This is a genomic window from Bacillus sp. RZ2MS9 (genome assembly GCF_001816185.2).
Taxonomy (GTDB): Bacteria; Bacillota; Bacilli; order Bacillales; family Bacillaceae_G; genus Bacillus_A; species Bacillus_A cereus.
In genome coordinates, this window is sequence record NZ_CP049978.1 from 545001 (window position 1) to 602671 (window position 57671).

The window sequence follows — 57671 nt, forward strand, 5'->3', positions numbered from 1 at the left end:
ACAGCTCTCTGCGAAGCCGTAAGGCGAAGTATAGGGGGTGACACCTGCCCGGTGCTGGAAGGTTAAGGAGAGGGGTTAGCGTAAGCGAAGCTCTGAACTGAAGCCCCAGTAAACGGCGGCCGTAACTATAACGGTCCTAAGGTAGCGAAATTCCTTGTCGGGTAAGTTCCGACCCGCACGAAAGGTGTAACGATTTGGGCACTGTCTCAACCAGAGACTCGGTGAAATTATAGTACCTGTGAAGATGCAGGTTACCCGCGACAGGACGGAAAGACCCCGTGGAGCTTTACTGTAGCCTGATATTGAATTTTGGTACAGTTTGTACAGGATAGGCGGGAGCCATTGAAACCGGAGCGCTAGCTTCGGTGGAGGCGCTGGTGGGATACCGCCCTGACTGTATTGAAATTCTAACCTACGGGTCTTATCGACCCGGGAGACAGTGTCAGGTGGGCAGTTTGACTGGGGCGGTCGCCTCCTAAAGTGTAACGGAGGCGCCCAAAGGTTCCCTCAGAATGGTTGGAAATCATTCGTAGAGTGCAAAGGCATAAGGGAGCTTGACTGCGAGACCTACAAGTCGAGCAGGGACGAAAGTCGGGCTTAGTGATCCGGTGGTTCCGCATGGAAGGGCCATCGCTCAACGGATAAAAGCTACCCCGGGGATAACAGGCTTATCTCCCCCAAGAGTCCACATCGACGGGGAGGTTTGGCACCTCGATGTCGGCTCATCGCATCCTGGGGCTGTAGTCGGTCCCAAGGGTTGGGCTGTTCGCCCATTAAAGCGGTACGCGAGCTGGGTTCAGAACGTCGTGAGACAGTTCGGTCCCTATCCGTCGTGGGCGTAGGAAATTTGAGAGGAGCTGTCCTTAGTACGAGAGGACCGGGATGGACGCACCGCTGGTGTACCAGTTGTTCTGCCAAGGGCATAGCTGGGTAGCTATGTGCGGAAGGGATAAGTGCTGAAAGCATCTAAGCATGAAGCCCCCCTCAAGATGAGATTTCCCATAGCGTAAGCTAGTAAGATCCCTGAAAGATGATCAGGTTGATAGGTTCGAGGTGGAAGCATGGTGACATGTGGAGCTGACGAATACTAATAGATCGAGGACTTAACCATATAATATGTAGCAATGTTATCTAGTTTTGAGAGAACATAAAAAACTTGTTGACTTTTAAAGTAAATAAGTTATAATAATGATTGTCTCAAAAGAATAATGTCTGGTAATGATGGCAGAGAGGTCACACCCGTTCCCATACCGAACACGGAAGTTAAGCTCTTTAGCGCCGATGGTAGTTGGGACCTTGTCCCTGTGAGAGTAGGACGTTGCCAGGCAATATTATTCCGCAGTAGCTCAGCGGTAGAGCTATCGGCTGTTAACCGATCGGTCGTAGGTTCGATTCCTACCTGCGGAGCCATTGGAGAGCTGTCCGAGTTGGCCGAAGGAGCACGATTGGAAATCGTGTATACGTCACAAGCGTATCAAGGGTTCGAATCCCTTGCTCTCCGCCATAGGATTTATAATATTTGGCCCGTTGGTCAAGTGGTTAAGACACCGCCCTTTCACGGCGGTAACACGGGTTCGAATCCCGTACGGGTCACCACTTTGGAGGATTAGCTCAGCTGGGAGAGCACCTGCCTTACAAGCAGGGGGTCGGCGGTTCGATCCCGTCATCCTCCACCATATAAATTTTATATAAATAGTATTATCGCGGGGTGGAGCAGCACGGTAGCTCGTCGGGCTCATAACCCGAAGGTCGCAGGTTCAAATCCTGTCCCCGCAACCAAATGGTCCCGTGGTGTAGTGGTTAACATGCCTGCCTGTCACGCAGGAGATCGCCGGTTCGACCCCGGTCGGGACCGCCATTTTAATAAGGCTCGGTAGCTCAGTCGGTAGAGCAGAGGACTGAAAATCCTCGTGTCGGCGGTTCGATTCCGTCCCGAGCCACCATTTATTTTAATAAAATACGCCGGCTTAGCTCAATTGGTAGAGCAACTGACTTGTAATCAGTAGGTTGGGGGTTCAAGTCCTCTAGCCGGCACCATGTAAGTTTCGGAGGGGTAGCGAAGTGGCTAAACGCGGCGGACTGTAAATCCGCTCCTTCGGGTTCGGCAGTTCGAATCTGCCCCCCTCCACCATTTACATAGGGGCATAGTTTAAAGGTAGAACTGAGGTCTCCAAAACCTCCAGTGTGGGTTCGATTCCTACTGCCCCTGCCAAAATATATTTACACAACATGGCGGTTGTGGCGAAGTGGTTAACGCACCGGATTGTGGCTCCGGCATTCGTGGGTTCGATTCCCATCAGTCGCCCCATTTTTATTTTAAAAATTACAAATAATCTAATGGATACTTACATATAATTAAGTAAGAATTCGATGGGCTATAGCCAAGCGGTAAGGCAACGGACTTTGACTCCGTCATGCGCTGGTTCGAATCCAGCTAGCCCAGCCATTTTTGCGGAAGTAGTTCAGTGGTAGAATACAACCTTGCCAAGGTTGGGGTCGCGGGTTCGAATCCCGTCTTCCGCTCCAATAAATTTTATATGGCGGCATAGCCAAGTGGTAAGGCAGAGGTCTGCAAAACCTTTATCACCGGTTCAAATCCGGTTGCCGCCTTTTCTTTTGTGCCGATGTGGCGGAATTGGCAGACGCGCACGACTCAAAATCGTGTTCCTTCGGGAGTGTCGGTTCGACCCCGACCATCGGTATCATAAACGGCGTAAAAAAAGCTCTATACAATTAGTATAGAGCTTTTTTGTTTTCTTTTCATTACATGACAAAATAAGCAAAAAAAATATTGTATATACAATATTTCTTTCGAGTACTCTAGAGAGAATTTCTCCACCCCGGTGACATGAAGTTAAATCCGATACCACCAGTAGATATTAGTACACTATCAACGGTTAAGTTTGTAATCTCTAAAAACTTCTTTTTGTTAAATTATACTAGGTGCTTCTAAAATTCGTAATAAACGTAGGAATTCATGTATAATATAACTTGTCGAAAGAACAAAATGATAGTGATTTATATTATGTCTATAATATGAATCAAAAATGAACTTTTTATATTTCTTTTAAAAATGTGTTGAACACACATTATATTTCATATTAATATTTTTATGTAGATTTAAAACGGGAAAGAGAGTGGAAAGTATGGGCCGTAAATGGAACAATATTAAAGACAAAAAAGCATCAAAAGATGCAAATACAAGCCGTATATACGCGAAATTTGGGCGTGAAATTTATGTGGCAGCAAAACAAGGCGAGCCAGATCCAGAATCAAACCAAGCGCTAAGAGTTGTATTAGAGCGTGCGAAAACATACAATGTTCCAAGAACAATTATTGATCGTGCAGTTGAAAAAGCAAAAGGCGGTTCAGAAGAAAATTATGACGAGCTTCGTTATGAAGGATTCGGACCAAATGGAGCTATGGTTATTGTAGATACACTTACAAATAACGTAAACCGTACTGCAGCAGATGTACGAGCTGCATTTAGCAAAAACAGTGGTAATATGGGTGTGAACGGTTCTGTAGCTTACATGTTTGATGCGACAGCTGTTATCGGCCTTGAAGGTAAAACATCAGATGAAGTTCTTGAAATTTTAATGGAAGCAGATGTAGATGCACGTGACATTCTAGAAGAAGAAGATTCTGTTATCGTGTATGCTGAACCAGATCAATTCCATGCAGTACAATCTGCACTTAAAGGTGCTGGCGTTGAGGAGTTTACAGTTGCAGAATTAACAATGCTTGCACAAAGTGATGTAACACTTCCTGAAGATGCTCAAGCACAATTTGAGAAAATGGTTGATGCATTAGAAGATTTGGAAGATGTTCAACAAGTTTATCACAACGTAGACTTAGGAGAGTAATACGATAGATGACCCTTTTCGCTTAGCGGATAGGGTCTTTTTTTATGAAGTTAATTAAAGTGATGAAGTATTAAAGGCATTTTGTTGTAGGTAGTGAATATGATTATAGGGATATATATAATATTCATTATCTCTAGGAGGCTTAATATGGAACATAAGACACCAAAGCATATAGTTGCTGTAGCAGGTTATTTAACAAATGAAAAAAATGAAGTGTTATTAACAAAAGTGCACTGGCGAGCTGATACGTGGGAGTTGCCAGGAGGACAGGTAGAAGAAGGCGAAGCGCTCGATCAAGCTGTCTGTAGGGAAATAAAAGAGGAAACAGGGTTAACGGTGAAGCCTATCGGAATTACAGGGGTTTATTATAATACCTCTATGCATATTCTAGCTGTTGTTTTTAAAGTAGCATATATAAGTGGTGAAATAAAAACTCAACCTGAAGAGATACAAGAGGCTAAATTTGTTGATTTAAATGAAGAGAACATAGATGAGTATATAACGCGTCCTCATATGAAATCCAGAACGCTTGATGCAATGAGAGCAACACATTTTATTCCGTATGAAACGTGGGAAGTACAGCCGTATAATTTAATAGGAAGATTGTAAAGAAAAGAGTAGCCGATTTGAGATACATTCGAATCACTACTCTTTTTTGTATACTGTTTAAGAAAAAGGTCAAAATAATAATAGTACTAGTATTGATTTTCAGAACGTTTGTTCTGTATAATAAGTCTATATGTTATATACATTTAGATTACTAGATAGTCAAAAGTATATATATTTGTAGATGATATAATTAAAGTGTAAAGTGAAAATATAATAGTCTTAAGGGTTTCTCTTTTATTGGTTATTCGTGCTTTAACATAACCTATATTCAATATTTCAGATGAATAGTAGATAAAAAAATACTGTGATACAATACTTTTTTATCCCACTATTTGCTGGGCAGTAAGCCTGATTGATGAGGGCTCATTAAAGTTTCACTTTATACCTTACAATGATGTAAGGTACGTGTAAGAGAAATCGATGGGATATTTTTTTACAACAATGTATTCTTAAAGTAAGAGTTATATGCTGTGTGGAAAAGAGGTGTTCAAGATGAAAGAACGAGTATTATCTAGGGTGAACTATCATCAAAAAGTTGCATTAAATCCAATGACTAAACTTTTTTATAAAGCCATTATATTATTATTATTGTTAAGTTGTACGTTATTATTCATTGGAAATGTAATGATTGAGAAAAGTGATATTAGTAAATTACATGTACCGGCTAAGTTAGAGGTGCCAGAATCATTAACACATGCATTTATTGCGACAGAAGATAAAAGATTTTATCATCATAACGGTTTAGATTATATAGCAATTATTAGAGCCTCAGTTGAGAATATAAAGGCTGGTGGTGTCGTGCAAGGAGGAAGCACGATTACACAACAGCTATCTAAAAATGCTTTTTTAACAAATGAACGTACATTTTCTCGTAAGTGGAAAGAGATTTTTTATACGAAAAAAATTGAACGCACATTTACGAAGGATGAAATTTTAAAATTATATGTAAGTAATATTTATTATGGAGAAGGAGCGTGGGGAATTGAAAAAGCAGCAAACCTTTACTTCGGTAAAAAGGTGAACCAATTAACGTTGGCTGAAAGTGCAATGATGGCTGCTGTAGTAAAAGCACCTGCTTATTACTCACCTGCCCAAAACTATGATAAAGCAGTAGAGAGACGAAATGTTGTTTTGAGACTAATGGAGAAAGAAGGCTATATAAGCCATGATGAGTATGTTCAAGCAGTTAGTGAGAAATTAGTAATTCGTCATGATATAAAAATAGAGCAGTCGATGTTAAATAGCGCGCGTAAAAAAGCAGTAAGTTAAGAGAAGTTCCTACAGAGGAGCTTCTTTTTTTTGAATAAATTGTGACAAATTGTGACACAATATCGTCACAATTATTGTGTTTTTGTAATTTATGTGAGCGTGTTCATTGCGTGACGTATATAAGTGTTGATATTATGTGTATTGTGTACAATGCTGTATACAGAATATGAATTTAAAGAGGAATGTATATGAAATCAAATAAACTCATGGCTCTTGGTATAGTTTTTTCTATCGCAGTATTGATTGTAATTGGAACAATTGCGTATAGCATCATAAATGACAAAAAAGATAAAGGGAATGAGATGTTTGCTTATTCTACGCAACAATCTTTAGGGAAAGATGATGCTCCAGTTAAGGTAGTTGAATTTGGAGACTTTAAATGTCCTGCTTGTCGTACTTGGGATGTAACGGTATTACCTCGATTAAAAGAAGAGTATATTGATAAAGGCAAAGTGCAGTTATATTTTATTAACTTCCCATTTATCGGAAAAGACTCGGATTTAGGTGCAGCAGCTGGTGAAGCAATTTATAAACAAGATAAAGATTCATTCTGGATTTTCTATGATGAGATTTATCAAAATCAAAAGAAAGATACGGAAGAATGGATTACAGAAGATTTGCTTCTTAGCATTGTGAAAGAGAAACTTCCAAAAGTTGATGTAGAGCAATTTAAGAAAGATTTACACAGTAAAGACATTAAAGAAAAAGTACGTAAAGATTCAGATCGTGCTCAAAAATTAAAAGTTCAAGGTGCTCCTTCTGTATATGTAAACGGAAATCTTGCAAACCCTGATTTCGATAGTATGAAGAAGGCAATTGATAAAGAATTGAAAAAGTGATGAGGTCTCTCATCACTTTTTCGACTTTTTTCGATAAAATTCTTGCCTCTACTTTTTTTACATGCTATACTACTTTACATAAGTTATTCTAATATCTTATATGTAATTCATATTTGCGGGTGTAGTTTAGTGGTAAAACAAGAGCCTTCCAAGCTCTGGTCGAGAGTTCGATTCTCTTCACCCGCTCCAAATTTTATTAAATGTTTTTCTATAAATTGTGATCAACGCAGTGTTTCGTTTCCGAGATAAACGAGGCATTGCGTTTTTTAATGTTTGAAAAACCTAATTACATGCGAAAATAGAAGTAAATAATAGTATTCCAAAAGTGAATTACTAACCAATAGGGTCGTTACATAAGGGATGGATTCATCTGAGGAGGCGATTAGGAATGGATTTTGAACAATTAAAGCAAGATGTAATTGCGTATAGTAAAACAATTGGCATAGATAAAATAGGCTTTGCGAGTGCTTCTCCTTTTGAGGAATTAAAGCAGCGCTTAATCCAGCAACAACAATTAAATTACCAATCTGGATTTGAAGAGCCTGATATAGAGAAGAGAACGAATCCGCAACTGTTATTACCGGGTGCTAAATCAATTATTGCAATTGCTTTAGCATATCCTTCAAAATTAAAAAATGCACCATTAAGTAAGCGTGGAGAACGCCGTGGGATTTTTTGTCGTGCTTCTTGGGGACAAGATTATCATCTTGTTTTACGAGATCGTTTGCAAAAATTAGAAGCATATTTAATTGAAAAACTTCCGGATATAGAAGTGAAGTCCATGGTTGATACAGGTGAATTAAGTGATCGAGCTGTATCAGAGCGTGCAGGCATTGGATGGAGCGGTAAAAACTGCTCTATTATTACACCTGAATTTGGTTCGTACGTATACTTAGGGGAAATGATTACAAATGTTCCATTCCCGCCAGATAAGCCGATAGAAGATCAATGCGGGGGCTGTACGAAATGTATCGATATTTGTCCTACCGGTGCTTTAATACAGGGGGGACAGTTAGATTCGAAGAAGTGCATTGCGTTTTTAACACAAACGAAAGGATTCCTACCTGAAGAATATCGCGATAAAATAGGAAATCGTATATATGGATGTGATACGTGTCAGACTGTTTGCCCGAAAAACAAAGGAATGGATTTTCATAATCATCCTGAGATGGAGCCGGATCCTGAGCTAGTTAAACCATTATTAACACCACTTTTAACAATTAGTAATCGTGATTTTAAAGAGAAATATGGGATTATGTCAGGGTCATGGAGAGGGAAAAAGCCACTGCAAAGAAATGCGATTTTAGCATTAGCACATTTTAAAGAAACATCGGCAATTCCTGATTTAATTGGTGTTATGAAAGATGACCCAAGACCAGTACTACGCGGAACGGCAGCATGGGCACTTGGGAAAATTGGCGGAAATGGAGTAGGCGAAGCGATTGAGAAAGCGATGGAACGTGAGAAAGATGAAGAAGTGCTTCATGAAATGAATCGCGGGCTTGAATTGTTAGCACAGAAAAAAGAGTAGATAATATTTCCCTTTTTCATATTGTAATATGGGAGGGAGACAGAATGGTTGTAAAAACGAAGATTGAAAACCAAGTACAACAATTTTTAGCATATATAACGGAGAAAAGAACGAATGTGGATGGTATTGCTGAGGATTTACTACAAATGGCAATGAGAAAGAAACAATTGTTTCAAAGACGTAGTGCACATATAGTGAAAGCAACTGCGGATGTTTCTTTCATTAGACAATTAAATAGTAATGACCATCAAGAAATTGATTATCAAATACATTTTAAATATTTAATTAAGCATAAAGAATTATTTTATATTGAAGAGGAACAATTAAAACGAAGAGTTTGTTTAAATAATAGTCGGATTATAGGCGATTATGCTATTGAAGTGTCAGAAGAAATTAGAATGGGTGAGACATTAGAAAGGGAAATTACGAAAGAGAAGTACGGTTCTTATCAGTATAATCGTTTAGAGGCAGTGAAATATGCAGAGCGTTGGTGGGATGACCGAAATCCTATGTATCGTAATTTCCCTGATAATTGTACGAATTTCATTTCTCAATGTCTTCATACTGGAGAAGTACCTATGAGCGGATATCCTAATATTCGTAAAGGATGGTGGCAAAGGGAGAATCAGTGGAGCTGGAGCTGGGCTGTTGCACATTCTTTTTATTGGTATTTGTCAGGTGCTACAACAGGACTTCGAGCAGAGGCGGTAGAGAGGCCAGAAGAACTTATTCTTGGAGATGTCATTGCTTATGATTTCGAGGATGACGGAAGATGGAATCATACGACGATTGTAGTAGCAAAAGATGCAGATGGTATGCCGCTTGTAAATGCACATTCAGCGAATAGCCGTCGACGTTATTGGAACTATGAAGACTCTAGTAAATATACACCACAAATGAAATATAAATTCTTTCATATTATTAATGGGTAGAGATTTTTCGCTCAAGTGGTATAATACGTAGTAGACAAAAAACAGAGGTGAATATCGCGTGGGAGTACATGTTGTTTTATATCAGCCAGAAATTCCAGCAAATACAGGGAATATTGCTCGTACTTGTGCAGCAACTGGAACAGAATTACATTTGATTAGACCGCTTGGATTTTCAACGGATGATAAAATGTTAAAGCGTGCAGGATTAGATTATTGGCAGCACGTAAAAATTACGTACTATGATTCAATTGAAGAATTTTATGAAAAAAATAAAGACGGTGAATTCTTCTATTTAACAAAGTATGGCGAGAAAGCTCATACAGCGTTTGACTATAGCAAGCGCGAGAAGGATTACTATTTTGTATTTGGAAGAGAAACAAACGGCTTACCAGCTAATGTAATCGAAGAAAACTTTGATCATTGTTTACGTATTCCAATGACAGATAAAGTACGTTCATTAAATTTATCTAATACAGCAGCAATTTTAATTTATGAAGCGTTCCGTCAACAAAATTACCCTGGATTAGATTTAGAAATCGTTTATTAAAAGTCGCCATATGGCGACTTTTTTTTATAAAATAAAAATAATATATAATCATACATTTAAAAGAGAGGACATAATCATATAGAATGGGATATATGATTAAAAATAGATAAGACGGGTTGAGATAAATATGAAGGAAGAATATAGTAATCAAAATACCTTTTTAAGTATGATAGATATGGATTTAATTAGACAAGGATTATTACATGCTATTCAAGATTTAGTATTCATATTGAAAGTTATTGATAATGAAACGTTTCAATATATGTATGTGAATAAAATAGGAATGGATTATGCTAGGTTAAGCGAAGAGTGCTATGGAAAAACTTTTGCAGAAGTATTACCAAAAGATATAGCGGGGATATTGCAAAGGCAATATGCAAAAGTAGTGAGAGAAGCGAAAGCACACACCTTTTGTGATGTAGTCAATTTACCAAAAGGTGAGATACACTATGAATCTTCACTTAATCCTGTCTGCGACGAAGAAGGAATATGTCAATTTGTTATTTGTATTACAAGAGATATTACAGCTCAAATTGAGGAGAAGACAGAGATAGAGGAAAAACAAATGTTATTTAAGTCGTTACTGGAATATAATAATGACTCAATTATATCTATAGATTCTATAGGGAAAGTTACATATGCAAATCCGGCAACGTATGAAATATTTGGATACCGGTATGAGGAATTAAATAATAAAATTATTTTTGAATTCATTAATAAAGAATATGAAAAAGATTTTCAAATTATATTTAAGGGATCGATGCAAGGAAAAGCAAAACAAATTGTTTCAAAGAAATATGTTCATAAAGAAGGGTACGAGCTATATATTTCTTTGAGAACTATCCCGATTATTGTGAACGGTGAAATTGTTGGGATTTATATTGTTACGAGAGATGTTACAAGGCAAGTATTAAACGAAATGCGAACAGAATATTTAGCTTACTATGACCAGTTAACGGGATTAATGAATAGAATTTCATGTACAAATAAGTTAAATACTTTTTTAAATGAGAGTGTAAATTTTGCACTTGTATTTATAGATTTAGATGAGTTTCATCGTATTAATGATACATTTGGTCATAAAGAGGGAGATAAAGTATTACAAAAAGTTACAGAATGTTTAAGCAATCTAAAAATAGAAGATATGCACTTATTTAGAGAACACGATGATCAATTTGTTATGTTGATAGAAAATATAACGAAAGAATATGTAGAGGAAGTTGCAAAAAGCATACTGAAAAATATTAGTGAATATTTTGTAATCGAAGAAGAAGATGTATATTTAAGTGCGTCAATTGGAATTGTAATGGCTCCAGCAGATGGAGAAGATGAAAAAATACTATTTCAGAGAGTCGATGCTGCTTTAGAAAAAGCAAAAGAAAAAGGAAAAGGACATTATCATTTTTATTGTAGTGGATTAGACTGTGAGCGTGAACAAAGGTTTATAATAGAAAATCAATTACATCGTGCTATAGAAAAAAATGAATTTTTCTTATATTATCAGCCACAAATTAATATTGAAACGAAAAAAATAGCTAGTATGGAAGCTTTAATAAGGTGGGAGAATAAGGAATTAGGATTTGTTTCTCCAAACCAATTTATTCCGTTGGCAGAAAGAACAGGATTTATTATTAAGCTGGATGAATGGGTAGTAAATCAAGTGTGTCAGCAATTGCGCGAATGGTTAAATAAAGGGTATGATGTGGTCCCAATTGCAGTTAATATTTCAGCTAGACACTTTCGTTCTATTACATTAATAGAGATGATTACACGGGCTTTAAATAAGTACAATGTACCAACTCATTTATTAGCGATAGAGGTTACAGAAGGAGCTCTTATACATAAAGATATATCGAAGAGAGTGTTACTACAATTAAAAGAGCAAAATTTAAAGATTCATTTAGATGATTTTGGAACAGGCTATTCATCTTTAAGTTATTTAAAAACATATCCAATTGATACTTTAAAAATTGATCGTTCTTTTATGGAAGGTATACATATAGATGAACGTGATACGAATATTACAGCTGCAATTATTCATTTAGCTCATACTTTAGAATTAAATGTAATTGCAGAAGGAGTAGAAAAAAAGGAGCAAATACAGTTTTTGAAAGAAAAGAATGTGAAGCTTGTACAAGGTTATTATTATAGCCGACCACTATCCAAATATGATATGGAAAATATGTATTATAAATAAAAAAAATGATGTGCTAAAAGCACATCATTTTTTATGTGTACCTGGTTTGTCATTGTAACCGGATGTAAAAATAGCTGTAAGAAATGTGAGTGATACACCTAAAATTAATAATAATTTCATACTAATATCCTCCTTACTTTTTTCGGTTCATGAGTTTTATTTATTACCCAAAATGTATGTAAGGTTCTTAGAAGAAAAGAATTTATTTATAATGAATAGCAGTGTAAAAACGTTAATACCTATATTATACAGAATTTTCTTTGAATTTTGGAGAGAATTTTAGTGTGCTATTATATATTTCGTTTTGATTTAAAGAATGTTTAAGGACATCCTAGCATACCTTTTATAATAATCCGATTGAACAAGGAGATGGGGGAGGAGCTATAATGGATATTCTAAAAAAGATTGAACAGCATCGAGCAGCAGAAGAGCGTTTACAATGGGAAGGTACGTTTGCGGAGTATTTGGAGCTTGTGAAAGAAAGACCATGGGTGGCTCAAACAGCACACTCTCGCATTTACAATATGATAAAAGATGCTGGAATTGAAGAAGTTGATGGTAGAAGAAAGTATAACTTCTTTAGTAATCAGCTCTTTGGATTAGAGGATGCTCTAGAACGTCTTGTAGAGGAATATTTTCATCCATCTGCAAAACGATTAGATGTTAGAAAAAGAATTTTATTATTAATGGGTCCTGTTAGTGGAGGGAAATCAACGTTAGTTACAATGTTGAAACGAGGATTAGAAACATATTCAAGAACAGATCGCGGAGCAATTTTTGCGATTAAAGGATGCCCAATGCACGAGGATCCACTGCATTTAATTCCACATCATTTACGAGATGATTTCTTTGATGAGTATGGGGTTAGAATTGAAGGGAATTTATCACCACTAAATGTCATGCGTTTAGAGCAAGAATACGGATCAAGAATTGAGGATGTAGTTGTAGAGCGTATTTTCTTCTCTGAAGATCGTCGTACAGGGATTGGTACATTTAGCCCGTCTGATCCAAAATCACAAGATATTGCAGATTTAACAGGTAGTCTGGACTTTTCTACGATTGCAGAATATGGTTCAGAATCAGATCCGCGTGCGTATCGATTTGATGGAGAATTAAATAAGGCAAACCGAGGAATGATGGAGTTCCAAGAGATGTTAAAATGCGATGAGAAGTTTTTATGGCACTTATTATCGCTTACGCAAGAAGGGAATTTCAAAGCGGGGAGATTTGCGCTTATTTCAGCAGATGAATTAATTGTAGCGCATACGAATGAAACAGAGTATCGCTCATTTATAGCAAATAAGAAAAATGAAGCATTGCACTCAAGAATTATTGTAATGCCAGTTCCTTATAATTTACGAGTAAGTGAAGAAGAACATATTTATGAAAAAATGATTCGTGAAAGTGATGTATCGAATGTTCACATTGCACCACACACACTTCGCGTTGCAGCAATGTTCACCATTTTAACTCGTTTAAAAGATCCGAAGCGTCCGGATATTGATTTAATTAAAAAGATGCGTTTGTATGATGGAGAAACGGTAGAAGGTTATAATGCGATTGATGTAGAAGAATTACAACGCGAATATCAAGATGAAGGTATGAAGGGTATTGATCCTCGTTATGTCATTAACCGAATTTCGTCTACAATCATTCGAAAAGAGGTACCATCTATTAACGCGTTAGATGTACTTAGATCTTTAAAAGATGGGCTAGATCAGCATCCATCCATTAGTAATGAAGACCGTGAACGTTACATGAACTTCATCTCATTAGCGAGAAAAGAATACGATGAAATCGCGAAGAAAGAAGTACAAAAAGCGTTTGTTTATTCATATGAAGAATCAGCTAAGACGCTTATGGATAATTACTTGGATAACGTCGAGGCGTACTGCAATAAATCGAAATTACGTGATCCGTTAACAGGAGAAGAAATGAGTCCAGATGAAAAATTAATGCGCTCAATTGAAGAGCAAATTGGAATTTCAGAAAATGCTAAGAAAGCGTTCCGTGAAGAGATTTTAATTCGCATTTCTGCTTATGCCCGTAAAGGAAAACGCTTTGATTATAATTCACATGAACGTCTTCGTGAAGCGATTCAGAAAAAACTATTTGCCGATTTAAAAGATATAGTGAAAATTACAACGTCAACGAAAACGCCGGACGAAAATCAGCTTAAGAAAATCAATGATGTTGTTGCGCGTTTAATTGATGAGCATGGCTATAATTCTTCTTCAGCAAATGAATTACTACGCTATGTAGGTAGCTTGTTAAACAGATAGTTTGATAACAAAACGCTGTCTCTTGTATTTTGCGGGACAGCGTTTTATTATCCGTTCATATGTGTATAAAGTGTCATACCTTGTCCAAATGTAATAAATTAAGATGCAATTTTATGAATTTATTGTCAATTATTTTTACAATATGCATATGATAGAGTAACCAACCATTCATACGAAAAAAGCCAACACAATACAATATGTTGCAAAGTAAAAATATGTGCAACAATGCATTGTGTTTCTTTCTTATCAGTGGCTGAATATTTCTTTCTATTATGTGAGTGGCAAAATTTTGTTTAGGATGCTCGGGGTATTGTATGAAAAACGTTATAAATGTTTATGGGATGATTTTCTGTGGGCAGTTACCTTTCAAACATTCTAGCTTGCACATTACAGAACAAAATTTATAGATTGCTGTTCATACAGGAAGACAATTACAGTAAGGAGGGAAAGGAATGGGCGAAGAAAATCAACCAAATTATACGATTTCACAGGAAAACTGGTCCCTCCATCGCAAAGGATATGACGACCAACAGCGCCATCAAGAAAAAGTACAAGAGGCAATTAAGAATAATTTACCCGATCTTGTAACAGAAGAAAGTATAGTTATGTCTAATGGCAAGGATGTTGTAAAAATACCAATTCGTTCTCTAGATGAATATAAGATTAGATACAATTATGATAAAAATAAACATGTTGGGCAAGGAAACGGTGACAGCAAAGTTGGTGATGTCGTTGCGAGAGATGGATCAGGTGGTCAAAAACAAAAAGGGCCAGGAAAAGGGCAAGGAGCAGGAGATGCAGCTGGGGAAGATTACTATGAAGCTGAAGTCTCTATTTTAGAATTAGAGCAAGCGTTTTTTAGAGAGTTAGAACTGCCTAATTTAAAGAGAAAAGAAATGGATGAAAACCGGATTGAACATGTTGAATTTAATGACATTAGAAAAACAGGATTATGGGGAAATATCGATAAGAAAAGAACAATGATATCCGCATATAAACGAAATGCAATGAGTGGTAAAGCATCTTTTCATCCAATTCACCAAGAAGACTTAAAGTTCCGCACTTGGAATGAAGTATTAAAGCCAGATTCAAAAGCTGTTGTATTAGCGATGATGGATACGAGTGGATCGATGGGAATATGGGAGAAATATATGGCACGTAGCTTCTTTTTCTGGATGACAAGATTTTTACGCACAAAGTATGAAACAGTAGATATTGAATTTATTGCCCATCATACGGAGGCAAAAGTAGTTCCAGAGGAAGAGTTTTTCTCAAAAGGAGAAAGTGGCGGAACGATTTGTTCTTCTGTATACAAAAAAGCACTCGAACTTATCGATAATAAATATTCACCAGACCGCTATAATATTTATCCATTCCATTTTTCAGATGGTGATAATTTAACATCAGATAATGCTAGATGTGTAAAACTTGTTGAAGAGCTAATGAAGAAGTGTAATATGTTTGGGTATGGGGAAGTGAATCAGTACAACCGCCATAGTACACTCATGTCAGCCTATAAAAATATTAAAGATGAAAACTTTAGATACTATATTTTAAAGCAAAAAGCAGACGTATTTCATGCGATGAAAAGCTTTTTTAGAGAAGAATCAGGTGAGAAAATGGCATAACCTCTTTTAAAGAGGTTCTTTTTTTGTAAACTTTTTATTTTCCTAGTTGACAATGATAATGAAAATCATTATCATTTATTCGAGAAATGATTACATTTCGAATTATATATTTCGGAGGAGATGTAAAGTTGAAACAAAATAAAAGAAAACGTATAAATGCAATGATTATAGCGGCAGCGTTATCACTTCCGTTTGCTGTTTATTCAACACCTGCTTTAGCGGCAGTAGCAATTGAGGCGAATAAAACTGGACAAGGTTTAGAAGATGGTACATATGACGCTGTTATTAAAGCGTATAAAGATAAAACGAATGAAGAGTCTATGGCAGCTGTTTATATAAAGGATCCGAAATTAACAATTGAGAATGGAAAGAAAATTGTAACAGCAACATTAAGTGATAGTGATTTCTTTCAATACTTGAAAACAGAGGATATTCATACTCCAGGTGTGTTTCATGATGTGAAAGTAATATCAGAAGATAAAAAGAAAAATGGAACGAAAGTGATTCAGTTTGAAGTAGGGGAATTAGGAAAAAGGTATAATATGCGAATGCATATTTATATTCCAACAATGGCCTATGATAATAAGTACCAAGTACAGTTTGAAGTAAATACATTGAATTTAGAGAACAATGTTCCAGAAAAACAAAAGGAAAATAAAGAGGATAAAGTGGATCAACAAGATGGAATTGGAAATGTAATAGTAGATAAGCAACTACAAAGGCATATTAATAAATATAATTTGAATAGAGAAAATCTAGATACTCCAATAACTAAGGAAGATTTATTAAAAGTTAAATCTTTAATAGTCGTTGAAGCTAAAAATAAAGGAATACAAGACGTAAGCGGTCTAGAATATATGACGAACTTAGAAAACTTAAAGTTGGAAGAAGTTAAGTTAAAAAATATAAAATTTATCTCGGGATTGAGACAATTAAAATCATTAAGTATAACCTATGGTGAACTTGAAGATATTGGACCTTTGGCTGAGTTAGAGCATATTGAGTTTTTAACTTTGAGAAACAATAAAATCTCAGATTTAAGCCCATTAAGCCAAATGAAGAAGATTAAAATGCTAGATTTAAATAGTAATTATATAAAAGATATTAAACCATTATTTACAGTGAAATCTTTAAAGACTTTGACTGTGGCAAATAATCAAATTAGTAATGATAACCTTGCTGGAATTGAGCAATTGAAAAATGTAAAAAACTTATCTTTAAGTAACAATGGACTTACAAATATTGAACATATTACATCAATGAAAAAATTAGTAGAGTTAGATCTTGCTAAAAATGAATTAGAAAACATCGAACCTTTATCAAGATTATCTACTGTACAATCACTTAATTTAGAAGAAAACTATATTTCAGATATAACGCCACTTAGTCACTTAACAGACTTATATGATTTAAAGCTAGGTTCAAATGAAATTCGTGATGTTAGACCTGTTCAAGAGCTAGGAAAAAGAATATATATCGATATTCAAAGACAAAAAATCTTTTTAAATAATGTAGAAAAAGATAAGGAAGTTAAAATACCTATCTATAATTTACAAGGAGAGCCACTTGATACTATTCAATTGAAGAGTGAAGATGGGATAGTTAATAATGGTTCTGTTAAATGGGGGACTACTGGTGAAAAAACATATGAATTTATGTTGGATATAAAGCCAGAAGAGAATCGTATTAAGTTTAATGGAACAGTAATTCAAAATGTTGTTGAAAGATTAGACGAAATCAAGGAAACAATAAAAGAGGATAATGAACAAAAGGAAAATGTAATTCTCGATAAAACTTTACAACAACATATTAATAAAGAGAATTTAGGTAGAGAGAATTTAAACGCTCCTATTACAAAAGAAGATTTATTACAGATTAAAAAATTAGAGATACTTAAAGAAAATGGAAATGAGATAAAAAATATAACAGGTTTAGAGTACATGACGAACTTAGAAAAACTCACTTTAGAAGGAGTAGGCCTGAAAAATATTGAGTTCATCTCAAACTTGAAACAATTGAATAATGTGAATGTATCTCATAATCAAATTGAAGATATAACACCACTATCTTCATTGGAAAATTTACAGTGGTTAAATCTTACAGATAATCGTATTAAAGATGTAACGGTTCTTGGATCAATGCTAGACTTACTTAGTTTAAAATTAGCTGAAAATGAGATTCGTGATGTAAGGCCATTAATACAATTAGGTCAGTGGATAACAATTGATGTTAGAAGGCAAAAGGTCATTTTGGATGATGCAGAAATAAATAAAGAAGTGAAAATTTCTGTATATGATTTAGAGGGAGAGCCAATTGAAAAAATTACACTAAAGAGTGAAGGTGGAACGCTTACTGATGAGGGAATCATTTGGCGTACTTTAGGAGAAAAAATATATGAATTTGATTTAGATGCAGATCATTATGAGACTGGCATATTATATAGTGGCATTGTAATGCAGAATATAGTAGAAAAATTAATACCAAAAGAAGAAGTGAAAGAACCGGTAAAAGAAGTTGAAGAAACAAAAGAAGAAGTGAAAGAACCAGTAAAAGAAGTTGAAGAATCGAAAGAAGAAGAAAAAGAGCCGGTAAAAGAAGTTGAAGAAACAAAAGAAGAAGTGAAAGAGCCGGTAAAAGAAGTTGAAGGAACAAAAGAAGAAGTGAAAGAGCCGGTAAAAGAAGTTGAAGGAACAAAAGAAGAAGTGAAAGAACCAGTAAAAGAAGTTGAAGAATCGAAAGAAGAAGAAAAAGAGCCGGTAAAAGAAGTTGAAGAAACAAAAGAAGAAGTGAAAGAGCCGGTAAAAGAAGTTGAAGAAACAAAAGAAGAAGTGAAAGAGCCGGTAAAAGAAGTTGAAGGAACAAAAGAAGAAGTGAAAGAGCCGGTAAAAGAAGTTGAAGGAACAAAAGAAGAAGTGAAAGAGCCGGTAAAAGAAGTTGAAGGAACAAAAGAAGAAGTGAAAGAGCCGGTAAAAGAAGTTGAAGGAACAAAAGAAGAAGAAAAAGAGCCAACAAAAGAAGTTGAAGAAGCGAAAGAACCAAAGAAAGAAGTAAAAGAATCAGCAACAGGATTGGATCAAGAGCCAAAAGGGAATAATCAAGTTGTTGAAAACGAGGGAAGAAAAGCAGACACTTTAAATAAACAACATACTAATAAGCCAGAGGAAGGTAAGAAATTTTTACCATCAACAGGCGGTGAAGCTAGCACATCGACTTTACTTTCTGGCATAACACTTGTTCTTTCCGCACTAAGTATGTTCGTATTTAGAAAGAGATTATTTAAGAAATAAATAACGTTTAATCTTATTATTATATATAATTAATTTTTGCTTTTTTGAGAAGACATTATCATGGCGGTTTTATTAGAAACATGCATATGATGATGTCTTTTTTTACTAGAGAAGGATATTACTAGTGATTGTCTAAGTGTATTAGAAAAGGAGGGGAAGTTATGCATATTAATTCTATTTCAAAGATCGAAGAAGCTGCAGAATTTATTTCGATGATGAATAAAGATATTACGCAGCATGTTGGTTATTGCGGGGAAAATCATGAAGAAATATTGGACGCTATTCTTCATGGTTTTTCTGATATAGGGTGGGAGAAGTCTTTTGTCGTTTCTTATAATGATAATAATGAAATTGTAGGTGTATTAGGATTTGATATAGATGAGATAAGCGAAAGTGCGGAGATTTGGGGGCCTTTTATTATAGCTTCGAATTGGGGAGAGATTGCTTTAAGATGTGGAAGAAACTTATCGAGAAAATTCCACTTCATATTCAAAAGTTTCATGGATTTTATCACGTGAAAAATAGTAATGGTATCGACTTTATGAAATATTTACAAGCTAAAAAACAAGAGAAACATAGCGTTTTAATTTTAAAGAAAACTAATGTGGAGCAATGTACAATAAATCAAGTAGAGGAAGCATCTCAACAAGTATTTGAGCAGTTTATTGTTTTACATAATAATATTTTTCCTAATACATATTATGAAGGAAATGAAATCATTGAACGTTTAAGTGATACGAATAAATTATTTGTAAGTATGAAGAATGGTAAGTTAGAAGGTTATGTATATGTTGAAGTAAATCCGGAGTTTCATGAAGCTAATATTGAATTTATTGCAACCGCTGAAAATAGTAGAAGAAAAGGTGTCGGAGAGCGGATATTGCAAGGGGCAATTCAGTATATTTTCTCTTTCCAAGGGATGAGAGAGATAGTACTATGTTTGAATACGAATAATGATCATGCGATGAAATTGTACAAGAAAGTAGGTTTTGAGGAAAAAGCATGTTTACAACACTATATAATAGAGTGAAAAACCCATTCATATGAAAATGATATTTCATATGAATGGGTTTTATTACGGATTTAGAAGTGATTTGAGGCGCCAATCGTTACATAACCTTTTTTATTTTTTTCGGCACTTCTTTCGTTTGCAAATTAACATCTTCTTTTCGTAGCTCTTTAAAGAGTGAAGTAACCATAAGAACGACTACAATAGAAAATGGTAGCGCAGCAATTATAGCTGCGATTTGTAGTGCATTTAATCCTCCAGCTTGTAATAAAATAGCGGCAATTATCGCGATTGTTAATCCCCATATAAGTTTTAAACTATTTTTCGGTGATAAACTTCCGTTACTCGTTTGCATGGAAACAACAAATGTTGCTGAATCGGCAGAAGTAACGAAAAATGTGGCTACTAAAATTAACCCGATAATCGTTAAAAATGTAGAGAATGGTAGATGTGAAATAACAGCAAATAATCCAATTTCTGTACCATTTTTTGCAATTTCATCAGCTATTCCAAGCGATTGGAACATTTCCATATGGATTGCGGTACCACCAAATACTGCAAACCAAAATGTACAGATAAGAGTCGGGACTAATACAACTCCAAAAATAAATTCTCTTATTGTGCGCCCTTTAGAAATACGAGCGATGAATGTACCGACGAATGGAGACCAAGAAATCCACCATCCCCAATAGAAAATAGTCCAGTTTTCAATCCAAGAAGAAGATTTTTCATTAAATGCTCCTAAATTTAATCCCATACTAGGCAAAGCTCCAATATAAGAACCGAGTGTAGATGTGAAATATTTCATAATAAATACGGTTGGCCCTAAAAATAAAAAGGAGACGAGTAAAATACCTGCAAGAGAGAAATTTAAGTTACTCAAATATTTAATCCCACGATCTAAGCCAGTTTGTGCACTCGTTAAATATAAAACGGCGAAGATGGCGATAAGTACGAGCTGTGTAAGTAAAGTGTTATGAATAGAAGGGAATAAATAGCTTAATCCTCCAGCAATTTGTTGAGCACCAATCCCAACAGATGGCACAATGCCAAATACTGTGGCTAAAACAGCTAGAATATCAACTGTTTTTCCGATACGAGAATTTTTCGATCGATTAAATAATGGAGTAACTGTAGCTCCGATAGTGCTACCTTTTTGTTTGCGGAATGTGAAATATGCAATTGTTAAAGCAACCATTGCGTATAGTGACCACGGAAAGAGTCCCCAGTGGAAAAATGAATATTGCATAGCGAGTTTGGCACTTTCCTCTGTCCCCGCTTTTCCTGTTAATGGATCTGTAAAATGTGAAATCGGTTCAGCGATTCCATAAAAGAGGAGTCCAATTCCCATTCCTGCCCCAAACAACATGGATAGCCAAGATGGATAATTATATTTTGGCTTTTCTCCATCTTTACCAAGACGAATAGAACCGTACTTAGAAAATGCTAAATAAACAGCCAAAATAATCATTGTAGTCATAAGTAGAGAGTAAAACCACCCAAATTTATTGAGGATAAATGAGTTTAAAGAAGATGTAACACTTTGTAAATCGTAGCCTTGTATCCAACTTGCTGGGGTAATTCCCCATATAATGAATAATGTTGTTAGCAAGAAGGAGATATAAAATACACTGTTTTCTTTTTTTATCATAGAATCCCACCCTTATTTAATAAAGTTAACAATTATAATAATCATAACAATTAAGTTTTTAATTGTCAAAAAATTACCTTTTTATAATGTGAAAGGATGCAATTTGTTTTAGGGAGGTAAAGAGCAATGTGTTCACGATATGTACAAATTATAGGAAGAAATAATATGAAATATTGCATTTTATATTGTTACATCCAGATTTTATGTTAAATTCTTGAATGGAATATTAAAATAGGGGGCAAGGATATGAACAAGAAATCAAAAATCAATAAAGTGATGCTTAGCATTAGTACAATGGCTTTATCGTTAGGCGCACTTCAAACTCATGCAGCAGCGGAAGAAAAAGTACCGTATAACGTGTTGAAAACGAAACCGGTTGGAATTGAAAAGTCGGTAGATGAAGTTGGACATATTTCAAAAGTTGATGAAACTTTATCATTTCAAGAACGTTTAAAAGTAGGAGATTTTTCACAGCGACCAGCATCTATTACGAAGAAAACTGCAGTAAAGCAAGTTAAAGAAAGCTATTCAATGGCTGATTTAAACAAAATGAATGATCGAGAATTAGTTGAAACGTTAGGCAGTATTAAGTGGCACCAAATTACAGACTTATTCCAGTTTAATGAAGATGCAAAGGCTTTTTATAAAGATAAAGGAAAAATGCAAGTCATTATAGATGAATTAGCTCATAGAGGTAGTACATTTACAAAAGATGATTCAAAAGGAATTCAAACGTTTACTGAAGTGCTGCGTTCAGCTTTTTATCTTGCATTTTATAATAGTGAATTAAGCGACTTAAATGAAAGAAGCTTCCAGGATAAATGTTTACCTGCTTTAAAAGCAATCGCAAACAATCCAAACTTTAAGCTTGGTACAGTTGAACAAGATACAGTCGTATCTGCATACGGTAAATTAATTAGTAATGCTTCAAGCGATGTTGAAACGGTTCAATACGCATCGAATATTTTAAAGCAATACAATGATAATTATACTACTTATGTAAATGATCGAATGAAGGGACAAGCAATATACGATATTATGCAAGGTATTGACTATGATATACAGTCGTACTTAACTGAAGCTCGTAAAGAAGCGAATGAAACGATGTGGTATGGAAAAGTAGATGGGTTTATTAATGAAATAAATCGTATTGCTCTTTTAAATGAAGTAACGCCAGAAAATAAATGGCTCGTTAATAATGGCATTTATTTTGCTAGCCGTTTAGGGAAGTTTCATAGTAATCCAAATAAAGGATTAGAGGTTGTTACACAAGCAATGCATATGTACCCGCGCTTAAGTGAACCGTATTTTGTTGCGGTAGAACAAATTACAACAAATTATAATGGTAAAGATTATAGCGGGAATACAGTAGATTTAGAGAAAATACGTAAAGAAGGAAAAGAGCAATATTTACCAAAAACGTATACATTCGACGATGGATCAATTGTGTTCAAAACAGGAGATAAAGTATCAGAAGAAAAAATTAAGAGACTATATTGGGCTGCGAAGGAAGTAAAGGCACAGTATCACCGTGTAATTGGAAATGACAAAGCGTTAGAGCCAGGAAATGCGGATGATGTATTAACGATCGTAATTTATAATAGTCCAGATGAATATCAGTTAAATAGACAATTGTATGGATATGAAACAAACAACGGTGGAATTTATATTGAAGAGACAGGTACATTCTTTACATATGAGCGTACACCAGAGCAAAGTATTTATAGTTTAGAAGAGTTATTCCGTCATGAATTTACTCATTATCTGCAAGGGAGATATGAAGTTCCTGGTTTATTTGGAAGAGGAGATATGTATCAAAATGAAAGGCTAACTTGGTTCCAAGAAGGAAATGCAGAGTTTTTCGCAGGATCTACTCGTACGAATAACGTTGTACCAAGAAAGAGTATAATTAGCGGATTATCATCTGATCCTGCAAGCCGTTATACAGCAGAGCGTACACTATTTGCTAAATACGGTTCTTGGGATTTCTATAATTACTCGTTCGCATTGCAGTCTTACTTATATACGCATCAGTTTGAAACATTTGATAAAATTCAAGATTTGATTCGTGCGAATGACGTGAAAAATTATGATGCATATCGTGAAAATCTAAGTAAAGATCCTAAGTTAAATAAAGAGTATCAAGAGTATATGCAGCAGTTAATTGATAATCAAGATAAATATAATGTACCGGAAGTAGCAGATGATTATTTAGCTGAACATGCACCGAAATCGTTAACTGAAGTGAAAAAAGAAATTAGTGATACGTTGCCTATGAAAGATACAAAAATGACAAAACATAATTCTCAATTCTTTAATACATTTACATTAGAAGGTACGTATACAGGTAGTGTCACAAAAGGTGAATCAGAAGATTGGAAAGCAATGAGTAAAAGAGTAAATGAATCTTTAGAACAATTGGCGCAAAAAGAATGGAGTGGCTACAAAACTGTTACAGCATACTTCGTCAATTATCGTGTGAATAGTTCAAATGAATTTGAATATGATGTAGTCTTCCATGGAATCGCAAAAGATGATGGAGAAAATAAAGCTCCAACGGTTAATATAAATGGCCCTTATAGCGGTCTTGTAAAAGAGGGAATTCAATTTAAAAGTGATGGCTCAAACGATGAAGATGGAAAAATTGTTTCTTATTTATGGGAATTTGGAGATGGAAGCACAAGTGCAGAAGTGAATCCAGTACATGTATATGAAAGAGAAGGTTCTTATAAAGTATCGTTAAGAGTAAAAGATGATAAAGGCAAAGAGAGCAGAAGTGAAACAACTGTTACGATTAAAGATGGAAGTTTAACAGAATCAGAACCAAATAATCGTCTAGAAGAAGCAAATCGTATCGGGCTAAATAGTACGATAAAAGGCAGTCTTATTGGCGGGGACCACACTGATGTTTATACATTTAATGTAGCATCAGCGAAAGATATCGACATTTCTGTTTTAAATGAGTATGGAATTGGGATGACATGGGTACTTCACCATGAATCAGATATGCAAAATTATGCAGCTTACGGTCAAGCCAATGGGAATCATATAGAAGCGAAATTTAATGCAAAACCAGGCAAGTATTACTTGTATGTATATAAATATGATAATGGCGATGGAACGTACTCATTATCAGTAAAGTGAACTTTAATCAGTGGGAGTCTTACTGCCCGTTAACGCGGGGGAAAATAAGTGCTTTTCCAATGTATGTTTAACTTTACTTTTTGTGGAAAATAGTATATTATATAGATATATAATATATCGGTTATTTTCTAGGAGGAGCCTGTCACAATAGGTTTCTCCTGTTCTTTTTTAGAGGCCTGTCTTACAGGTTTTTCTTTAAAAGATAAATAACTGAAAATTAAGAACTATAATCTTTGAAAGAGGTGGGGCATACATATAACAAAAAAGGGATTGTTTAAGAAAGGGGGATAAGAAATGGTCTTGTTTGGTTATCCACTTGAAACAATTTATTTATATGGATTTATTATTGCTACTATACTCACTGTTATTTATATCTTCTTTGGAGATATATTTGAATCGATATTTAGTTTTGGGGGCGGAGCTGTATCCGTTGTTACTTTATTACTTAGTTTCTTCGCCATGTTATGTGGGCTTAGTTATATAGGAGAATATTTGTTTTCCTTTAATAGTATTACTATTTTTGGGGCTGCATTTGCTATATCTTTTATCGGTGTTTTCATCATGAAAATACTAATTTTAAAACCGATTGCAGAAGCAGAGCAAAATACCGTACAACGTATGGATGAATTTATCGGTTGCAAAGGAGAAGTCATTACGACAATTCCTACAGAAGGATTTGGTGAAGTATTAATTTCATCCCAATTTGGAAGTAATGCAATCCCAGCTAAAACAGTTGGAAAAAAAGATATTTCGCAAGGAACTGAAGTTATTATCGAGGGAGTCCAAGATGGTGTTTTACTTGTACAAAACATCGCTTATTCTTTAAAGAAACCAAAATTATAAGGGGGAATTTACATGACGATTCCATTAATTATCGGTGGAGTTTTACTCGCAATTTTAATTCTACTCATTTTAGTATTCATTACGAAGTATCGTACGGTTGGTCCAGATGAAGCGTTAATTGTTACAGGGAACTGGCTTGGTGGAGGAAAGAATGTTGTTACCACTGATGATGGAAAGAAGATTAAGATTATCCGCGGGGGCGGTACTTTCGTAGTTCCAATTATGCAACGAGCAGAGCCTTTAAGCCTATTAAACTATAAGTTAGAAGTGGGTACACGTGATACGTATACGAAGCAAGGTGTTCCAGTTACAGTAAATGGTGTTTCTATTATTAAAGTAGGTTCTACGATTGAAGAAGTATCTACAGCAGCTGAGCAATATTTAGGAAAAGAAACAGAAGAGTTAAAAGTAGAAGCAAAAGAAGTTTTAGAAGGTCATTTACGTGCGATTTTATCTTCTATGACAGTAGAAGATGCGTATAGTAATAGAGAGCAATTTGCTCAAAAAGTACATGAAGTAGCTTCTACTGATTTAAAGAAAATGGGTCTTCGCATCGTTTCCTTTACAATTAAAGAAATTATGGATAAGAATGGTTACTTAGATGCACTTGGTCAGCCGCAAATTGCGACAGTGAAGCGTGATGCAACAATTGCGAATGCAGAGCGTGAAAAAGAAGCTCGTATTGAAAAAGCTCGTGCTGAGAAAGAAGCAAAAGAAGCTGAATATCAACGTGATGCTCAAATCGCTGAAGCTGAAAAACATAAAGAATTAAAAGTACAATCTTATAAGAGAGAGCAAGAACAAGCTCGAGCAGACGCGGATCTTTCTTACGAATTACAACAAGCGAAAGCACAACAAGGTGTTACAGAAGAGCAAATGCGCGTTAAAATCATTGAGCGTGAGAAACAAATTGAATTAGAAGAAAAAGAGATTGCGCGTCGTGAGAAGCAATACGATGCAGAAGTTAAGAAAAAAGCAGATGCAGATCGCTATGCTGTTGAGCAATCAGCGGAAGCAGAAAAAGTGAAACAAATTAAAAAGGCAGATGCGGATCAATATAAGATTGAAGCTGAAGCGAGAGCTCGGGCAGAAGAAGTACGTGTAGAAGGTTTAGCGAAGGCGGAAATCGAAAAAGCGCAAGGTCAAGCGAAAGCGGAAGTACAAAAAGCACAAGGTACGGCGGAAGCAGATGTTATTAGATTAAAAGGTTTAGCAGAAGCAGAAGCGAAACAAAAAATCGCAGAAGCATTTGAATTATATGGTCAAGCGGCAATTATGGATATGGTTCTTAAAATGCTTCCAAGTTATGCGAAGGAACTTGCAAGTCCGCTTAGTAATATTGATAAAATCACAGTTGTCGATACAGGCGGCGGTGGTAAAAATAGCGGGGCCGGAAAAGTTGCGGGTTATGCGACTGATTTAATGGCAACGATGCAAGAAACGTTAAAAGCTTCTTCTGGCATTGACTTAAAAGAGCTATTAGAAGGATTTGCAGGAAAAGGAGCGGTACAACAATTATCAAGCGATAAACCTGTTGTATCTGTAGTAGAAGATGAGAAAAAAGAAGTAGATAAAGAATAGTAAGGTGAAAAGAACCTCTAGTAAGTGAAATACTAGAGGTTCTCCTATGAATTATAATATTTCGAATAATATACATTTTTATACATTGTTTTAATTATTTAATTTATATAGAATGAAAAAGATATGTATCAATTCTTTAGATGTATAAAAAGATAGAGAGTCTCATTGATACATTTAAATCGTATTATTTTTATAGAAAGATTAAATGTTAATTAATTACATTTAAAACGGTATGGAGGGGTAGAAATATGTTTCAAGGGAAATTAAGGAGTAGTAGTTTAAAAACAAAGTTACTTGTGTCATTTGTTATCATTTTAATTCTTCCAAGTATTGTAATTGGTTGGACGTCTTATCAACAGGCGAAGACGAATTTTAATGAAACGATTTTAAACTCGGCGAAAGATAATATAAAAATTTTGGATAATGTAATTAATAAAGAATTGGATAGTAAAAAAGTAGATGCAACTTATTTTACGAAATTATTCACACAATCAAGTTACCAAGCAGATCAAATTCAAAACATACAAAATAAACTAGAAGAATACAATAAACTGCATCCAGAAATGGAAGCAATCTATACAGGATCTAGTAATGGACAGTTCATTCAATCACCAGCTATTCAGATGCCAGATGGATATAATCCTACAGAAAGAGATTGGTATAAAGAGGCCGTGAAGAAAAGTGGAGAGGTAATTGTAACTGCTCCATATAAGTCAAAAACGACAGGGAATATTGTTATTACACTAGCAAAACAAAACGAGGATAAAAGTGGAGTTCTTGGGATTGACTTAATCATTAATAATATTGTTACTACTTCCAAGATGGTTAATATCGGTAAGGAAGGATATGTAGCGATATTTGATCAAGATAAAAATGTAGTAGCGCACCCGAAAATGAAGCCAGGAGAGAAATTAGAAGAGAAACTTAGTAAAGAATTGTATAAACAGGAAGCTGGAGATTTTTATTATTCATTAGATGGTGAAGATCGCAATATCACTTTTAAAACGAATAAGAAAACTGGATGGAAAATAGCAGGAATTATGCCTTCAAAAGAAATTATCGAAGCAGCTAACCCTATTTTCTATAAAACAATAACTGTTATTGGTATTTCATTAGTAATTGGTGGGATTTTAATTTACTTCATAATTGCTTCTATTATTAGTCCGTTAAAACAACTTGTTATATCATCGAAAAAGATTAGTGAAGGCGATTTAACAGAGTCAATTACAGTTCATTCTAAAGATGAAATTGGGCAGCTAGGAGAAAGTTTTAACGAGATGGCTGCATCGTTACAAAGTGTCATTTCCAATATAAACACTTCAGCAAGTCATGTAGCGGCATCTTCAGAAGAATTAACAGCTAGTATGAAGCAGACAAGCGAAGCAACGGAACAAATTACACAGGCGATAGAGCAAGTATCAAGTGGTGCAGAAATACAAACGAAAGAAGTTGAAGAAGGAGCAACATTGTTAGAAGAAGTTACAGAAGGAATTCAGCGTGTTGCAGATAGTTCTTCATTAGTATCTACAGCCTCTATGTATACGAAGAAAAAAGCTGAAAATGGTGGGAAGTTAGTTGAACAAACTGTGAATCAAATGCAATTAATTCATGAGTCTGTTTCGCAGTCAGACAAAATCATTGGTTTGTTAGACGATAAGTCGAAACAAATTGGAGCAATCCTTGAAGTGATTCAACATATTGCTGAACAGACAAATTTATTAGCGTTAAATGCGGCAATTGAGGCTGCGAGAGCTGGAGAGCAAGGAAGAGGATTTGCAATTGTAGCAGATGAAGTGCGAAAGCTAGCAGAACAATCAGGACAGTCTTCTACGGAAATTGGGAAACTAGTGAAAGAGATTCAATTTGATATAAAAGAAACAGTAAGCTCTATGAATCAAGTTGGAGTAGAAGTACAATCAGGACTTGTAGTTGCAAATGAAACGAAGCAAAGCTTTGCTGAAATATTGAAATCTACGGATGATACAGTTGTACAAATTGATAACATGGTAGATGTAGCAAAACAAATGACGGTAGATGCAAAACAAGTAAGTGCATCTATTAATGAAATTGCAGCTACAATTGAAGAAAATGCAGCAAGCGTTCAAAATATTGCTGGTTCCTCTGAGGAACAATTAGCTTCAGTAGATGAAATAAATGCAGCAGCAGTCCATTTATCACAAATGGCAGAAGAATTACAAGAGATGATTAGTAAGTTTAAAGTGTAATAACGAATGTTAAGAAACGAGGTAGTAATTTTACTTCGTTTCTTTTTTTATGAAGAGAAAAAGAAAGAAATATAGAGTAACCGTGTTATGATTAAGTATAATCAAAGAGACTGTATATTCTTTAAATTCTATCTTTAATCATGTTAGGGGAATGGTTTTGAAATTAAAAAAATTAAAACTCCAACCGAGAATTACATTAACTATTAGTACACTTATTTTAGTTGTACTTATGCTAACGAGTTATTTATTTTATTACATATTATCTGAAACGGTAGAAGAGCAAATTGGCAAAAGGGCTTTGCATGTTGCGAAAACAGTTGCTGCTATACCTGAAATAAAGGAAGCTTTTCAAAAAGAAAACCCAGCTTCTATTATTCAGCCGATTGCAGAAAGAATTCGAATGGATACAGAGGCTGACTTCATTGTAGTTGGAAATAAAGAGGGGATTCGATATGCACATCCTGAGCGAGATAAAATAGGAGAAGCGATGATTGGTGGAGATAACAAAGGCGTTTTATTACAAGGAAAATCATATGTTTCGAAAGCAACTGGATCATTAGGCCCTTCATTACGCGGAAAAGTTCCAATCCGTAATCAGGAAAATGAAATCATTGGTGTGGTGTCTGTTGGATTTTCAATGGATGATATTCATGGAGCGGTAGAGGTGTATGGAAAGCGTGTATTTTGGATTACAATAATAGGCCTATTAATTGGAGTAATCGGCTCTATATATTTAGCGGCAAGTATAAAAAGAATGATGTTCGGTATGGAACCAGAAGAAATTTCATCTTTATATGAAGAGCATAGTACAGTGATTCAATCTGTACGTGAAGGGATTATTGTAATCGATAAAAATGGCATGATTAGTTTAGTCAATCAAGCAGCTTATGATATTCTTTCGCTAGATAAACAACAAAATATTATTGGGGAATTTATTTTAAATGTAATTCCTAATTCAACGATACTAGATGTACTTCAAACTGGTGAAGAACAGTTTGATCGCCAATTAAATATAAAAGGACAGGCTGTTATTGCGAACCGTCTACCTATTAAAGTAAAGAATAAAGTAACTGGCGTTGTATCGAGCTTACGTTTGAAATCTGAAATGGATCAGTTAACAGCAGAATTATCTCAGACGAAGCAATATACAGAGGCATTACGAGCGCAAGCGCACGAATATAACAATTTATTGTATACGCTTTCAGGTCTTATCCAATTAGAATCATACGAAGATGCTTTAGAGCTTATTCATAAGGAAACAGCGGTATATCAAGATTTTGTTCAATTTATTATGAAGCGGATTCAAAATCCATGGCTAGGTGGAATTTTAATTGGATTTTATAATAGAGCACGAGAGTTGAAGATTGATTTTATGCTAGATAGAGAAAGTGGTTTACACAAATTAAGTCCACATATTGAGAGTAATTATGTCGTTTCTATTTTAGGAAATTTAATTACGAATGCATTTGAAGCAATTGAAAAAAATGAAGAGAATGATAAGAGAGTAAGGATGTTTGTAACTGATATTGGAGAAGAAATATTAATTGAAGTGGAAGATTCAGGGCAAGGGATTCATGATGAAATAATTACTAGCATATTCTATAAAGGCTTTTCGACGAAAGAAGGAGGAGAGCGAGGATATGGATTAGCAAAAGTGAAAGAGTTAGTAGAAGATTTAAATGGAAGTATTGCAATCGAAAAAGGGGATTTAGGTGGTGCGTTATTTATTATTGCACTACCGAAAGAGAGAGGCGAATAGTAATGGGTGAGGAGATTGAAGTATTAATTGTAGAAGATGATATTCGGATTGCTGACATTCATCGTCGTTTTACTGAAAAAATTGAGGGATTTAAAGTAATTGGAACGGCAACGACTGGAGAACAAGCGAAAGAATGGCTAGAGCTTGTGAAGCCACAGCTTGTGTTATTAGATGTGTACTTACCTGATATGCAAGGAACGGAACTTGTCACATATATTAGGCATCATTTGCACGATACAGATATTATTATGATTACAGCGGCATCGGAAACAGATGTAGTGAGGCACGCCCTGCGGGGCGGAGTAACAGATTATATTGTAAAGCCACTAATGTTTGATCGATTTAAGGCGAGTTTGGAAAGTTATCAAAAAAAGATTGTGCAGCTGAAGAAAAATAATCAATTATCTACAGAACAAATAGAACATTTATGGTCTCAAAGAGGCGTAAAGGGAAATGAAATGGAATATGCCCCGAAAGGGATAGACCCCTTAACTTTAGCAAAAATAAAAAAACATATGTTAACAGTTAATGAAGAAGGCATTACAGCAGAGGTACTAAGTTCAATGGTAGGCGTAAGTCGATCAACTGCAAGGCGCTATTTAGAGTATTTAATATCTGGGAAGAAAGTCCACGCAGAGCTAATATATGGGAGTGTGGGGAGACCGGAGAGACGGTATTTTCTTGTTTCTTCATAATAAAAAACAGTAGAGGATTTACTTCTTCTACTGTTTTTTGCGTCTTATATTGGAATAATCCCAATTACAATGCCAGTAATCAACATCACCATTGTCGTTCCAACTGCCCACAATAAAGTAAAACGTTGATGTTCACCAAAATCAACTTTTGCCATCCCAACTAATAAATAAGTGGATGCAACAAGAGGACTTAATAAGTGAACGGGTTGCCCAAGTAAGGAAGCACGTCCCATTTCAGCTGCACTAATTCCGTAAGTAGCAGCAGCCTTAGTTAAAATAGGTAATACCCCAAAGTAAAATGCATCATTGGACATGAAAAATGTGAATGGCATACTAAGAAGAGCTGTAATAATTGGCAATTGTGGTCCAAGTGCATCTGGTATAAGAGTTACTACACTGTTAGCCATGGCATCTACCATTTTTGTTCCAGATAAAATACCAGTGAAAATACCGGCAGCAAATACGAGAGAAACAACTGCTAATACATTCCCTGCATGAGAAGCAATACGTTCTTTCTGTTGTTCTAAGTTTGGATAGTTAATCATAACAGCAATAGCAAAAGCGACTGTAAATAAAACAGGTAACGGCATAACTTCTAGTATGAGACAGACAAGTAATGTAGCGGTTAATAAAAAGTTAATCCATAGAAGTTTAGGACGTTTATGCACTGCGGCTTCGACAGTTGCAGCTTGCTCATCCATTGTTTGCATTTGTTTTAAATACTGTACATCCATAATTCCTAAACGTTTTCTTTCTTTTTTTCCAAGATAGTAAGCAACGAAAACAACCCAAATTGCACCAGCAATCATTCCTGGAATAAGAGGTGTAAATAATTCAGAAGCCTCAAGTCCAAGTGCGCTCATAACACGAGCTGTGGGTCCACCCCAAGGTGTAAGATTTGTTACCCCCGCCCCTAACATAACAACTCCAGCTAATATGAGGGGGTTCATTCCAAGGCGCTTATATAGTGGATACATTGCGGAAACTGTAATCATGTATGTTGTTGTACCGTCACCATCTAGAGAAACGATAATAGTCAATATAGCCGTTCCGACAACGATTTTTAAAGGATCTCCTTTTACAAATTTTAAAATCTTACTAATGACAGGATCGAATAAACCGCTATCAATCATAATCCCAAAATATAAAATAGCGAACATAAGCATAATACCAGTAGGTGCTAATTTTTGAATTCCCTCTAACATCATAGGCCCCATATTGGCATAGAATCCGCCAATTAATGCAAAAACACTCGGAATTAATATTAATGCTACTAGCGCTGACATACGTTTCGTCATAATTAAAAACATAAAGACAAATACCATCGCAAATCCAAGTAGTGCTAACATGTAATTTCCCCCTCAAAAGAATGATTGCGCTTTCAAAATAGAATAAAAATTCAGAAAAAGGTTTTTTATTTATAATAAAAGCATCTATTCAAATGGTAAATAATTTGAAAAATAACATCATTAGAAGCATAATTTTTATTTTGTTCATTTTGTTCATGGTAGTTAATTTGAATTTTTAAAAAGTAAGCTGCTCCTCGTAAGAATGGTAGAATAAGATGAAAATAGTGAAGTGTGAAATAGGGAGTAGATGTTATATGAAAACGAGAATTGAAGAGATTTATAGCTCTTATGAAGGAAAAGTAGAGGAGATTTTTATTAATGAATCTTCTTACGTATATGAATGGGAGAAATTACTGATGATCCGAAAAAATGACGGTGAGCTTAAAAAAATTGCAGTCGGGATTAGTGGAAATATAAGATTGGTAAATGTAGAAGTTGGACAGGAAATTAGTGAGGATACATTATTAGTTAAATTAGAAGATGATTTATTAATTACAGGTTGTGAGTGATGAGAGATGTGTAGAAATAACTACACATCTTTTTTTGTTTCCTATATTACAAAAAGCACATTGTTTTTTCACAAATCTCACACAACCTTTTGGTATTCTTTTCGTGGAGTATACGGTTTCTAGGGAGGAATATTGATGAAAGTAAAATATGTCGTACTTGCTATATGTTTATGTTTCGTATTTACGGTAGTCGGGTGTGGGAAAAAGGAAACAGCAGCTGTTGCCATTGATGAGAAACATGATAAATGTGATATTTGTCAAATTGGGGTAACAGATAATCAATTTGCAACAGAAATTATTTTAGAAAATGGAAAAGCGTTAAAGTTTGATGATATCGGTTGTATGTATAAATGGATGGAGATCAATTCAGGTGAAAAGACGAAAGAGAAATTTGTCCGAGATTATGATTCGAAAGATTGGATTTCGTTAGAAGAAGCTACTTACGTATATGATAAAACAATAACGACACCGATGGCTTATAATGTCATTTCATTTAAAAATAAAAAAGATGCAGAGAGCTTTGTATCTAACTATAAGGGTAAAGTTCTTTCGTATAAAGAGCTAGCAGAGCATAAATGGGAAATGAATAAAGAGATGATGGGGAAACCGAAAGCAGGAAATCATGGTGGACATCATTAATGATAGAAAAAGACAACTATATAGTTGTCTTTTTCTATTATTACTCAGGTGCAAATATAGAAAAGGTGTAAAATTTTTAGAAGAACGGTTACAATGGAATATAGTAACCTAAAGCAATCATTTATCCCGCATTAACGGGCAATAAGATCCCCACCTCAAAATTTAGTGAAAGCAAAGAAGTTAGGTGGAGTCGGGCTGCCCGTAAAAGCCCGATTGGTGTGGGCTAATAATTAGTGGTGGATGAACAAAACCCCCACTAATTAAAGTTTCACTTTATGTACTTTTTAGAAATGTATACAAATGCGGTAAAAACGTGCTAAACTAATTGCTTCATAATGTTAATGATGGGGCCATCAGGCGTATCATTTCAATAGGTTGAGAAACATAGTATAAGCTTAAGATAATCCGATTAAAGAAGGAATATAAAGGGCTTATGGATAAATGTACTCAAGAAGAGTTATTGTATGTGATGGAGGAATGGTTAAGAAAACATTATCTTTCATAGGAGCTGTAGTTGTGAGAAAACAAAAAATTTTATTATGTATTTTATTAGGACTTTTAATGACGGTAGTGGCTTGCGATAAGCAAGAAGAACCAGAATCGAAACCGGTTCATGTGAAAAATGAAAAGAAAAAAGAGAAGCATAAAGAACAGGAAGAATCTAAAGAAGAGAAAAGTATAAATTTAATGGACAAACAGTTGTTACTTTCAGCTACCCTTGGAGATACAGAGACAGCTATGAAGTTGATTCAGGATGGAGCAAATATAAACGTAGAAGGTGACAACGGAGAAACGCCTGTCCTTGCAGCGACGTACCAAAATCATGTAGAGACAGTTAAAGCATTAATTGGTGCAGGTGCTAATATTGAAATTAAAGATGAGAAAAAAAGTAATCCACTTCTTTATGCAAGTAGAGAAGGATATACGGATATTGTAAAAGTATTAATTAATGCAGGAGTTAATACGAAAGAAACGACTAGGTCAGGTGGGACAGCACTTATTTCTGCATCTGAGCGTGGCCATGTAGAGGTTGTTAAAGAATTATTAGAGCATACAGATATTGATGTGAATTATAAAAATGAACGTGGTGGAACAGCGTTATTAGAAGCAATTGTATTAGGAAATGGTAGTGAAAACCATAAGAAAGTAATTCAATTGCTTATTGATCACGGTGCAGATGTAAACATGGCTAACAAGGAACATCTGACGCCACTGCAATACGCTGAAAAAAGAGGTTTTAAAGATATTGTAAATATGTTGAGGGTAGCTGGAGCGAATGAAGTAGTACAGCCACAACAACCAGTAGAGTAAAAAACGGAAAATAATCCCATTTAGATAGACAGAATGAAGAAATCAGTTAGTATGATGGATTCAGTAATGTGTATTTGAATGGGATTTTTATTTTGAACATGAAAAATAGATTATGAATGGATGGTATATGGAGTAAATAAGGAGGATAAAAATGAGGCTCTCAAAACTTGATTTAATAGTAATTCAGGCAGAGGTTTTATTTGTTCATAATCAAGTAGGAAAAATGAAATATGTAAATGAACAAGGAAATCCGAAAGCACCACGTTTTTTTCTTGGCAGAACTCGTAAAGGGAGTATAACGAGATATCATTGTAATGTGGACGATGAAACGGTAAGTAAGATTGAGAAGTTAATTCGAGAACCTTCAAAGCATATAGAGATAGCAAAGATTATTAATATATTAAATGAAGAAAGAACAGTGGAAAATATTTGGATGGGTCCTGCTTTCATGTTTCATAGTAATTTACATAAGCCGACTAGAACAATACAAATAACTGAGAAGAATAGAGAGCTTTTGCGAGAAAATTTTCCTAATCTAATAGAACAGATGGAATGGAGGAAACCTTATTTTGCAATTGTAAAAAATGAAAAGGTAGTTTCCGTTTGTTGCAGTGCCAGAAGTACGCCCGTAGCTGCTGAGGCAAGTGTGGAAACTTTAGCGGAATTTCAAGGGAATGGATATGGTACTGATGTTGTTACAGCCTGGGCCTTATCAATACAAGAGGAAAAGCGCATTCCACTTTATAGTACTGCTTGGGATAACTTTGCTTCGCAAGCAGTGGCAAGCAAACTAAAACTTATTAACTATGGAATGAATTTACATATTGATTGAATTTTAAGTATTGTTTCGTTCTGTTCGTTTGTATTCAAATATATAGATTAATGTAAATGGTGATATGGTGAATATTAACATTCGGTTAACACCTAATTAACAATCTATCAAAACTGACTTAATAAATGCGTAATATAGTAAAGGTAACAAAATAAATAGGGTAGAGAACATTTGAGAACACCCACTTACATATAATGTGCCACTTTCTTAGGTGTGCTCTATTCCCTAGAGTTCAAATAAGGAGAAAGGCGTTCTATGTAAGTAGGTGTTTTTAGTTTGGATAAAAATAGAACAGTTAGGTGGAAAAAATGTTTAAAGAACCTTATATTGCGATGATAAAGGATTGGAAAGGATACAAAGCATACAAAAAATTGCCGAAAACAGTTTTTCTTATGACTGGTTCAATGCTGGAATTACCAGAGCGTGTATATGAATTGCAGAAACATGGACATGATGTATTTCTTCATTGTGATTTTATACAAGGCTTAAATACGAATACAGAGGAAGCGCTTTTGTATATTCAAGATGTTATCGGGGCACAAGGTATTATTTCAACAAAGGGTTCAACAATTCGAAATGCTAATAAAATTGGATTGAAAACAATTCAACGTATTTTTATTGTAGATACTTTATCCCTTACTAAATCAATTGAAAATTGTAAAACGACTAAACCAAATGCAGTAGAGATTATGCCGGGGATTATGCCTTCTATAATTAAACAGCTAGTAGAGGAAATAGAGTTTCCTATTATTGCAGGTGGGCTGATTCAAACGCGAGAAGATGCGGAAATTGCAATTCATGCAGGAGCAAGTGCGATTTCAACAAGTCATTATGAAGTATGGATACAAGAAGAAAAAAGGAGTGCAACCTTGTGATTGAATTGAAAAATGTTTCAAAGGTATATAAAAATGCAGAAGAGACAGCGGTTAAAGGCGTATCGGTTCATATTAAGAAGGGTGAATTTTTTGTTTTAGTTGGACCTTCGGGATGCGGGAAAAGCACATTATTACGAATGATCGCTGGCTTAGAAGAAATTTCTTCAGGAGATTTAATTATTAATGAACGTGTTGCAAATGATCTAGAGCCGAAAGACCGTAATCTATCAATGGTATTTCAAAATTATGCATTATATCCACACTTATCTGTAGAAGAAAATATTTTATTTGGACTTAAGGTAAGAAAAGTACAAAAAGAAGAGCGACAAAAGCGATTAATGGAAGCTATTGAAATGGTAGGACTGAAAGAGTATGTGAAAATGAAACCAGGCCAATTATCAGGCGGACAAAGACAGCGTGTTGCACTTGCCAGGGCAATTGTGAGTCAAGCACCAATCTGTTTAATGGATGAACCACTTTCGAATTTGGATGCGAAATTACGTGCGCAAATGAGAATTGAAATTAGAGAAATTCAGCAGCGATTAGGAATTACGATGATTTACGTTACCCACGATCAAATAGAAGCGATGACTATGGGAGATCGTATCATGGTTTTAAATAAAGGAAGTATACAGCAAGTTGGAACACCACTTGACATATATAACGAACCAGCAAACGAATTTGTTGCAAGCTTTATAGGTTCTCCTTCTATGAATATAAATGATGGGGAAGTAAATAAAGAAAAAGGTGTATTACATATAGGGCAATTGCAAATTCCATTATCTATTAGACAGTTAAAGCAATTACCAGAAGGAACAATTCGCATAGGCATGCGCCCTGAGCATATTGCACTGTCTGAGGAGGGACAAGAAGTGACGTTGCAATCTGTAGAAGTATTAGGGAATGAATCTATATTGAACTTTGCGGTAAATGGAACAACTTGGAGTGCGAAAGTCATCGGACAGTTACTCTTGAACAAAGGTGACAAAGTAAAATTATTATTCTCGCAAGAAAAGTTATGCTTCTTTAATGAAAACACGAATGAACGCTTAAAAGTGGTAGCTGAAGAAGAGTTGAAAGTGGTGGCGAAATAATGATCGAAGTAAGTAAGTTACCAGTTCAAACAAAGGTGTCAAAAAAGAAAAAATTATGGGGGAGAACGAAAGATTTAAGAATAGGATTATTGTTTTTGGCGCCATCTATTTTGTTATTTTCGATTTTTTTGTTCTATCCATTGTTTAGGACAATTTACTATAGCTTTTATTTAACCGATATACATGGGGAAGCTAATCTTTTCGTTGGCTTAGAAAATTATCAATACTTATTCTCTGATCCAGCCTTCTACAAAAGTATAAAATCAACTTTATTATTTGTTTTATATACAGTGCCTACGAGTATTATATTTGCTTTGTTTCTTGCATTGATTGCAAATGGAAAAGTAAGAGGTATTGGGTTATTCCGAGTTCTGTTTTCTTCGACGATGGGAATATCAGTAGCTGCTAGTGCAGTGATTTGGCTATTTTTATTTCATCCAAGTGTAGGATTATTTAATAATATATTAGCCTCTATGAACCTTCCTGCAATCGCATGGTTAACGAGTCCGGACTGGGCACTATTCTCTGTATCAGTTACAACAGTTTGGGTGAATACAGGTTTTGCATTTTTAGTTATATTAGGTGGTTTACAAAATATCGATACGTCGTTATATGAGAGTGCATCTATAGATGGTGCTAGTTATTTATATAAACTTCGCCGTGTTACATTACCGATGCTATCACCAACTTTATTCTTTATTGTAACAGTAACATTAATTAGTGCGTTCCAAAGCTTTGGGCAAATTGATATTTTAACGCACGGTGGACCAAATGATGCAACGAATTTGATTGTGTACTCGATTTACAAAGAGGCGTTTGTGAATCATCAATTTGGAACAGCAAGTGCACAAGCAATGGTATTATTTGTTTTCATTTTCCTTGCTACATTACTTCAATTTAAGTTTGCTGAGAGAAAGGTGCATTATAAATGATTGTTAAACAGTGGAAACAAAATTTCCTATTATACATGCTGCTCATTATTAGTGCAGTAATGGTATTTTTTCCTGTACTGTATGCATTTTTAATAAGCTTTATGACACCAGACGATATTCAAATGAGAAGGTTATTTCCGACCCAGTTTACTTTTGATAATTTCATTAATATTTTTCAAAAAGTACCACTTTTTACATACTTATATAACAGTTTAATTGTATCGACAGTCGTTATGATTGGACAACTTATCGTATCAAGTTTAGCAGCTTATGCTTTTGTTTTTCTTCAGTTTAAAGGGAGAAACTTAATTTTCTTCCTGTTTATTTCAACGATGCTGATTCCGTGGGAAGCAACGATGGTGCCTAACTTTTTAACGATTCAAAACTTTGGTTGGATCAATAGTTTCGCCGGGATGACAGTGCCGTTTTTTGCAACAGCTTTCGGTATTTTCTTGTTACGTCAACATTTTATGACACTTCCGAATGAACTGAAAGAAGCTGCTTTTATTGAAGGGATTGGAAATATAAGATTTTTATTCAGCGTTGTAATTCCGTATTGTAAAACGAGTTTTATTACGCTTGGAGTATATAGCTTTTTAACAACATGGAATATGTATTTATGGCCACTTTTAGTGACCACTGATGAAAAAGTAAGAACAGTGCAAATCGGTGTGAAGCAGCTTCAGTCTCAAGAAGTTGCAACTGATTGGGGAAGCGTAATGGCCGGTGTTACGGTTATCGTTATTCCAACATTGATTTTACTATTTTTAGGGCAAAAGCAATTACAACAAGGATTAACAAAAGGTGCAATTAAATAACTAAGAGAAGGTGAGATTTAAATGAGTCTAGTTAAAAAAGGTGCTGCTCTATTAATGGCAGCAACAATGGCATTATCTAGTGCCGCTTGTTCAAATAGTAAAACAGAAGGAAAACCTGAAGCACAGGCAAAAGTAGCACCAGTTGAAAAAAATGGTGATAAAACTGTAATTCGCTTCTGGCATGCGATGGGTGGAAAAACACAAGGAGTACTAGATGGTCTTGTTGCAGACTATAATAAGTCACAAAATAAATACGAGATAAAGGCAGAGTTCCAAGGAACATATGAAGAGTCTTTAACGAAATTTAGAACGATGTCTGCAACGAAAGAAGCGCCAGCTCTTGTTCAATCGAGTGAAATTACAACGAAATATATGATTGATAGTAAAAAAATCACACCAATTGATAGCTGGATAAAAAAAGATAAGTACGATACGTCAAAATTAGAAAAAGCAATTACAAATTATTATTCAGTTGATGGAAAAATGTATTCTATGCCATTTAATTCATCTACACCAGTATTAATTTATAATAAAGATGCTTTCGCAAAGGCGGGCTTAGATCCAGAGAAAGCTCCGAAAACATATGCGGAATTACAAGAAGCAGCGAAAAAGTTAACGATTAAAGAAGGCGGAAATGTAAAACAATATGGATTCTCCATGCTTAACTACGGTTGGTTCTTTGAAGAATTGTTAGCGACACAAGGTGCTTTATATGTAGATAACGAAAACGGTCGTAAGGATGCTGCAAAAAAGGCGGTATTTAATGGTAAAGAAGGACAGAAAGTATTTGGAATGTTAGATGATTTAAATAAAGCTGGTGCCCTTGGAAAGTATGGAGCAAGTTGGGATGATATTCGTGCCGCGTTTCAGTCTGGACAAGTTGCTATGTATTTAGATTCTTCAGCAGGTGTTCGTGATTTAATTGATGCATCTAAGTTTAATGTAGGTGTTTCATATATTCCGTATCCAGAGGATTCGAAACAAAATGGTGTTGTTATTGGTGGAGCATCATTATGGATGACGAATATGGTTTCAGAAGAAACGCAACAAGGTGCTTGGGACTTTATGAAATATTTAACGAAGCCAGACGTACAAGCAAAATGGCATACTGCAACAGGCTATTTCTCAATTAATCCAGATGCATATAATGAGCCATTAGTAAAAGAGCAATATGAAAAATACCCACAGTTGAAAGTAACAGTAGATCAACTGCAAGCAACGAAGCAATCTCCAGCAACACAAGGGGCTTTAATTAGTGTATTCCCAGAATCACGAGATGCAGTTGTAAAAGCATTAGAAGCGATGTATGACGGGAAGAATAGTAAAGAAGCGTTAGATGAAGCTGCCAAAGCAACAGATAGAGCAATTAGCATTTCAGCTCGTACAAGTCAAAAATAAGAGAAAGCCGTATCCTTAAAAGGGATACGGCTTTCTTTATAGGGAGATAAGGGATCAAAGAAATGATGAAGTCTTATCTCTTTTATATGAGTAAAGGGTCTAGAGTGAATGTTGTCCTTTTCATTATTTATTTAACTCCATTGCGACTTTTTTACCATTTACGAAAACCTCTACTACCTCTACTACCGCTACTACAACTTCCATTACTTTTTTCATCTCTCATCTCTCCTTGTTTTTTGTTTCATTTCTTACTTTCAGTATAAGGAGATACAGTAATTACAACTATCGAATTGGATGACAAGAGACTTACATTGTTGTAAGGATAATAGTTTAGTTTGTAATAAAGTGAAACTTTAATCAGCGGGGGTCTTACGGCCCATTAATGCGAGATAAATATGATTCGGGATTTCAATTCTGAACTTTCTGTCGTTTTGAACTATAATTAGAAAGAGGGGGATAATATGAAAAGAATTCTTGTTATTAGTGATATTCATGGAGAGATAAAAAAGTTTGAACAGTTATTGGAAGAAGCTCAATATGATGCGAAACAGGATCAATTAATCTTACTGGGAGATTATGTAGATCGTGGTCCAAATGCGCGTGCTGTAATTGAAAAGGTAAGAGAATTGAAAGAAGAGGGAGCACTCATTTTAAAGGGAAATCATGAAGATATGATGATTAAGGCGTTAACGACAAATGAGGAACATTCATGGAACCATTGGGTAAAAAGAAATGGTGGAGATAAGACATTATATAGCTATGGATTTGTAGAAGAAGATATTGCGGTTAATGAGAAAGACTTCCAAAAACCGATTTTACACTCTCGTGTATTAGAGGAACATATAAAGTTTATTCAAGAATTAGATCATTACATTGAAACAGAAGAGTATATATTTGTACATGCTGGGGTTGAACCGATGAAACGAGTTTCTGAATCTGAACCATATACGTTAATGTGGATCCGTAATGAATTTCATAATGGATATAGCGGTGAAAAGGTTGTTGTATTTGGGCATACGGAAACAAAAACGCTTCATGGTAGTGAGGAGTGCGGAGTGTATTTTGGTAGTAATCGTATTATTGGAATTGATGGCGGGGCTGTGTACGGTGGTCAGCTAAATTGTTTGGAATTGCCGAGTAAAAAGGTATATGTAATAAAAAATTGAAAGAGATAAGAGGAATCTTATTTCTTTCAATTTTTTATTAAGCTAAATTTAAGACAAAGTTTTTATAATAAAATTTCAAAATTTTAGAAGGAAATAGTTAAAAATGAAAATACGTAATGTAACTACATTCTTTTGTTATGAAGAGAAGAAATGTAATAATAAATAGAATTGAACTATTTGATGGAAGGTGAGAGCATGCGCTTACTTGTAGTAGAAGATAATGCCTCGTTATTAGAGTCTATCGTACAAATTTTGCGTGATGAATTTGAAGTAGATACGGCAATAAATGGAGAAGATGGATTGTTTTTAGCGCTTCAAAATATATATGATGCAATTTTGCTGGATGTGATGATGCCAGGGATGGATGGATTTGAAGTAATTCAAAAAATACGTGATGAAAAGATTGAAACACCAGTCCTGTTTTTGACAGCGAGAGATTCTTTAGAAGATCGGGTGAAGGGATTGGATTTTGGTGGAGATGACTATATCGTTAAGCCATTTCAGGCCCCTGAATTAAAAGCGAGAATTCGCGCTTTACTACGCAGAAGTGGTAGTTTAACAACGCAGCAAACGATTCGTTATAAAGGGATTGAATTGTTCGGAAAAGATAAAGACGTTCAAGTAGATGGACAAAGTATTAAGTTGACATTGAAACAATATGAGCTACTAGAGTATCTCATTCAAAATAGCGGGAAGATTTTAATGCGTGAACAAATTTTTGATCGTGTTTGGGGATTTGATTCAGATACGACAGTAGCCATTGTGGAAGTGTATGTGCATCATTTGCGTAAAAAATTAGAACCATTCGGTTATCAGAAAGATATTCAAACTGTTCGAGGTATTGGATATATATTAAAAGAACAATGAAAAAGGGAAGTATGTTTCAAAAGACACGCATTCGTTTGACTATAGTGAATTCATTAGTATTTATCCTATTAATAGGTATATTAGGTAGTATTATTTATTCATACACATATAAGCGTATTTATAATGAAGTGGATCAATCTATAAAAATGATGGCTCAGTATAGAGAAAAATTAGATGTTAAAATACCACCAAGAAAACGTATGGAGAATATCCAAATTGGAGATCCGCGAGTAACTAGAATAACTTGGAATGGGAAAATAGTGAAAATAGAGGGCGATAATCGTAAATTCCGTTCAATTTTTGAAGAGAATTTGGAAAAGTTTTCTCCGGAAAAAATAGGGGAGTTACAAGATATCAAAGTACAAGGACGATATTTTAGAGCATTTTCGCTTCAAAAAGATGGAGAAATAGTTCAAATCGTGCGAGATATAACAGCAGAAGAAGGAATGTTAAATACTTTATTTTTAATTCTTATTATAGGTTGTAGCATAGGAAGTTTATGTGCAATAGGAATCGGCTTTTTCTTAGCTGGTAGGGCACTCGTACCTATTCAAAATTCATGGGAGAAACAGCAGCAATTCGTTTCTGATGCATCACATGAACTAAGGACACCGCTTGCAGTTATTCAATCAAAAACGGATGTGTTATTTCAGTCACCATCCGCTACGATAGAAGAAAAAGCGATGGATATTTCTACAATTTCAAAAGAATGTAGACGTTTATCAAAACTCGTTAGTAATTTATTATTACTAGCACGTTCTGATTCTAATCAAATTGAGATGGACAAAAAAACATTTGAACTTGATAAATTGTTAGAAGAAATAGTAGCTCCATATAAAGAGATTGCTTCTTATCAAGAAAAAGAAATGATACTAAAAGTAGAACGTGACGTATCTTTTATGGCTGATAGAGAGCGGATTCATCAAATGATGGTCATACTGTTAGATAATGCGATGAAGTATACAAACGAAGGCGGGCATATTCAAATTGATTGCACGCAAACGAGTAGTTCAATTCGCATACAGGTAAAAGATGACGGGATAGGAGTGAAAGAAGAAGATATTCCGAAATTATTTGATCGTTTTTATCAAGGGGATAGAGCAAGAAGTACGTCAGAAGGAGCTGGATTAGGTCTTTCAATCGCAAATTGGATTGTAGAAAAGCATTACGGAAAAATATCAGTAGAGAGCAAATGGGGAGATGGCACTTGTTTTGAAGTGATTTTCCCTAAAAAACAAAAAATATAAGTAAGAAGACGATCTTGTTTTTACAAGGTCGTCTTTTTTTAAGACAAAGTTAAGAAACTATTTATATTATATATGGCATGAAGAAAGTTCGTTACATGAAGAAGAGACTAGGTGTATGTGAGTGGGGTTTATCAATCATAATGTTATCTCAAGCAGCGATGAGATGTATGTATAGTATTAAAAAAACTAGGGGAATGATGGGAAAGAAAGTATAAGAGGGAGGAATTAATTTTGAAAAAGAAAATGATGACGGTATTCACTATTGGAGTAATGAGCTTAAGTATATTAGGGGGTGCCTCTCCTTCTGAAACATCAAAAGGAAAGACAGATTACACACAACGTAGTAAAGAACAATTAAATAATGGAAAGATACATGCTGTGCATACAGAAGAAAAGGCAGAGAATCTAGGTATTGAAACGGAAGGGAAAGAACAAATTACGTTAGAAAAAGAAATTCATGAGACAGAAGTAGGAAGAGAAGCGAAGCAGCTAGGAATTTCGATTGAAGGAAAAGATGTTGGGACGCTGTCAGAAGAAATCTATGAAACAAAAGTAAAGCAAGAAGCGTTAAAACTAGGCATATCTATAGAAAATACATCAATTGTAAATTTAATTAATCAAATTAATACGATTAAAATTAATGATGAAGCGGATAAATTAGGTATTTCGACAAATGGAAAAGAAATAGAGGACATTGCAGAAGAAATCTATGGAACGAAAGTAAGAGAGGAAGCAGGGAAGTTAGGTATTTCACCAAAAGGAAAAGAGATAGAAGTGTTAGCACAAGAGGTGTACGAACAAAAAGTGCAGGAAGAAGCAAAAAAATATCATATTGATTTATATGGGAAAGATATATATCAAGTATTAAGAGAAATTAATGAACAAAAGGTGCTACAATTGGCAGATGAGCTTAATATGGACAAAGCGAACATGAATATTCAAGAGCTAACAGAAAAAATAAAAAAAGATCAACCTGAGAGAGAAAAAGAACTAAATTTTGTACCAGTGATTCGAACGGATGCTGACGCATTTTATTCTTATTTAACGAACTAAAAAGGGCGTGAGAGTGATACGGAGGTTTAAGTGGTATATATGTATAGCATTACTAGCTATAGCGGTATGGAGTGTATATACAAATGGAATTACAAAGTATGGGGAGAAGTGGACATTCTTCAATATACAAAACGGGAAAGAACCGGAATTTAGTAATAATGATGAAAAGGTCATTTTATCAAGTGTACCATTAATTCAGCAACTACCAGAGCTAGATAGAGGCTGTGAAGTGACAAGCTTAGCGATGATGTTACAATACGCTGGTGTTTCAGTGGATAAGATGACATTAGCAAATGAAATAAAAAAAGTTGATTTTATAGACGATGGTGTGCGCGGGAATCCAAATGAAGGATTTGTAGGTAATATTTATACATTTTCTGAATCGGGATATGGTGTATATCATGGGCCACTTTTTCAGTTAGCGGAAAAATATTTACCTAATAAAGCTGTAGACTTAACAGGGAAGAATATAGAAGAAATTTATAAGAGGATAAAAGCAGGGCAACCTGTAGTCATGATCACAAATGCAACATTTGCACCATTAGATGCAGCTGAATTTACTACATGGGAAACAAATAGTGGAGATGTTTCTATTACGTATAATGAACATTGTGTTGTACTTATTGGATATGATCAGGAATTTGTATATATTCGAGATCCACTTGAGGATAGCTTAGATGTAAAAGTACCGAGAGAAACCTTTGAACAGGCATGGGTACAAATGGGAAGTCAGGCAATTAGTTATGTAAAGAGCGTCAAATAAATTAGGACGAAGAGTTTTAGTAATATGACTATAAGGCGAAGGGTAAAGATTTAAGGATTATAAGAGAAGTTTTATAGAGTAGAAGCTGTTAAGAAATAAGAGAACTTTAGCATATATAATGCTAAAGTTCTCTTATTTTTATGATTAAAATACGTATAAGGAGTGGATATGCAAAAATGCATAATTGACAAAAAATTTACATATTATCATTATATATTGTTTTATGCATGTTAATTGTATAAAATGACACAAGTATCCACATTACATAAAGGAGGCTTATTATGCAAAAAATATTTAACTGGGTTAAATGTATGAGTATCAATAAAAAATTAATCATTTCATTCTTTATTATTTTAACTATACCAGGAATTATTATTGGTGGTGTTTCATATCAAACTGCCAAAACAAATTTTGAACATCAAATGACAGCTAAAGCAAAGGAGAATATTTCGATTTTAAATACTGTTATTTCTCAAAATATAGAAGAGAAATTTGTTGATGCGACGTACTTTGCAGACATCTTAACAGAGGATACCTATCCAAATGGACAGGAAGAAATAGTAAGAACGAAGCTAGCGCAATATATAAAACTTCATCCAGAAGTAGAAGGTATTTATATTGGAACAGAGACGGGAAAGTTTATAAGAGAACCATTTATCAAAATGGATGATGGGTATAATCCAACAGATAGATCTTGGTATAAAGAAGCACATGAAAATAAAGGGAAAGTAATTGTTACTGCACCATATCAATCAGCATCTACAAAAAATATGGTAGTAACAATTGCAAAAGAAGTAAAAGATGGTAAAGGTGTTATAGGAATTAACTTAAATTTAGATAACATCTTGAAAATTTCCAAAATGATTAACATTGGTGAAAAAGGTTATGCAGTTATTTTAGATCAAAATAAGCAAATTGTTAGTCATCCATCTAGAAAACCAGGTGCAAAAGTTACTGATCCTTGGATTAAACCGATTTATGAAGAAAAACAAGGAAATGTCTCTTATACAGAACAAGATGATAAAAAGAATTTAATCTTTGCAACAAATGAGAAAACGGGCTGGAAAGTAGTTGGAGTTATGTTTGATGAAGAAATTACCCAAGCTGCGAATCCAGTATTTTATAAGACTTTGATTGTTATTGCTATTGCTATTGCATTTGGTAGTATATTAATTTATTTCATTACAAAGTCTATTACAGGGCCATTACGAAAAATAGCTGAATCGGCATATAAAATTAGTAAGGGAGATTTAACAGAGAAAATTACAATCCATTCCAAGGATGACATAGGGAAATTAGGGAATTCATTTAATGAAATGTCTACGTCTTTACAAGATGTTATTACCCAAATTAGCTTTTCAGCAGAACATGTTGCAGCATCGGCTGAAGAGTTAACAGCGAGCGTACAGCAAGCAAATGATGCGACAGATCAAATTACAATTGCGATGGAACAAGTATCAGGTGGGGCTGAGTCACAAAGTCAAGGTGTTGAAGAAGGTGCGGCTACATTACAACAAGTAAATACAGCAATTCAAGATGTAACTGGAAGCGCAGAGTCAATTTCTATTTCCTCATTACATGCCCGTGAAAGAGCTGAAGAGGGAGAAGATTTAGTTGAACAAACCGCAAAACAAATGCAGTCTATTTCTAGGTCGGTATCCGAGTCAGATGCTATTATTAAACTTCTTGATGAGAAATCAAAGCAAGTAGGAGCTATTTCTGAAGCAATTCAAAACATTGCAACTCAAACAAACTTATTAGCTTTAAATGCGGCTATTGAAGCAGCAAGAGCAGGTGAACAGGGACGAGGATTTGCTATTGTAGCAGATGAGGTTAGAAAATTAGCAGAGCAATCAGGAGAGTCATCTGGAGAGATTGCAAATTTAATTGCAGAAATTAAGGCGGATATTGAACATACTGTTAAGGCGATGGATAATGTGAATGGAGAAGTTCAACAAGGCCTTGATGTTGTAACAAAAACGAAAGTAAGTTTTACGGAAATTTTAAGTTCTACTACACATATTGTTTCTCAAGTTAATCAAATGGTAGAAACAACGAAGAGAATTGCTGGAGATGCAAATGAAGTGACAAATGCTATTGATGAAATTGCAGCTGCTGCAGAAGAAAATACAGCTAGTATGCAAAGTGTTGCAGCTTCAACAGAAGAACAGGTTAATTCCATGGAGGAAATTAGTTCAGCTTCGCAAAACTTAGCTGAGATGGCAGAAGAACTACAAGCGATGACTAGTAAATTTAAAGTATAATAACAGCAGATAAGTAAGGTGAAAATAATATCACCTTACTTATTTTTCTATTCAGCAATTAGGGGAGTCATTAACAGGATGAAAAAAAGAAAAAGACTATGGAATTTATGGAAAACGATTACATTGTTAGTTTGTACAGTTGTAATTTTTTCTTTACTTGTGACAGATATATTAATTAGTCATAATGTAGAACGGACGACGGAGGATAGCCAAGCAGAGAAAGCAAAAACAATTGCACACATTGTGGCGAATGATTCGATTGTAATCGATGGTTTGGTTGGGAAAGCAGATACCTCTGCAATCCAAACGTATACAAATAGAATATTACAAAACACAGGTGTTCAATTTATTGTAGTTATGGACATGAATGGAATAAGAAAGTCACATCCAAATCCTCAAAAAATAGGGCATCATTTTATTGGGGGAGATGAAGGGCCTGCATTGAAAGGAAAAGAACATGTATCGTTAGCAGAAGGAACTTTAGGTATTTCCATGCGAGTGTTTGTACCAATATTTTCTGAAACAGGTGAACAACTTGGAGCAGTGGCTGTTGGTATTTCAGCAGATAATGTAAAAGAGAGAGTTAAGGAAAGTAGACATATTATTTATATTGGTGTCGGAGTGGGTGTATTAGTCGGAATTATAGGAGCAATATTGCTAGCTAGACATATAAAGAAAAGTTTATTCGGTCTTGAGCCGCACAGGATAGCAAAAATTCTTGAAGAAAGAAATACGATGCTACAATCTGTAAAGGAAGGTATTATTGCTGTAGATAAAGAGGCTAGAGTAACGTTAATTAATAATGAAGCGAAACGTCTATTTAAAAAAAGCGGACTTGAAGAAGATTTTATCGGTAAAGATGTTGAGTTGTATATGCCAAATTCACGTATAAAAGAAGTATTGAAAACGGGAGAAGTACAATTAAACGAAGAACAAAATATTTATGGAATTACGATTGTGACGAATCGAGTTCCTTTATATGTAAAAGGAGAAATAGTTGGTGCAATTGCAACATTTCGTGATAAAACAGAGATTAGAAAACTAGCAGAGGAACTAACTGGTATTAGACTATATGCAGAAGCATTACGGGCACAATCTCATGAGTTTATGAATAAGATGCATGTCGTATTAGGGCTTACACATATGAAACAGTATGAAGAATTACAGAAGTATATAAGCGGCATGGTATCAGAGCATCAATATGAAATTGGTGGAGTTATGAAAAGAATAAAAAGTCCAGTATTTGCTGGTTTTTTACTAGGTAAGCTCAGCTATGCTAGAGAGAAAAATATAAAATTAATTATAAGTGAAGATTCTTACATGCCGGAAATAGATGTTGAAAGTATTACTCATGAACTTATTACGATTGTCGGAAATTTAATTGATAATGCATTAGAGGCAGTTACGAATTGTGAAAAGAAGCGAGTTGAAGTTAAGATACAACATGGGGATATACTAACTATTACAGTGCAAGATACGGGAAAAGGTATAAAAGAAAAAGAAATAGAGGAATTATTTACGAAAGGTTATTCCACAAAGGGAGATAACCGCGGTTATGGTTTGTATCTTGTAAAAGAAAGTATACAGCGAATAAATGGGGAAATTCATATGCATTCATTAGTAGGAAAGGGAACAACGATAACGATTGAAATACCTAAAGGTAGGGATGAGAGGCAAATATGATTAAAGTTTTAATTGTAGAAGATGACCCGATGGTAGCAATGTTAAATACGCATTATTTAGAGCAAGTAGGAGGATTTGAACTTGTTCAAGCAGTTAACTCAGTAAAGTCAGCGATAGAAATATTAGAGAAATCACGAGTAGATTTAGTATTACTTGATATTTTTATGCCTGAAGAGACTGGTTTTGAGCTTTTAATGTATATCCGGAACCAAGAAAAAGAAAGCGATATTATAATGATTTCAGCTGTACATGATATGGGAAGTATTAAAAAAGCATTACAATATGGAGTTGTAGATTATTTAATTAAACCATTTACATTTGAACGATTTAAAGAGGCATTAACTATATATCGAGAAAAACTTACTTTCATGAAAGAACAACAAAAAATTAGTCAATCGGAATTAGATTCATTAATTTTACAAAAAGAAAAAAGAGAGCCTACTGTGACGAAAGAGCTTCCAAAAGGGTTAACGAAGCAAACGTTGCAATTAATTTGGCAGAAGATCGAGTCTCTGAATGGAAGAGTATTTACAACAGATGAAATGGCACAATTAGTTGGAATTTCAAGAGTTTCTATTCGAAAATATGTAATGTTTCTGACTGACATTGGGGTGTTAGAAAACGAAATGATGTACCAACATGTGGGAAGACCTGTAAGTAAATTAAGATGTGTTGATCAAAAGAAAATAGAGTTTTACGTATAAGCGACTTAACATAAGTCGCTTATACTTTTTTTAATTACAAAATCAATTACAAAACTTACAAAAACTATTTTTACTATTGAAAGCGTTTTAATATTGTTATTAAGAAAACGAGGGGGTGCCATATGGGAATTCAAAAGAATGTGGAAGCGGTATCATTTTCTGAAGGAAATGAAGTACAAAGAGAATCTTTCGCTTCTAAAATTATGAATGTAAAAATCGGTGTTATACCTTTACCGTTATATGTAGTATTGGCTGCTATTATTTATGGGGCATCTGTATATAATAAATTGCCAGCAGATATGATTGGTGGATTTGCAGTTATTATGATCATGGGGATTTTCTTAGGCGATATTGGGATGAGAATTCCAATTTTAAAAAATATCGGTGGTCCAGCAATACTTTCGTTATTTATTCCATCATTACTTGTATTTTTTAACTGGATGAATCCAGCTTCAATGGAAGCTGCGACTATGTTAATGAAAAAATCGAACTTTTTATATTTATATATTTCTTGTTTAGTAGTCGGAAGTATTTTAGGAATGAACCGTAAAGTGTTAGTACAAGGTTTCGTTCGTATGTTTATTCCTTTAGTAGTAGGGACGTTAGCTTCTGTAGCAGTAGGATTATTGGTCGGTTCATTATTTGGATTTGAAATGAAGCACACATTCTTCTTTATCATCGTACCAATTGTGAGTGGTGGTATCGGGGAAGGGATTTTACCATTGTCGCTAGCTTATAGTGATATTTTAAATGAATCATCAGCAACGTTTGTATCACAGCTTATTCCAGCAGCTATTATTGGAAATATGTTCGCAATTGTAAGTGCAGGGTATATGAAGCGTTTAGGTGAGAAGAAACCGGAGCTTAGTGGTAACGGTGTATTAGTGAAAACAGACAATCAAGCAGAATTATTAAAAGAACAAAATACAGAGAAGCCAATTGACTTCTCATTAATGGGAGCAGGTTTATTAATTGCGTGTACGTTCTTCATCTTCGGAGGATTTGCTTCTAAGTTCATTGGTATTCCTGGGGCAATCATTATGATTTTCTCAGCAGCGCTTGTGAAATACTTTAAATTAATGCCAGCAAAAATGGAGCAAGGAGCATTCCATTTATATAAATTTATTTCGAAGAATTTAACTTGGCCTTTAATGGTTGGATTAGGATTGCTATATATTCCGTTAAAAGACGTAGCAGCAGTTCTTTCAGTAGGATATGTTGTTGTGTGCGCATCGGTTGTTCTTACAATGGTAGCATCAGGTTTTCTTGTAGGGAAAGTGATGAAGATGTATCCAGTTGAATCGGCGATTGTAACTGGATGTCATAGCGGTTTAGGTGGAACTGGAGATGTTGCTATTTTATCGGCTTCAAATCGTATGGAATTAATGCCGTTCGCGCAAATTTCGACTCGTTTAGGCGGGGCGGCAATGGTTGTAACGGCGACAATATTATTAAAGATGTTTTCATGATCAAACAAGCTAGCTATATTCATATAGCTAGCTTGTCAAATTAAGGGGAGATTATAAGTATGTTAGCAAATCAAATTAATGAAAGATCATTGTTATTGCATAAAGAATTAGTAGGGAAAATTGAAATTACAAGTAAAGTAGAAGTAAATTCAGCGGATGATTTAAGCCTGACGTATACACCAGGTGTAGCGGAGTCTTGCAAAGCAATTGCGGCAGATGAAGAAACGGTGTATGACTATACAGCACGTGGTAATATGGTGGCAGTTGTCTCAGATGGAACAGCGGTACTCGGTTTAGGAAACATTGGACCGAAAGCGGCTATGCCTGTTATGGAAGGAAAAAGTATTTTGTTTAAGAAGTTCGCGAATGTAGATGCTTTCCCATTATGTTTAGGCACAACGGATGTAGATGAAATCGTTACCCTTGTAAAAAATTTAGAGCCTACATTTGCAGGGATTAATTTAGAAGATATTGCAGCACCGCGTTGTTTTGAAATTGAAAAACGATTAAAAGAAGAAACGAATATTCCTGTATTCCATGATGATCAACATGGAACAGCTATTGTCGTTTTAGCGGCTGTTATTAATGCATTAAAAGTTGTTAGCAAACAAATGGATAATGTGAAAATCGTTATTAACGGTGCGGGTTCGGCAGGAATTGCAATTGGAAAATTATTATTAAAGGCTGGTGCAAAGCACATTACGCTAGTTAGCCTAGAAGGTATTGTTTGTGAAGGTGAAACATGGATGAACGAAGTACAAATTGAAGTTTCAAAAAAGACAAATCGTGAACATGTGCGTGGAACGTTAAAAGAAGCGATTAACCAAGCTGATATTTTTATTGGCGTATCTGCTCCTAACGTATTAACGAAAGAACTTGTACAGACGATGAATGAGAAAGCAATTGTGTTTGCAATGGCGAATCCAATTCCAGAAATCTTCCCTGAGGATGCATTAGAGGCTGGGGCAGCTGTAGTAGGAACTGGGCGCTCGGATTATGCGAATCAAGTAAATAATGTATTGGCGTTTCCCGGAATATTCCGCGGTGCGTTAGATGTGCGCGCAACTGATATTACAGAAGAGATGAAATTAGCGGCAGCATATGGGATCGCTAACATCATTACTGATGAAGAACGTAATGCGAATTATGTAATCCCGAATCCATTAGATAAAAGAGTTGTTCCAAGTGTTGCGGAAGCAGTAGCGAAAGCAGCTATTGATTCAGGCGTGGCACAAATTACGAAAATACCACGTTATTAATAGCTAAAAGCAGTGCCTAAAAGGCACTGCTTTTTTGAGATAAGAAATCAAAATAATGAAGAAGTGTAGAATTATTTATGTTTCTTCACTATTTATTTAATTCCATTGCAACTTGTTTACCATTCACTAAAACCTCAGTTACTGCTACGATTACTTCTATCATTTTTTTCATCTCTCATCTCTCCTCATTCATTTCTTACTTTAAGTATAAGAGAAGAGAGATAATTCAACTATCGAAGTACATGACGTAGAAATTACATTGTTGTAAGAAAGTGGTTTATTTTTGTCACTTTACTCAGCGGTGATTACAAACTGATCATAATATTTTTCATTCACATAGATATTTAATAACCATAATCCAGATGAAGGTAGTGACATAGCGAGAGGGAGTTCGCTTGTAGTAGAATTGATTGTATTTGAAGTAGTCCAAGTTTGTTTGGAAATTTCTTTTTGAAAGAGTACTGGTGTTGGAGTTACAGATCCTTGTTTTAGCGCAATAATAGACAATTTTCCAGTAGGTATTTCAGAATCTAGAAAGTACCACATTATTTCATTTTGTTCATTTGCGATAATAGGACTATCAGCCATTGCGATTTTTCCTTCGATGCCTTTTAAAGGTATTTTTCCGTCTATGAATGAGGGGGCTTCTTCCCAATTTACATCTTTTAAAACACTAAGGTGAAAGAAGGAAGGTGCGTTCACTTGAGTGGATGAAGTTGCTATTACGTCTTTTTTTTGTTCTTTTGAATCCGGTTGAGTTTGTGTGCATCCAGTGATGAGGAGGGAGAGAAGTAGCATAGTTCCGATTTTTTTCATGGTGCCACACTCCTAGTTTTTATTGTTAGTGTAATTGTATTTGCTAGAAGGCGGGACAATTCCTTTAAAGTATAAAAAGAGGTCGTAAGTTTTGTATGACCTCTTTTGACATTTTTTATCCCGTAAAGCCCGATTGGTGTAGGTTAATAATCAGTGGGAGATAGCCCCACTAATTAAAGTTTCATTTTATATTTGTTCCGTTGTATAGGTTGGTTCGGTTTCTTTTTGAGGCATCGTCAAAAAAATAACGGACAGAACGATACATACGCCGCCTAATAATTGGTATGCTCCAAAAGCTTCATTTAGCCAAGTGATTGAAACGATGGCAGCTACAAGGGGTTCAATGCTAGATAAAATGCTTGTTTCTGTTGCTGCTAAATATTTAAGACTACCGATATATAGAAGGAAAGAAAGGGTACCACTAACAATGATAAGAATAAGCATAGAAAAAGTTTTCAGTGTAAGGGTTTGTGAAAATTGATTCCACCCGAATGAATGATTATAAATAAGTAGTGCAATTCCTCCGATTAACATCCCCCAACCAATTACTATAGTTGTTCCGCATGCTTTAATAAGCGAAGCTGGATGAAGGGTATAAAATGCAAATCCAATTGCTGTTAATAGTCCAAAAATAATAGCTTCTTTAGATAAAACAATATTTTCAATTGAGCCATTTGTAATAATAAAGTATGTTCCTATTAGCGCGGCTATAATTGCGAATAGTTGCATGGAAGCAGGGAATTTTCTTTGTTCAAATGCAACATACATGGTAATAAGAACAGGACCTAGAAATTGAAATAGCGTTGCTGTGACCGCGTTACTAATATGAACCGTTTCGATAAAGGCGTATTGCGCACCAAGCATGCCGAGAATAGAGAAAATAATAAGTTGTATAGAATATCTAGGGTGTTTCCAAATTTGAAATATGTTTTGTTTCTTTATAAGTAAGAAAGACAAAATAAATATTCCTGCAAGTAACAATCGAATTGTTAAAAAATCAATTGAGGATACATTAGTATGCTGAAATAGCCACTGAATCATTGGACCAGATAATCCCCATAATGTAGCCCCTGTAATAATCATAATGAGTCCGATACGTCTACCATTGTTCATTATCATGTTTCTCCTCTCCGGTATTTGATTTTTGATGTGTGACATGATAAAAGGAATTATATATAAAATCTGGTACTGTAAAAAGTATCAGATTTTAGTTTTATTAAGGGGTCAGATATTATGTTAGAATTAACGCCTAATTTAAATGTGAATAGTAAAAAGGCATTATATGTGCAATTGTATGAGTATATAAAAAAAGAGATTAAAGATGGATCGATTGTCCCTTTTACGAAATTACCGGCTAAGCGAAAGTTAGCGATACATTTACAAGTAAGTAAAAATACAGTAGAGGCAGCCTACGAACAATTACTTGCAGAAGGTTATATTGAATCGATATCGAGAAAAGGTTATTTTGTATGCAAGATTGAGCAAATGGTTCATGTAGAGGATAGCGAAGAGAGGATAGAAGAAGTCCCGTTTCAGGAGAAGCGTTATAAATTTGACTTTACACAAACAGGAATTGATACAAATGCTTTTCCATTTAATATGTATCGGAAAATTGTAAATGAAGTATGGCAACCGCATAATAACGAACTTCTCTTTCTAGGACACCCTCAAGGGGAAGCAAGCTTAAGAGAAGAGATTACGAATTATTTGTATGAATCTAGAGGTGTGCGTTGTTCAGCTAGTCAAATTGTATTAGGAGCGGGAACACAAATATTAGTGAAACTATTGTTTCAATTGTTAAAGGGAAGCAATTATGCAGTTGAAAACCCAGGGTATCATAGAAAGATGGTTGTTTTTGAACAGGGAGAAGCAAGAGTCCAAATGTTATCTTTAGATAGAGATGGAATTTGTATTGCAGATTTAGAAAATAGCAATGCGAATGTTGTATTTGTTACACCTTCTCATCAGTTTCCATATGGAATGATTATGCCTATTACGAGAAGGATGCAGCTTTTACAGTGGGCAAAGAAAGAAGAGAGCAGGTATATTATTGAAGATGATTATGATAGTGAATTTCGTTATTCTGGAAAGCCTATACCGGCGCTGCAAGGGTTAGATACAGAGGGGAAAGTTATTTATATGGGGACGCTATCTAAAGCATTATTGCCATCGCTACGGATGAGCTATATGGTGTTGCCGAAGAAATTAATTAAAAAGTATCAACAGCAATATTTATTTTATACACAAAGTGTTTCAAGAATAGATCAAGAAGTGATTAGAAGATTTTTAAATGAAGGATATTGGGAAAAACATATTCATAAAATGCGTGTCGTCTACCGAAAGAAGAGAGATAGACTTGTTTTTGAAATAGAGAAGTATTTCTCTAATCGTGTTGAAGTGATAGGAGAAGATTCCGGATTACACATTTTATTAAAAGTGCATAATGGAATGCAGGAAGAAGAATTAATTCAAGAAGCTGCGAAATATAGTATTAAAATATATCCTGTGTCTACGTACTATAAAGACGGTACGGCGCCTGAGAGTGTAGTTTTACTTGGGTTTGCGATATTATCAGAGGAAGAGATTGCGAAAGCGATTCAATTATTACACACGGCATGGTTTACAAGAAAGTAAAAAACATCCTCCAAACATGAGGATGTTTTTTATTATTTATTTTCATCTAAGAATAAGACCATATGCTCTTCGTCCCAATATTGTCCGTTATATTT

General features: G+C 34.9%; 42 protein-coding genes, 16 tRNA genes, 2 rRNA genes and 4 pseudogenes (2 of these 64 cut by a window edge). 58 read left to right on the forward strand and 6 right to left on the reverse strand.

The window, feature by feature from the left end; genetic code table 11:
* From BHV55_RS02785 to BHV55_RS02865, 17 genes are all read left to right on the forward strand, one after another.
* Window positions 1–1111: ribosomal RNA gene (locus BHV55_RS02785) — 23S ribosomal RNA — on the forward strand; it begins 1811 nt to the left of the window's first position.
* Window positions 1112–1211: 100 nt separating this feature from the next.
* Window positions 1212–1327 (forward strand): 5S ribosomal RNA (rrf, locus tag BHV55_RS02790).
* A gap of 8 nt (window positions 1328–1335) precedes the next feature.
* A tRNA-Asn gene (locus tag BHV55_RS02795) sits at window positions 1336–1410 on the forward strand.
* 2 nt (window positions 1411–1412) lie between these two features.
* Window positions 1413–1504, forward strand: a tRNA-Ser gene (locus tag BHV55_RS02800).
* Window positions 1505–1521: 17 nt separating this feature from the next.
* Window positions 1522–1596 (forward strand) — tRNA-Glu (locus tag BHV55_RS02805).
* Between the two features lie 4 nt (window positions 1597–1600).
* Window positions 1601–1676 (forward strand) — tRNA-Val (locus BHV55_RS02810).
* A 26-nt stretch (window positions 1677–1702) separates the two neighbouring features.
* Window positions 1703–1779, forward strand: a tRNA-Met gene (locus BHV55_RS02815).
* 3 nt (window positions 1780–1782) lie between these two features.
* Window positions 1783–1858: transfer RNA gene (locus BHV55_RS02820), tRNA-Asp, on the forward strand.
* A 9-nt stretch (window positions 1859–1867) separates the two neighbouring features.
* Window positions 1868–1943, forward strand: a tRNA-Phe gene (locus tag BHV55_RS02825).
* Window positions 1944–1961: 18 nt separating this feature from the next.
* Window positions 1962–2037, forward strand: a tRNA-Thr gene (locus BHV55_RS02830).
* Between the two features lie 10 nt (window positions 2038–2047).
* Window positions 2048–2131: transfer RNA gene (locus BHV55_RS02835), tRNA-Tyr, on the forward strand.
* 7 nt (window positions 2132–2138) lie between these two features.
* A tRNA-Trp gene (locus tag BHV55_RS02840) sits at window positions 2139–2212 on the forward strand.
* Between the two features lie 20 nt (window positions 2213–2232).
* A tRNA-His gene (locus BHV55_RS02845) sits at window positions 2233–2308 on the forward strand.
* A gap of 63 nt (window positions 2309–2371) precedes the next feature.
* Window positions 2372–2446 (forward strand) — tRNA-Gln (locus BHV55_RS02850).
* Window positions 2447–2451: 5 nt separating this feature from the next.
* Window positions 2452–2526, forward strand: a tRNA-Gly gene (locus BHV55_RS02855).
* A gap of 13 nt (window positions 2527–2539) precedes the next feature.
* Window positions 2540–2610 (forward strand) — tRNA-Cys (locus BHV55_RS02860).
* A gap of 10 nt (window positions 2611–2620) precedes the next feature.
* A tRNA-Leu gene (locus BHV55_RS02865) sits at window positions 2621–2702 on the forward strand.
* Between the two features lie 118 nt (window positions 2703–2820).
* On the opposite strand, the pseudogene BHV55_RS02870 reads toward BHV55_RS02865, so the two are convergent.
* Window positions 2821–2928 (reverse strand): annotated as a pseudogene (locus tag BHV55_RS02870) (DUF3884 family protein); the annotation flags it as partial.
* Window positions 2929–3146: 218 nt separating this feature from the next.
* Between BHV55_RS02870 and BHV55_RS02875 the strand changes: the two are divergent.
* From BHV55_RS02875 to BHV55_RS02935, 13 genes and pseudogenes are all read left to right on the forward strand, one after another.
* Window positions 3147–3866, forward strand: coding sequence for a YebC/PmpR family DNA-binding transcriptional regulator (locus BHV55_RS02875; protein WP_000532952.1), 720 nt, complete (start codon window positions 3147–3149; stop codon window positions 3864–3866).
* A gap of 147 nt (window positions 3867–4013) precedes the next feature.
* Window positions 4014–4475 (forward strand): NUDIX hydrolase, encoded by a 462-nt coding sequence (locus BHV55_RS02880; RefSeq protein WP_000400456.1) that lies wholly within the window; start codon window positions 4014–4016, stop codon window positions 4473–4475.
* Window positions 4476–4967: 492 nt separating this feature from the next.
* Window positions 4968–5744 carry a transglycosylase domain-containing protein gene (locus BHV55_RS02885; RefSeq protein ID WP_000664715.1) on the forward strand — a complete coding sequence of 259 codons (777 nt, stop codon included), beginning with the start codon at window positions 4968–4970 and terminating at the stop codon, window positions 5742–5744.
* Between the two features lie 188 nt (window positions 5745–5932).
* Window positions 5933–6583 (forward strand): DsbA family protein, encoded by a 651-nt coding sequence (locus BHV55_RS02890; protein ID WP_000841306.1) that lies wholly within the window; start codon window positions 5933–5935, stop codon window positions 6581–6583.
* A gap of 115 nt (window positions 6584–6698) precedes the next feature.
* Window positions 6699–6772, forward strand: a tRNA-Gly gene (locus BHV55_RS02895).
* A 199-nt stretch (window positions 6773–6971) separates the two neighbouring features.
* Complete coding sequence (gene queG, locus BHV55_RS02900) at window positions 6972–8114, forward strand: tRNA epoxyqueuosine(34) reductase QueG (RefSeq protein ID WP_070758248.1); 1143 nt, start codon at window positions 6972–6974, stop codon at window positions 8112–8114.
* A gap of 44 nt (window positions 8115–8158) precedes the next feature.
* Window positions 8159–9046: an amidase domain-containing protein gene (locus BHV55_RS02905; RefSeq protein WP_000260594.1), complete on the forward strand. Its 888-nt coding sequence runs from the start codon at window positions 8159–8161 to the stop codon at window positions 9044–9046.
* Between the two features lie 58 nt (window positions 9047–9104).
* Window positions 9105–9593 (forward strand): tRNA (uridine(34)/cytosine(34)/5-carboxymethylaminomethyluridine(34)-2'-O)-methyltransferase TrmL, encoded by a 489-nt coding sequence (gene trmL / locus BHV55_RS02910; RefSeq protein ID WP_000538147.1) that lies wholly within the window; start codon window positions 9105–9107, stop codon window positions 9591–9593.
* Window positions 9594–9720: 127 nt separating this feature from the next.
* On the forward strand, window positions 9721–11790 hold the full coding sequence (locus BHV55_RS02915) for a sensor domain-containing protein (RefSeq protein WP_048568046.1): 2070 nt from the start codon (window positions 9721–9723) through the stop codon (window positions 11788–11790).
* A 386-nt stretch (window positions 11791–12176) separates the two neighbouring features.
* On the forward strand, window positions 12177–14072 hold the full coding sequence (locus tag BHV55_RS02920) for a PrkA family serine protein kinase (RefSeq protein WP_000353273.1): 1896 nt from the start codon (window positions 12177–12179) through the stop codon (window positions 14070–14072).
* A 452-nt stretch (window positions 14073–14524) separates the two neighbouring features.
* Window positions 14525–15700 (forward strand): sporulation protein YhbH, encoded by a 1176-nt coding sequence (gene yhbH / locus BHV55_RS02925; RefSeq protein ID WP_000503518.1) that lies wholly within the window; start codon window positions 14525–14527, stop codon window positions 15698–15700.
* A gap of 128 nt (window positions 15701–15828) precedes the next feature.
* Window positions 15829–18987: an NEAT domain-containing protein gene (locus BHV55_RS02930; protein ID WP_168369331.1), complete on the forward strand. Its 3159-nt coding sequence runs from the start codon at window positions 15829–15831 to the stop codon at window positions 18985–18987.
* 161 nt (window positions 18988–19148) lie between these two features.
* Window positions 19149–20017 (forward strand): annotated as a pseudogene (locus BHV55_RS02935) (GNAT family N-acetyltransferase).
* Between the two features lie 79 nt (window positions 20018–20096).
* Here BHV55_RS02935 and opuD read toward each other — a convergent pair.
* Complete coding sequence (gene opuD, locus BHV55_RS02940) at window positions 20097–21647, reverse strand: glycine betaine transporter OpuD (RefSeq protein WP_000591580.1); 1551 nt, start codon at window positions 21645–21647, stop codon at window positions 20097–20099.
* A 246-nt stretch (window positions 21648–21893) separates the two neighbouring features.
* On the opposite strand from opuD, the gene colA reads away from it, so the two are divergent.
* From colA to BHV55_RS02970, 7 genes and pseudogenes are all read left to right on the forward strand, one after another.
* Entirely contained in the window at window positions 21894–24791 is a 2898-nt protein-coding gene (colA, locus tag BHV55_RS02945; RefSeq protein ID WP_001036425.1) for a collagenase ColA, read from the forward strand.
* Window positions 24792–25085: 294 nt separating this feature from the next.
* Window positions 25086–25634, forward strand: a complete 549-nt coding sequence (locus BHV55_RS02950; RefSeq protein ID WP_000242433.1) for an NfeD family protein — start codon at window positions 25086–25088, stop codon at window positions 25632–25634.
* A 12-nt stretch (window positions 25635–25646) separates the two neighbouring features.
* Window positions 25647–27215, forward strand: a complete 1569-nt coding sequence (locus BHV55_RS02955; RefSeq protein ID WP_000155008.1) for a flotillin lipid rafts scaffold protein FloT — start codon at window positions 25647–25649, stop codon at window positions 27213–27215.
* Between the two features lie 248 nt (window positions 27216–27463).
* A pseudogene (locus BHV55_RS27800) lies at window positions 27464–28498 on the forward strand (HAMP domain-containing protein); the annotation flags it as partial.
* Window positions 28499–28579: 81 nt separating this feature from the next.
* On the forward strand, window positions 28580–29440 hold the full coding sequence (locus BHV55_RS27805; protein ID WP_370941341.1) for a methyl-accepting chemotaxis protein: 861 nt from the start codon (window positions 28580–28582) through the stop codon (window positions 29438–29440).
* 151 nt (window positions 29441–29591) lie between these two features.
* Window positions 29592–31199: an ATP-binding protein gene (locus BHV55_RS02965; RefSeq protein ID WP_083320247.1), complete on the forward strand. Its 1608-nt coding sequence runs from the start codon at window positions 29592–29594 to the stop codon at window positions 31197–31199.
* A 2-nt stretch (window positions 31200–31201) separates the two neighbouring features.
* Complete coding sequence (locus BHV55_RS02970) at window positions 31202–31894, forward strand: response regulator (protein WP_000503463.1); 693 nt, start codon at window positions 31202–31204, stop codon at window positions 31892–31894.
* Between the two features lie 44 nt (window positions 31895–31938).
* Here BHV55_RS02970 and BHV55_RS02975 read toward each other — a convergent pair whose 3' ends face one another.
* Complete coding sequence (locus BHV55_RS02975; RefSeq protein WP_000880474.1) at window positions 31939–33243, reverse strand: CitMHS family transporter; 1305 nt, start codon at window positions 33241–33243, stop codon at window positions 31939–31941.
* Window positions 33244–33497: 254 nt separating this feature from the next.
* Between BHV55_RS02975 and BHV55_RS02980 the strand changes: the two genes are divergently transcribed.
* From BHV55_RS02980 to BHV55_RS03070, 20 genes and pseudogenes are all read left to right on the forward strand, one after another.
* A complete protein-coding gene (locus BHV55_RS02980) occupies window positions 33498–33752 on the forward strand; it encodes a hypothetical protein (protein ID WP_000857377.1) in 255 nt (84 codons plus the stop codon).
* Window positions 33753–33887: 135 nt separating this feature from the next.
* Complete coding sequence (locus BHV55_RS02985; protein ID WP_000865667.1) at window positions 33888–34391, forward strand: nitrous oxide reductase accessory protein NosL; 504 nt, start codon at window positions 33888–33890, stop codon at window positions 34389–34391.
* A gap of 441 nt (window positions 34392–34832) precedes the next feature.
* Window positions 34833–35702 (forward strand): ankyrin repeat domain-containing protein, encoded by an 870-nt coding sequence (locus BHV55_RS02990; RefSeq protein WP_000287336.1) that lies wholly within the window; start codon window positions 34833–34835, stop codon window positions 35700–35702.
* Between the two features lie 151 nt (window positions 35703–35853).
* Window positions 35854–36534 (forward strand): GNAT family N-acetyltransferase, encoded by a 681-nt coding sequence (locus BHV55_RS02995; RefSeq protein WP_070758244.1) that lies wholly within the window; start codon window positions 35854–35856, stop codon window positions 36532–36534.
* Between the two features lie 308 nt (window positions 36535–36842).
* On the forward strand, window positions 36843–37409 hold the full coding sequence (locus tag BHV55_RS03000; RefSeq protein ID WP_000472001.1) for a glycerol-3-phosphate responsive antiterminator: 567 nt from the start codon (window positions 36843–36845) through the stop codon (window positions 37407–37409).
* On the forward strand, window positions 37406–38503 hold the full coding sequence (locus BHV55_RS03005; protein ID WP_000571387.1) for an ABC transporter ATP-binding protein: 1098 nt from the start codon (window positions 37406–37408) through the stop codon (window positions 38501–38503). Before BHV55_RS03000 ends, BHV55_RS03005 begins: the two co-directional genes overlap by 4 nt.
* Window positions 38503–39435, forward strand: a complete 933-nt coding sequence (locus BHV55_RS03010) for a carbohydrate ABC transporter permease (RefSeq protein ID WP_000573803.1) — start codon at window positions 38503–38505, stop codon at window positions 39433–39435. Before BHV55_RS03005 ends, BHV55_RS03010 begins: the two co-directional genes overlap by 1 nt.
* Window positions 39432–40253 carry a carbohydrate ABC transporter permease gene (locus BHV55_RS03015; RefSeq protein WP_000635946.1) on the forward strand — a complete coding sequence of 274 codons (822 nt, stop codon included), beginning with the start codon at window positions 39432–39434 and terminating at the stop codon, window positions 40251–40253. The genes BHV55_RS03010 and BHV55_RS03015 overlap by 4 nt, the downstream gene beginning before the upstream one ends.
* A gap of 21 nt (window positions 40254–40274) precedes the next feature.
* Window positions 40275–41651 carry an ABC transporter substrate-binding protein gene (locus BHV55_RS03020; RefSeq protein WP_000060579.1) on the forward strand — a complete coding sequence of 459 codons (1377 nt, stop codon included), beginning with the start codon at window positions 40275–40277 and terminating at the stop codon, window positions 41649–41651.
* A gap of 461 nt (window positions 41652–42112) precedes the next feature.
* Window positions 42113–42817: a metallophosphoesterase family protein gene (locus BHV55_RS03025; RefSeq protein WP_000821994.1), complete on the forward strand. Its 705-nt coding sequence runs from the start codon at window positions 42113–42115 to the stop codon at window positions 42815–42817.
* A 195-nt stretch (window positions 42818–43012) separates the two neighbouring features.
* Window positions 43013–43684: a response regulator transcription factor gene (locus BHV55_RS03030; RefSeq protein WP_001238623.1), complete on the forward strand. Its 672-nt coding sequence runs from the start codon at window positions 43013–43015 to the stop codon at window positions 43682–43684.
* Complete coding sequence (locus BHV55_RS03035; protein ID WP_083320246.1) at window positions 43681–44931, forward strand: ATP-binding protein; 1251 nt, start codon at window positions 43681–43683, stop codon at window positions 44929–44931. Before BHV55_RS03030 ends, BHV55_RS03035 begins: the two co-directional genes overlap by 4 nt.
* A gap of 231 nt (window positions 44932–45162) precedes the next feature.
* Complete coding sequence (locus tag BHV55_RS03040) at window positions 45163–45984, forward strand: hypothetical protein (RefSeq protein ID WP_000728596.1); 822 nt, start codon at window positions 45163–45165, stop codon at window positions 45982–45984.
* A 13-nt stretch (window positions 45985–45997) separates the two neighbouring features.
* Window positions 45998–46747, forward strand: coding sequence for a C39 family peptidase (locus BHV55_RS03045; RefSeq protein ID WP_000621163.1), 750 nt, complete (start codon window positions 45998–46000; stop codon window positions 46745–46747).
* Between the two features lie 422 nt (window positions 46748–47169).
* A pseudogene (locus tag BHV55_RS27810) lies at window positions 47170–48072 on the forward strand (HAMP domain-containing protein); the annotation flags it as partial.
* Between the two features lie 120 nt (window positions 48073–48192).
* Window positions 48193–49011 carry a methyl-accepting chemotaxis protein gene (locus BHV55_RS27815; protein WP_432804035.1) on the forward strand — a complete coding sequence of 273 codons (819 nt, stop codon included), beginning with the start codon at window positions 48193–48195 and terminating at the stop codon, window positions 49009–49011.
* A 78-nt stretch (window positions 49012–49089) separates the two neighbouring features.
* Window positions 49090–50694 (forward strand): sensor histidine kinase, encoded by a 1605-nt coding sequence (locus BHV55_RS03055; RefSeq protein WP_070758236.1) that lies wholly within the window; start codon window positions 49090–49092, stop codon window positions 50692–50694.
* Window positions 50691–51398, forward strand: coding sequence for a response regulator (locus BHV55_RS03060; protein ID WP_000598668.1), 708 nt, complete (start codon window positions 50691–50693; stop codon window positions 51396–51398). Before BHV55_RS03055 ends, BHV55_RS03060 begins: the two co-directional genes overlap by 4 nt.
* Before the next feature lie 122 nt (window positions 51399–51520).
* Window positions 51521–52867, forward strand: coding sequence for a 2-hydroxycarboxylate transporter family protein (locus BHV55_RS03065; protein WP_000512722.1), 1347 nt, complete (start codon window positions 51521–51523; stop codon window positions 52865–52867).
* 59 nt (window positions 52868–52926) lie between these two features.
* Window positions 52927–54126 (forward strand): NAD(P)-dependent malic enzyme, encoded by a 1200-nt coding sequence (locus tag BHV55_RS03070; RefSeq protein WP_070758234.1) that lies wholly within the window; start codon window positions 52927–52929, stop codon window positions 54124–54126.
* A gap of 291 nt (window positions 54127–54417) precedes the next feature.
* Here BHV55_RS03070 and BHV55_RS03075 read toward each other — a convergent pair whose 3' ends face one another.
* The gene (locus BHV55_RS03075) at window positions 54418–54942 is read right to left on the reverse strand and encodes a DUF4871 domain-containing protein (protein WP_070758232.1); all 525 of its coding nucleotides are present in this window, start codon (window positions 54940–54942) and stop codon (window positions 54418–54420) included.
* A 186-nt stretch (window positions 54943–55128) separates the two neighbouring features.
* Entirely contained in the window at window positions 55129–56055 is a 927-nt protein-coding gene (locus BHV55_RS03080) for a DMT family transporter (protein ID WP_070758230.1), read from the reverse strand.
* A 120-nt stretch (window positions 56056–56175) separates the two neighbouring features.
* On the opposite strand from BHV55_RS03080, the gene pdxR reads away from it, so the two are divergent.
* Window positions 56176–57576, forward strand: coding sequence for a MocR-like pyridoxine biosynthesis transcription factor PdxR (gene pdxR, locus BHV55_RS03085; RefSeq protein ID WP_000891927.1), 1401 nt, complete (start codon window positions 56176–56178; stop codon window positions 57574–57576).
* 32 nt (window positions 57577–57608) lie between these two features.
* Here pdxR and BHV55_RS03090 read toward each other — a convergent pair whose 3' ends face one another.
* Window positions 57609–57671, reverse strand: partial view of a GNAT family N-acetyltransferase gene (locus BHV55_RS03090; protein WP_000351212.1) — the 3' end only. The gene runs 450 nt beyond the window's last position; the window shows 63 of its 513 coding nt (coding positions 451–513); the start codon falls outside the window, past its right edge — the gene reads right to left on this strand; the stop codon is at window positions 57609–57611.

Bases quoted from the DNA above. Each gene is read 5' to 3' on its own strand.
- BHV55_RS02875 (WP_000532952.1), top strand. From the start codon at position 3,147: ATGGGCCGTAAATGGAACAATATTAAAGACAAAAAAGCATCAAAAGAT.
- BHV55_RS02880 (WP_000400456.1), top strand. From the start codon at position 4,014: ATGGAACATAAGACACCAAAGCATATAGTTGCTGTAGCAGGTTATTTA.
- BHV55_RS02885 (WP_000664715.1), top strand. From the start codon at position 4,968: ATGAAAGAACGAGTATTATCTAGGGTGAACTATCATCAAAAAGTTGCA.
- BHV55_RS02890 (WP_000841306.1), top strand. From the start codon at position 5,933: ATGAAATCAAATAAACTCATGGCTCTTGGTATAGTTTTTTCTATCGCA.
- queG (WP_070758248.1), top strand. From the start codon at position 6,972: ATGGATTTTGAACAATTAAAGCAAGATGTAATTGCGTATAGTAAAACA.
- BHV55_RS02905 (WP_000260594.1), top strand. From the start codon at position 8,159: ATGGTTGTAAAAACGAAGATTGAAAACCAAGTACAACAATTTTTAGCA.
- BHV55_RS02915 (WP_048568046.1), top strand. From the start codon at position 9,721: ATGAAGGAAGAATATAGTAATCAAAATACCTTTTTAAGTATGATAGAT.
- BHV55_RS02920 (WP_000353273.1), top strand. From the start codon at position 12,177: ATGGATATTCTAAAAAAGATTGAACAGCATCGAGCAGCAGAAGAGCGT.
- yhbH (WP_000503518.1), top strand. From the start codon at position 14,525: ATGGGCGAAGAAAATCAACCAAATTATACGATTTCACAGGAAAACTGG.
- opuD (WP_000591580.1), bottom strand. From the start codon at position 21,647: ATGATAAAAAAAGAAAACAGTGTATTTTATATCTCCTTCTTGCTAACA.
- colA (WP_001036425.1), top strand. From the start codon at position 21,894: ATGAACAAGAAATCAAAAATCAATAAAGTGATGCTTAGCATTAGTACA.
- BHV55_RS02950 (WP_000242433.1), top strand. From the start codon at position 25,086: ATGGTCTTGTTTGGTTATCCACTTGAAACAATTTATTTATATGGATTT.
- BHV55_RS02955 (WP_000155008.1), top strand. From the start codon at position 25,647: ATGACGATTCCATTAATTATCGGTGGAGTTTTACTCGCAATTTTAATT.
- BHV55_RS27805 (WP_370941341.1), top strand. From the start codon at position 28,580: ATGAAGCAGACAAGCGAAGCAACGGAACAAATTACACAGGCGATAGAG.
- BHV55_RS02965 (WP_083320247.1), top strand. From the start codon at position 29,592: ATGGTTTTGAAATTAAAAAAATTAAAACTCCAACCGAGAATTACATTA.
- BHV55_RS02970 (WP_000503463.1), top strand. From the start codon at position 31,202: ATGGGTGAGGAGATTGAAGTATTAATTGTAGAAGATGATATTCGGATT.
- BHV55_RS02975 (WP_000880474.1), bottom strand. From the start codon at position 33,243: ATGTTAGCACTACTTGGATTTGCGATGGTATTTGTCTTTATGTTTTTA.
- BHV55_RS02980 (WP_000857377.1), top strand. From the start codon at position 33,498: ATGAAAACGAGAATTGAAGAGATTTATAGCTCTTATGAAGGAAAAGTA.
- BHV55_RS02985 (WP_000865667.1), top strand. From the start codon at position 33,888: ATGAAAGTAAAATATGTCGTACTTGCTATATGTTTATGTTTCGTATTT.
- BHV55_RS02990 (WP_000287336.1), top strand. From the start codon at position 34,833: ATGTACTCAAGAAGAGTTATTGTATGTGATGGAGGAATGGTTAAGAAA.
- BHV55_RS02995 (WP_070758244.1), top strand. From the start codon at position 35,854: ATGAGGCTCTCAAAACTTGATTTAATAGTAATTCAGGCAGAGGTTTTA.
- BHV55_RS03000 (WP_000472001.1), top strand. From the start codon at position 36,843: ATGTTTAAAGAACCTTATATTGCGATGATAAAGGATTGGAAAGGATAC.
- BHV55_RS03010 (WP_000573803.1), top strand. From the start codon at position 38,503: ATGATCGAAGTAAGTAAGTTACCAGTTCAAACAAAGGTGTCAAAAAAG.
- BHV55_RS03015 (WP_000635946.1), top strand. From the start codon at position 39,432: ATGATTGTTAAACAGTGGAAACAAAATTTCCTATTATACATGCTGCTC.
- BHV55_RS03020 (WP_000060579.1), top strand. From the start codon at position 40,275: ATGAGTCTAGTTAAAAAAGGTGCTGCTCTATTAATGGCAGCAACAATG.
- BHV55_RS03025 (WP_000821994.1), top strand. From the start codon at position 42,113: ATGAAAAGAATTCTTGTTATTAGTGATATTCATGGAGAGATAAAAAAG.
- BHV55_RS03030 (WP_001238623.1), top strand. From the start codon at position 43,013: ATGCGCTTACTTGTAGTAGAAGATAATGCCTCGTTATTAGAGTCTATC.
- BHV55_RS03035 (WP_083320246.1), top strand. From the start codon at position 43,681: ATGAAAAAGGGAAGTATGTTTCAAAAGACACGCATTCGTTTGACTATA.
- BHV55_RS27815 (WP_432804035.1), top strand. From the start codon at position 48,193: ATGGAACAAGTATCAGGTGGGGCTGAGTCACAAAGTCAAGGTGTTGAA.
- BHV55_RS03055 (WP_070758236.1), top strand. From the start codon at position 49,090: ATGAAAAAAAGAAAAAGACTATGGAATTTATGGAAAACGATTACATTG.
- BHV55_RS03060 (WP_000598668.1), top strand. From the start codon at position 50,691: ATGATTAAAGTTTTAATTGTAGAAGATGACCCGATGGTAGCAATGTTA.
- BHV55_RS03065 (WP_000512722.1), top strand. From the start codon at position 51,521: ATGGGAATTCAAAAGAATGTGGAAGCGGTATCATTTTCTGAAGGAAAT.
- BHV55_RS03070 (WP_070758234.1), top strand. From the start codon at position 52,927: ATGTTAGCAAATCAAATTAATGAAAGATCATTGTTATTGCATAAAGAA.
- BHV55_RS03075 (WP_070758232.1), bottom strand. From the start codon at position 54,942: ATGAAAAAAATCGGAACTATGCTACTTCTCTCCCTCCTCATCACTGGA.
- BHV55_RS03080 (WP_070758230.1), bottom strand. From the start codon at position 56,055: ATGAACAATGGTAGACGTATCGGACTCATTATGATTATTACAGGGGCT.
- pdxR (WP_000891927.1), top strand. From the start codon at position 56,176: ATGTTAGAATTAACGCCTAATTTAAATGTGAATAGTAAAAAGGCATTA.